The organism is Parolsenella sp., from assembly GCF_982402205.1.
Genome location: NZ_CEVYAT010000001.1, coordinates 1 through 47,591, shown reverse-complemented (window position 1 = coordinate 47,591; position 47,591 = coordinate 1). Strand labels below are relative to the sequence as shown.

General features: G+C 65.8%; 49 protein-coding genes and 1 pseudogene. 27 read left to right on the top strand and 23 right to left on the bottom strand.

The annotated features are described in order from the left end of the window. Together AC1VTH_RS00250 and AC1VTH_RS00245 are read right to left on the bottom strand one after the other, a co-directional pair. Positions 1-369: a methylated-DNA--[protein]-cysteine S-methyltransferase gene (locus AC1VTH_RS00250; protein ID WP_481334031.1), complete on the bottom strand. Its 369-nt coding sequence runs from the start codon at positions 367-369 to the stop codon at positions 1-3. Beyond that, positions 324-539 (bottom strand): annotated as a pseudogene (locus tag AC1VTH_RS00245) (methylated-DNA--[protein]-cysteine S-methyltransferase); the annotation flags it as partial. The pseudogene AC1VTH_RS00245 and the gene AC1VTH_RS00250, both read right to left, overlap by 46 nt. A 442-nt stretch (positions 540-981) precedes the next feature. On the opposite strand from AC1VTH_RS00245, the gene AC1VTH_RS00240 reads away from it, so the two are divergent. Both AC1VTH_RS00240 and AC1VTH_RS00235 read left to right on the top strand, forming a co-directional pair. Next, positions 982-3,480, top strand: a complete 2,499-nt coding sequence (locus AC1VTH_RS00240; RefSeq protein WP_481334024.1) for an excinuclease ABC subunit UvrA — start codon at positions 982-984, stop codon at positions 3,478-3,480. 309 nt (positions 3,481-3,789) lie between these two features. Next, positions 3,790-4,125 carry an EamA family transporter gene (locus AC1VTH_RS00235; protein ID WP_481334022.1) on the top strand — a complete coding sequence of 112 codons (336 nt, stop codon included), beginning with the start codon at positions 3,790-3,792 and terminating at the stop codon, positions 4,123-4,125. Between the two features lie 146 nt (positions 4,126-4,271). On the opposite strand, the gene AC1VTH_RS00230 is transcribed toward AC1VTH_RS00235, so the two are convergent. After that, positions 4,272-4,802, bottom strand: coding sequence for a nitroreductase family protein (locus AC1VTH_RS00230; protein WP_481334029.1), 531 nt, complete (start codon positions 4,800-4,802; stop codon positions 4,272-4,274). A 122-nt stretch (positions 4,803-4,924) separates the two neighbouring features. On the opposite strand from AC1VTH_RS00230, the gene AC1VTH_RS00225 reads away from it, so the two are divergent. The 4 genes from AC1VTH_RS00225 (at position 4,925) to AC1VTH_RS00210 (ending at position 7,616) form a co-directional block, all read left to right on the top strand. After that, entirely contained in the window at positions 4,925-5,257 is a 333-nt protein-coding gene (locus AC1VTH_RS00225; protein ID WP_481334021.1) for a winged helix-turn-helix transcriptional regulator, read from the top strand. Then, entirely contained in the window at positions 5,250-5,414 is a 165-nt protein-coding gene (locus AC1VTH_RS00220) for an arsenate reductase/protein-tyrosine-phosphatase family protein (RefSeq protein WP_481334019.1), read from the top strand. The genes AC1VTH_RS00225 and AC1VTH_RS00220 overlap by 8 nt, the downstream gene beginning before the upstream one ends. A gap of 52 nt (positions 5,415-5,466) precedes the next feature. Beyond that, complete coding sequence (locus AC1VTH_RS00215; RefSeq protein WP_481334028.1) at positions 5,467-6,207, top strand: tRNA (N6-threonylcarbamoyladenosine(37)-N6)-methyltransferase TrmO; 741 nt, start codon at positions 5,467-5,469, stop codon at positions 6,205-6,207. Positions 6,208-6,680: 473 nt separating this feature from the next. Further along, positions 6,681-7,616: a type I phosphomannose isomerase catalytic subunit gene (locus AC1VTH_RS00210; RefSeq protein WP_481334018.1), complete on the top strand. Its 936-nt coding sequence runs from the start codon at positions 6,681-6,683 to the stop codon at positions 7,614-7,616. Between the two features lie 275 nt (positions 7,617-7,891). Here AC1VTH_RS00210 and AC1VTH_RS00205 read toward each other — a convergent pair whose 3' ends face one another. Further along, on the bottom strand, positions 7,892-8,374 hold the full coding sequence (locus AC1VTH_RS00205) for a pyridoxamine 5'-phosphate oxidase family protein (protein WP_481334016.1): 483 nt from the start codon (positions 8,372-8,374) through the stop codon (positions 7,892-7,894). 450 nt (positions 8,375-8,824) lie between these two features. Here AC1VTH_RS00205 and AC1VTH_RS00200 point away from each other — a divergent pair, with 450 nt between their 5' ends. The 4 genes from AC1VTH_RS00200 (at position 8,825) to AC1VTH_RS00185 (ending at position 12,739) form a co-directional block, all read left to right on the top strand. Further along, positions 8,825-9,418, top strand: coding sequence for a ClpP family protease (locus AC1VTH_RS00200; protein WP_481334014.1), 594 nt, complete (start codon positions 8,825-8,827; stop codon positions 9,416-9,418). An 83-nt stretch (positions 9,419-9,501) separates the two neighbouring features. Beyond that, the gene (locus tag AC1VTH_RS00195; protein WP_481334012.1) at positions 9,502-10,950 is read left to right on the top strand and encodes a VirD4-like conjugal transfer protein, CD1115 family; all 1,449 of its coding nucleotides are present in this window, start codon (positions 9,502-9,504) and stop codon (positions 10,948-10,950) included. A gap of 264 nt (positions 10,951-11,214) precedes the next feature. Next, the gene (locus AC1VTH_RS00190; RefSeq protein WP_481334011.1) at positions 11,215-11,787 is read left to right on the top strand and encodes a hypothetical protein; all 573 of its coding nucleotides are present in this window, start codon (positions 11,215-11,217) and stop codon (positions 11,785-11,787) included. A gap of 67 nt (positions 11,788-11,854) precedes the next feature. Then, on the top strand, positions 11,855-12,739 hold the full coding sequence (locus tag AC1VTH_RS00185) for a tRNA dihydrouridine synthase (RefSeq protein WP_481334009.1): 885 nt from the start codon (positions 11,855-11,857) through the stop codon (positions 12,737-12,739). 54 nt (positions 12,740-12,793) lie between these two features. On the opposite strand, the gene AC1VTH_RS00180 is transcribed toward AC1VTH_RS00185, so the two are convergent. From AC1VTH_RS00180 to AC1VTH_RS00165, 4 genes are all read right to left on the bottom strand, one after another. Further along, entirely contained in the window at positions 12,794-13,900 is a 1,107-nt protein-coding gene (locus AC1VTH_RS00180) for a DUF389 domain-containing protein (protein ID WP_481334008.1), read from the bottom strand. A 132-nt stretch (positions 13,901-14,032) separates the two neighbouring features. After that, entirely contained in the window at positions 14,033-14,533 is a 501-nt protein-coding gene (locus AC1VTH_RS00175; RefSeq protein WP_481334006.1) for a flavodoxin, read from the bottom strand. Between the two features lie 61 nt (positions 14,534-14,594). Further along, positions 14,595-15,338, bottom strand: a complete 744-nt coding sequence (locus AC1VTH_RS00170) for a carboxymuconolactone decarboxylase family protein (RefSeq protein WP_481334004.1) — start codon at positions 15,336-15,338, stop codon at positions 14,595-14,597. A 140-nt stretch (positions 15,339-15,478) separates the two neighbouring features. Then, positions 15,479-15,667 (bottom strand): hypothetical protein, encoded by a 189-nt coding sequence (locus AC1VTH_RS00165; protein WP_481334003.1) that lies wholly within the window; start codon positions 15,665-15,667, stop codon positions 15,479-15,481. Positions 15,668-15,779: 112 nt separating this feature from the next. Between AC1VTH_RS00165 and AC1VTH_RS00160 the strand changes: the two genes are divergently transcribed. After that, positions 15,780-16,574 carry a LysR family transcriptional regulator gene (locus AC1VTH_RS00160; RefSeq protein WP_481334001.1) on the top strand — a complete coding sequence of 265 codons (795 nt, stop codon included), beginning with the start codon at positions 15,780-15,782 and terminating at the stop codon, positions 16,572-16,574. 264 nt (positions 16,575-16,838) lie between these two features. On the opposite strand, the gene AC1VTH_RS00155 is transcribed toward AC1VTH_RS00160, so the two are convergent. Together AC1VTH_RS00155 and AC1VTH_RS00150 are read right to left on the bottom strand one after the other, a co-directional pair. Next, positions 16,839-17,252, bottom strand: coding sequence for a hypothetical protein (locus AC1VTH_RS00155; protein ID WP_481333999.1), 414 nt, complete (start codon positions 17,250-17,252; stop codon positions 16,839-16,841). Continuing rightward, positions 17,222-17,503 (bottom strand): hypothetical protein, encoded by a 282-nt coding sequence (locus AC1VTH_RS00150; RefSeq protein WP_481333997.1) that lies wholly within the window; start codon positions 17,501-17,503, stop codon positions 17,222-17,224. The genes AC1VTH_RS00155 and AC1VTH_RS00150 overlap by 31 nt, the downstream gene beginning before the upstream one ends. Positions 17,504-17,828: 325 nt before the next feature. Between AC1VTH_RS00150 and AC1VTH_RS00145 the strand changes: the two genes are divergently transcribed. From AC1VTH_RS00145 to AC1VTH_RS00130, 4 genes are all read left to right on the top strand, one after another. Next, positions 17,829-18,359: an LOG family protein gene (locus tag AC1VTH_RS00145; protein ID WP_481333995.1), complete on the top strand. Its 531-nt coding sequence runs from the start codon at positions 17,829-17,831 to the stop codon at positions 18,357-18,359. A gap of 230 nt (positions 18,360-18,589) precedes the next feature. Next, a complete protein-coding gene (locus AC1VTH_RS00140; RefSeq protein WP_481333993.1) occupies positions 18,590-20,203 on the top strand; it encodes a peptide chain release factor 3 in 1,614 nt (537 codons plus the stop codon). A gap of 92 nt (positions 20,204-20,295) precedes the next feature. Continuing rightward, the gene (locus AC1VTH_RS00135) at positions 20,296-21,084 is read left to right on the top strand and encodes an HAD hydrolase family protein (RefSeq protein WP_481333992.1); all 789 of its coding nucleotides are present in this window, start codon (positions 20,296-20,298) and stop codon (positions 21,082-21,084) included. Positions 21,085-21,087: 3 nt separating this feature from the next. After that, complete coding sequence (locus tag AC1VTH_RS00130; RefSeq protein WP_481333990.1) at positions 21,088-21,414, top strand: DUF1848 family protein; 327 nt, start codon at positions 21,088-21,090, stop codon at positions 21,412-21,414. Here AC1VTH_RS00130 and AC1VTH_RS00125 read toward each other — a convergent pair. Then, positions 21,386-22,102 carry a uracil-DNA glycosylase gene (locus tag AC1VTH_RS00125; RefSeq protein ID WP_481333989.1) on the bottom strand — a complete coding sequence of 239 codons (717 nt, stop codon included), beginning with the start codon at positions 22,100-22,102 and terminating at the stop codon, positions 21,386-21,388. The two genes, AC1VTH_RS00130 and AC1VTH_RS00125, sit on opposite strands and share 29 nt — an antisense overlap. A 9-nt stretch (positions 22,103-22,111) precedes the next feature. Further along, positions 22,112-22,675, bottom strand: a complete 564-nt coding sequence (locus tag AC1VTH_RS00120; RefSeq protein ID WP_481333987.1) for a GntR family transcriptional regulator — start codon at positions 22,673-22,675, stop codon at positions 22,112-22,114. Positions 22,676-22,906: 231 nt separating this feature from the next. On the opposite strand from AC1VTH_RS00120, the gene bsh reads away from it, so the two are divergent. Together bsh and AC1VTH_RS00110 are read left to right on the top strand one after the other, a co-directional pair. Further along, on the top strand, positions 22,907-23,875 hold the full coding sequence (bsh, locus tag AC1VTH_RS00115; RefSeq protein WP_481333985.1) for a choloylglycine hydrolase: 969 nt from the start codon (positions 22,907-22,909) through the stop codon (positions 23,873-23,875). 264 nt (positions 23,876-24,139) lie between these two features. Continuing rightward, entirely contained in the window at positions 24,140-24,439 is a 300-nt protein-coding gene (locus AC1VTH_RS00110) for a YhbY family RNA-binding protein (RefSeq protein WP_293673156.1), read from the top strand. 63 nt (positions 24,440-24,502) lie between these two features. Here AC1VTH_RS00110 and AC1VTH_RS00105 read toward each other — a convergent pair whose 3' ends face one another. Continuing rightward, the gene (locus AC1VTH_RS00105; RefSeq protein WP_481333983.1) at positions 24,503-24,796 is read right to left on the bottom strand and encodes a hypothetical protein; all 294 of its coding nucleotides are present in this window, start codon (positions 24,794-24,796) and stop codon (positions 24,503-24,505) included. Positions 24,797-24,903: 107 nt separating this feature from the next. Here AC1VTH_RS00105 and rlmH point away from each other — a divergent pair, with 107 nt between their 5' ends. Continuing rightward, positions 24,904-25,374, top strand: a complete 471-nt coding sequence (gene rlmH / locus AC1VTH_RS00100; RefSeq protein WP_481333981.1) for a 23S rRNA (pseudouridine(1915)-N(3))-methyltransferase RlmH — start codon at positions 24,904-24,906, stop codon at positions 25,372-25,374. 186 nt (positions 25,375-25,560) lie between these two features. Then, positions 25,561-26,328: a transposase gene (locus AC1VTH_RS00095; RefSeq protein ID WP_481333979.1), complete on the top strand. Its 768-nt coding sequence runs from the start codon at positions 25,561-25,563 to the stop codon at positions 26,326-26,328. Between the two features lie 146 nt (positions 26,329-26,474). Here the strand turns inward: AC1VTH_RS00095 and pflB are convergent, their stop codons facing one another. The 3 genes from pflB to AC1VTH_RS00080 form a co-directional block, all read right to left on the bottom strand. Next, the gene (pflB, locus tag AC1VTH_RS00090) at positions 26,475-28,745 is read right to left on the bottom strand and encodes a formate C-acetyltransferase (protein ID WP_481333977.1); all 2,271 of its coding nucleotides are present in this window, start codon (positions 28,743-28,745) and stop codon (positions 26,475-26,477) included. Positions 28,746-28,856: 111 nt separating this feature from the next. Then, positions 28,857-29,594 (bottom strand): pyruvate formate-lyase-activating protein, encoded by a 738-nt coding sequence (gene pflA, locus AC1VTH_RS00085; protein ID WP_481333975.1) that lies wholly within the window; start codon positions 29,592-29,594, stop codon positions 28,857-28,859. A gap of 356 nt (positions 29,595-29,950) precedes the next feature. Continuing rightward, a complete protein-coding gene (locus tag AC1VTH_RS00080) occupies positions 29,951-30,700 on the bottom strand; it encodes a Crp/Fnr family transcriptional regulator (protein WP_293673150.1) in 750 nt (249 codons plus the stop codon). A gap of 91 nt (positions 30,701-30,791) precedes the next feature. Here AC1VTH_RS00080 and AC1VTH_RS00075 point away from each other — a divergent pair, with 91 nt between their 5' ends. The 4 genes from AC1VTH_RS00075 to AC1VTH_RS00060 all read left to right on the top strand — a co-directional run bounded on the left by AC1VTH_RS00075 (position 30,792) and on the right by AC1VTH_RS00060 (position 34,373). After that, a complete protein-coding gene (locus AC1VTH_RS00075; RefSeq protein WP_481333973.1) occupies positions 30,792-31,481 on the top strand; it encodes a class I SAM-dependent methyltransferase in 690 nt (229 codons plus the stop codon). 163 nt (positions 31,482-31,644) lie between these two features. Further along, a complete protein-coding gene (locus AC1VTH_RS00070) occupies positions 31,645-32,976 on the top strand; it encodes an amidohydrolase family protein (protein WP_481333971.1) in 1,332 nt (443 codons plus the stop codon). Positions 32,977-33,217: 241 nt separating this feature from the next. Continuing rightward, positions 33,218-33,865, top strand: a complete 648-nt coding sequence (locus tag AC1VTH_RS00065; protein ID WP_293826392.1) for a hypothetical protein — start codon at positions 33,218-33,220, stop codon at positions 33,863-33,865. A 91-nt stretch (positions 33,866-33,956) separates the two neighbouring features. Then, entirely contained in the window at positions 33,957-34,373 is a 417-nt protein-coding gene (locus AC1VTH_RS00060) for a peptide deformylase (RefSeq protein ID WP_481333968.1), read from the top strand. A gap of 91 nt (positions 34,374-34,464) precedes the next feature. Here the strand turns inward: AC1VTH_RS00060 and AC1VTH_RS00055 are convergent, their stop codons facing one another. Together AC1VTH_RS00055 and AC1VTH_RS00050 are read right to left on the bottom strand one after the other, a co-directional pair. Further along, positions 34,465-35,844 carry an aldehyde dehydrogenase gene (locus AC1VTH_RS00055; RefSeq protein WP_481333967.1) on the bottom strand — a complete coding sequence of 460 codons (1,380 nt, stop codon included), beginning with the start codon at positions 35,842-35,844 and terminating at the stop codon, positions 34,465-34,467. Then, a complete protein-coding gene (locus tag AC1VTH_RS00050) occupies positions 35,841-37,121 on the bottom strand; it encodes an iron-containing alcohol dehydrogenase (protein ID WP_481333966.1) in 1,281 nt (426 codons plus the stop codon). The genes AC1VTH_RS00055 and AC1VTH_RS00050 overlap by 4 nt, the downstream gene beginning before the upstream one ends. 304 nt (positions 37,122-37,425) lie before the next feature. Here AC1VTH_RS00050 and AC1VTH_RS00045 point away from each other — a divergent pair, with 304 nt between their 5' ends. The 3 genes from AC1VTH_RS00045 (at position 37,426) to AC1VTH_RS00035 (ending at position 41,251) form a co-directional block, all read left to right on the top strand. Next, complete coding sequence (locus AC1VTH_RS00045; RefSeq protein WP_481333964.1) at positions 37,426-38,982, top strand: aminotransferase class I/II-fold pyridoxal phosphate-dependent enzyme; 1,557 nt, start codon at positions 37,426-37,428, stop codon at positions 38,980-38,982. A gap of 176 nt (positions 38,983-39,158) precedes the next feature. Continuing rightward, positions 39,159-40,148 carry a hypothetical protein gene (locus AC1VTH_RS00040; protein WP_481333962.1) on the top strand — a complete coding sequence of 330 codons (990 nt, stop codon included), beginning with the start codon at positions 39,159-39,161 and terminating at the stop codon, positions 40,146-40,148. 134 nt (positions 40,149-40,282) lie between these two features. After that, positions 40,283-41,251 (top strand): cation diffusion facilitator family transporter, encoded by a 969-nt coding sequence (locus tag AC1VTH_RS00035; protein WP_481333960.1) that lies wholly within the window; start codon positions 40,283-40,285, stop codon positions 41,249-41,251. Positions 41,252-41,319: 68 nt separating this feature from the next. Here AC1VTH_RS00035 and yihA read toward each other — a convergent pair whose 3' ends face one another. The 5 genes from yihA to AC1VTH_RS00010 all read right to left on the bottom strand — a co-directional run bounded on the left by yihA (position 41,320) and on the right by AC1VTH_RS00010 (position 47,211). Next, a complete protein-coding gene (gene yihA, locus AC1VTH_RS00030) occupies positions 41,320-41,907 on the bottom strand; it encodes a ribosome biogenesis GTP-binding protein YihA/YsxC (protein ID WP_481333959.1) in 588 nt (195 codons plus the stop codon). 48 nt (positions 41,908-41,955) lie between these two features. Beyond that, positions 41,956-44,649, bottom strand: coding sequence for a DEAD/DEAH box helicase (locus AC1VTH_RS00025; RefSeq protein WP_481333957.1), 2,694 nt, complete (start codon positions 44,647-44,649; stop codon positions 41,956-41,958). A 136-nt stretch (positions 44,650-44,785) separates the two neighbouring features. Then, positions 44,786-45,463 carry a TIGR00266 family protein gene (locus AC1VTH_RS00020; RefSeq protein WP_481333955.1) on the bottom strand — a complete coding sequence of 226 codons (678 nt, stop codon included), beginning with the start codon at positions 45,461-45,463 and terminating at the stop codon, positions 44,786-44,788. Between the two features lie 137 nt (positions 45,464-45,600). Further along, positions 45,601-46,269, bottom strand: coding sequence for an amino acid ABC transporter permease (locus tag AC1VTH_RS00015; RefSeq protein ID WP_481333953.1), 669 nt, complete (start codon positions 46,267-46,269; stop codon positions 45,601-45,603). A 33-nt stretch (positions 46,270-46,302) separates the two neighbouring features. After that, on the bottom strand, positions 46,303-47,211 hold the full coding sequence (locus tag AC1VTH_RS00010; RefSeq protein WP_481333951.1) for a substrate-binding periplasmic protein: 909 nt from the start codon (positions 47,209-47,211) through the stop codon (positions 46,303-46,305). A 277-nt stretch (positions 47,212-47,488) separates the two neighbouring features. On the opposite strand from AC1VTH_RS00010, the gene AC1VTH_RS00005 reads away from it, so the two are divergent. Then, positions 47,489-47,591: flavodoxin (locus tag AC1VTH_RS00005; protein ID WP_481334026.1), on the top strand; the 103-nt coding region annotated here is incomplete at its 3' end.

Below are 47,591 nucleotides of genomic sequence, written 5' to 3'. Positions count from 1 at the left end.
CTACAGCGCCGTGCCGTGCGTCGGCCTGGTGAACGAGTCTCGCAGAGCGCCCTCATGTGCGAGCAGGGCCACCTTGGCATCGATGCCGCCGCCAAAGCCCGTGAGGTTGCCGTGGGCGCCCATGACGCGGTGGCAGGGGACGATGATACAGAGCGGGTTGTGGCCAACGGCTCCGCCGACGGCGCGGGCACTTTGGCGGGCGCCCGTCTTGTGCTCAATAGCTGCGGCGATATTGCCATAGGTTGCCGTGGAGCCATAGGGGATGGCGAGCATGGCCTCGCGCACGCGCGCCTGGAACGGCGTGGGCGCGGGGCGAGCGGCAGCTCGTGCGGGTTGGGGCGGTCGCCTGCAAAGTAGTGGTCTAGCCAGCTGGCGGTCTGGGCAAATATGTCGAGGTCGGGGGCATTGTGCATGGGTTCGCTGATGCCATGGCCAACGTAGCGACCGTGCTTGAACCAGCAGCCCAGCAGCGCGTCGCCATCGCTTGCGAGCAGAAGTGGCCCCACGAGCTTCGACGCGTATTCGGTGCGGTAGATCATCTGCGGCCCTTCTCGCACTGTTCTTGCCATTGGTTATACACGTTTATCGAATCGAGCCATCGATAGCGCACGTCTGCGGAAACGCGCCATTGGTCTAGCGCGTTTGTGGGCCCCGGGGCGTGTAAAACCGATGGCTCGAACTGGCGGTGGCGCGGAGCCATCGATCTTGCACGTTATGGAGCGCTGAAACGTGTAAAACCGATGGTTCGAACTGATGGCGCTTGGAGAGGCATCGGGCCTCATGTCGCAACGAAAAAAGGTAGCCGCTGCTCCAGCTGTGGTGACGCCCTGGGCGCTCCCGGGCGTCAGGGTGCGTGTCCGCATCGCGTGAGGTAGCGAGGCGGTTGGGTCGCAAGGCCCAGGGACCTCTCGTCCTTGTGCGCTGCGCCCGTGTGCGAGGGTGCATAATCGAACGGCTTGGAATGCGAGAGGGGAGAGCCGCGTGGGCAAGGCGATCGATCACATCGAGGTGCGCGGGGCACGCGTGCACAACCTCAAGAACGTCGACGTCGACGTTCCGCTGGGCGAGCTCGTGGGCATCGCCGGCGTCTCGGGCTCGGGCAAGAGTTCGCTGGCGCTGGGCGTGCTGTATGCGGAGGGCTCGCGCCGCTATCTTGAGGCGCTCTCGACCTACACGCGCCGTCGCATCTCGCAGGCAGGCAAGGCGTCTGTCGACGACGTGCGCTATGTCCCGGCGGCGCTTGCCCTGCACCAGCGCCCCGCCGTACCTGGGGTTCGTTCGACGTTTGGCACCTCAAGCGAGCTGCTCAACAGCCTGCGCCTGCTCTTCTCGCGCGTGGGCAGCCACGTGTGCCCACACTGCGGCGCCCACGTGCCTCCCACCCTCAATGTGGCGGCCGAGCTGCCCATCGTCTGCCCCGAGTGCGGCGGCACGTTCTATGGTCCCGGCGCCGAGGAGCTGGCCTTCAACAGCGGCGGCGCCTGTCCCACCTGCGGTGGAACCGGCATCGCACGCACCGTGAACCGCGCGGCCCTCGTGCCCGACGAGTCAAAGAGCATCGACGACGGTGCCGTGGTGGTGTGGGGCTCGCTCATGTGGGACCTCATGAAGCAGGTCTGTGGCGCCATGGGCGTGCGCACCAACGTTCCGTTTTGCGAGCTCACGGATGCCGAACGCGCCGTCGTCTTCGATGGCCCGGCCGAGAAGAAGCACATCCTGTACAAGGCCAAGAAGGGTGACAACTTCGCCGAGCTCGACTTTACCTACTTCAACGCGGTGCGAACCGTGGAGAACGCGCTTGCCAAGGCCAAGGACGAGAAGGGTCTCAAGCGCGTGGCCAAGTACCTCACCGAGGGCCCGTGCCCCGACTGTGGCGGCTCCCGCCTGTCGGCCGCGGCGCGCGGACCCCTCGTGCGCGGCATCAACTTGGCGCAGGCCACGGCTATGACGCTCGACGAGGCGGTGGCCTGGGTGGCCGGCGTGCCCGCCTCGCTTCCCGAGGAGATGCGTCCCATGGCGGCCTCCATCTGCGATTCGTTTGAGAGCACGGCCCACCGGCTGCTACAACTGGGCCTGGGCTACCTCTCGCTCGACCGCGCGGGGTCCACGCTTTCGACCGGCGAGCGCCAACGCGTGCAGCTCGCGCGCTCGGTGCGCAACCGTACCACGGGCGTGCTCTATGTGATGGACGAGCCCTCGATTGGCTTGCATCCGGTAAATATCGACGGCCTGCTTGGCGTCATGCGCGACCTCATCGCCGACGGCAACTCGGTGGTGATGGTCGACCATGACACGCGCATCCTGGCCCAGGCAGACCACCTCATCGAGATGGGGCCTGCCGCGGGCGCAGGTGGCGGCGCCGTGGTGAGCCAGGGAAGCGTGGAGCAGGCTGCGGGCAATCCGGCCTCGCTCATCGGCCCGTACCTCTGCGGCGGCTCCCGCGTGGTGGCGCGGTCCCAGGCAAGTGCCGACGCCATGTTTGACCTGGGACGCATTCATCTCGAGTCGAGCGGGCTGCATACCGTGAGGCAGTTCGTCGTTGACATTCCCAAGGGCAGGCTCGTGGCCGTGACGGGCGTGTCGGGCTCGGGCAAGACCACGCTCGTGCTCGAGACGCTCATCCCGGCGCTTACGGCAATTGCGGCGGGCGAGCCGCTGCCGTCGCACGTTACCGCGCTCGAGGCGGCGGGCATCAGTCGCGCGAACCTCATCGACGCCACGCCCATTGGCATTAACGTACGCTCGACCGTCGCCACCTACAGCGGCGTGCTCGACGACTTGCGCCGCGCCTATGCGCGCACCGATGTGGCGCGCGAAGCTGGGCTCAAGCCGGGCGCCTTCTCGTACAACACGGGCAGCCTCAGGTGCCCTACCTGCGACGGAACGGGCCAGATCTCGCTCGACGTGCAGTTTCTGCCCGACGTCGACATAGCCTGTCCCGATTGCCGGGGCACGCGCTATGGCACGCTCGCCGGCACAATCAAGCGCATTGAGAAGAAGCGGGCCAAGGGCGAGGCGCTATCGTTGCCGCAACTCATGAGCCTGTCGGTCGACGAGGCCCTGCCGCACGTGGCCGACCTCAAACGCGCTCGCGAAAAGCTGCAGACCCTGCACGACCTGGGGCTTGGCTACCTTACGCTCGGCGAGGCAACGCCTGCGCTTTCGGGCGGCGAGGCGCAGCGTCTCAAGCTCGCAAGCGAGATGGGCCGCGGCCAGGACGATGCCGTGTTCGTGTTCGACGAGCCTACGATTGGCCTTCATCCGCGCGACGTCGAGACGCTGCTGCGGGTGTTCCAGCGCCTGGTTGAGCAGGGGGCCACGGTTGTGGTGGTCGAGCACGACCTCGACTTCATCAACAATGCCGACTACGTGATCGACATGGGTCCGGGTGGCGGCGAGGCCGGTGGCCGCATCGTTGCGTGCGGCACGCCCGCGCAGGTCGCCGCGTGCCCCGAGAGCGTTACCGGCCGCTACCTCTAGCTGGGGCGATGGGCGGCACATGTGCCTTTCGGCGTTGACCCTCTGCGGGTGTCTGCTTGCCGATTGGCGCGTGCGGATGGCCGCGACCCCAAAAACATCGTCAAATTGGTAACCTACTTGGGCCTTGCCGAGTAGACGCCGTTGTCTGGCGGCAAAAGCCCAGGTGACGAATGGCGAAACGGGGGAGCTGCTCGCCGTTCTCGCCAGAGGTTACCGACTTGACGCGACTTTTATTTGCGGAGGGCCTTCTACTTATTTTACGGAGGGCTGCCGGCCCCTCCTTGGGCGCCGGGCTGCCGCCTTGCGTGCATGTCGCGGTTGCGTCACGGCCCGAGCGCGATAGTTTGCCCATCTCGACGCTACGTAGATGGATGGTGGGCTCATGAAGAACAAGTTGGTGGCGCTCTTTGCCGTGAGCTGGCGTTTATTTGCCTTTCTGGCCTGGCGACGGGTGCCTCGTGGCTGTGCTACTACCGTGCGCTGCAAGATGACCTCGCCAGCGTGGTGGTGCCCATCGACAAGCTGAGCATCCTCGCGACCATCGCGTTCTCGTGGCTCGTTTTTGGCGAGAAGCTCAGCCGCCGCTCGGCGGGCGGCCTGCTCCTCATCGTGGCGGGCACCCTGCGCATGGTCTTCATGCACTAAGTAGCAAGGCTGGAACAATGAGCCCGCGGGCTATTGCCCCAACCTTTGATAAAACCGCAGATAAAGTGGGGCAGAATAGCTCCGGGTTCTATTGTCCCAAGATGGCGGAGGCGGTGGCCATGTGGCTGTCGCCTCCGCTTGCGTCGCTAGGCCCAGGTGAAGTTCTCCGCGCCGGCGGCAACCTCGCAGTGGTACTTGACGATGCCCAGGTCGACCTTGGAGAAGAATGCCGTTGCGGCCTTAGCCTGCACTTTGTTGCCCGCAAGCGTGAGGGTGAACTTCTGCTGGTTCATGGCCGTGGGGGCGAGCAGGGCGGCCTCGACGCCGCGGCGGAACCACGCGGGGGAGCTCTCGGTCACGTTCGAGACCTCGCTGGCGGCCTTGACCTTGTGCGCAACGCCCTGCGTGGTGCCGTACCCCAGCGAGATCACGATGCAGAGCTCCTCGTCTGGTGCCACCTCAAAGGCACCCTTGACCCTCTTGAACGTCATGCCCACCCAGCAGGTGTTGAGGCCCAGCTGTTGAGCAAGAAGCACGAGCTTCTCGCCCAAGTAGCCACAATCCTCGTCGAGGCTGGGGCCCTTCTTGCCCACGAGGGCAATGTAGTTGCGCACGCCACTGAACTCGCGGTATTTGGGCCAACGACGGCATCTCCTTTGGCACTTCTCGCACGATATAAGGATGGACGAGGCGTGCGGCTCGCAAAAGAGCGCACAAATCTATTCCCTAGTTACCTAAAGGTGACTAGGTTTCAGCTTGGGCGCGCCGTGGGATATTACAGCGTGAGGAAGAGAGTCCCATGCTTACCAAGGACGAGCTGCCGCCGTGCCCGGTGGCAACGTGCTTTCAGCTGTTTGGCAACAAGTGGAAGATCTACGTGATTCAGCAGCTCGAGGTGAGGCCGTTTGGCTTCAACGAGCTGCGCCGCGCCATTCCGGGCATCAGCCAGAAGGTGCTGTCGTCGAACCTCAAGGAGATGGAGGCCGCGGGGCTCATCAACCGCGAGGTCGTCCCCGAGACACCGGTCCGCACGGAGTACTCGCTGACCGAGCTAGGCGCCTCGCTCATGCCGCTCATCGAGTCGATGGTGACGTGGGGCACCAACTATCAGGAGCTGGTGCGCGGTGAGTAGGCCGCGCGTGGTGTTTGTCTGCGTGCACAACTCGTGCCGCAGCCAGATTGCCGAGGCGCTGGGGCGTGCGCTTGGCGTTGGCCTCCCTGCTGGTCCAGTGGCTTGTCGCTTTGTCGAACTGTTCTGGTGCCATGACGCGATGCTGCCTCGGACGTAGGTTCTCCGGTGCCATATTCTCGCTCTGGGCCGGGGACGCTACAATCGTGGCCATGGAACCCATCGCCCACATACGCACGGACCTGCCGCAGAAGTTTGGCATCCCGCGCAACAGCTTTCTGGCCCCTCACCTGCAGGGACGCATCGTCTTCGAGCCGGCGTACGCCAGTGCGGCGGCCGTCTCGGGGCTCGAGCGCTTCTCGCACCTGTGGCTTATCTGGCAGTTTGAGAATGGCGTGCCGGGCGGTGCCGCCGCCGACGTTGCGGCCGATGCCTCCGCCGCCGAGCGCGTTGCGGCGCCCGCCAAGTGGTCCAAGACCGTGCGGCCCCCGCGCCTGGGCGGCAGCGAACACGTGGGCGTCTTTGCCACGAGGAGCCCCTTCAGGCCCAACGGCCTGGGTCTCACCTGCGTGAGGCTCGACCATGTCGAACTCACGGACGCGGGTCCCGTCATTCACGTCTTGGGCGCCGACCTGCGCGACCGCACGCCCATCTACGACATCAAGCCCTACATTCCCTTTGCGGACTGCCACCCAGACGCCACGGGCGGATGGATTGACGACAACCCCTGGCACGAGCTGGCCGTTGACTTCCCAGAGGGCCCGCGCTCCCGCGTTCCTGCCGAGAAGGTCGAGGGACTCATCGAGGTGCTGCGCCAAGACCCGCGGCGTGCGGGCAGCAAGCACGAGCCCGAGCGCATCTACCACCTGGCCTACGCGGGGCTTGACGTGTCGTTTACCGTCGATGGCGACGACCTGCACGTTATTGGCGTTGACGACGGGTTGGGGCACTAGGCTCGCAATCGGGGCGGCATCGTGTCACCGGCGCTCGCTGCTGCCGGGTCGCGGGTTCTGGTGCGCGAGCAGCAGAGCCAACAGCAGGCAGAGCTGCCCCGCGGCGTTGGTGAGCTGCTCGATCCAGTTGGAGCGGGCGTCGAACTGGTTGCGGTGGCCGGCAAATTTACGAGAGGCAATTGCAGCGCTCGTGGTTCTCGCGCAGAAGTTCTTGGGCTATGGCGGGCGGGTTTGGAAATATGTCCGGCCCGCCTGCCAAGCGAATGAGCTTTTGCTTTGCAAGCTGGCGCCGTCAGGCGAGGCGTTGGGACTACGGCTTCCCGAACTTGTCTTCTGGTGCTGCGTACCTCCGCCTGCCGCTCTATTCGTGCGCTCATATGTTAGATAAGCCATTAGTAAGCGTGCTGCTATGTAATGACTTATACTGATGCCAAGGCCGACAAGGCCGCCAAATCCAACTCGGGAGGCATCGCATGGGCCCGCTTCTGTTCAACACCAACTACATCGCACCCATCTGGTCGGGCGACCGCATCAACAAGGCTCGTGGCCTTGAGGGCGACACCCTCTACGGCGAGGGCTTTGACCTCACCGCTCACCGCGGCATGGTTACCTCGGTCAAGGGCGGCGAGTACGACGGCACCCCGCTCGACGAGCTCATCCGCACGCACCATGCCGAGGTCATCGGCGACTCCGACGATGATGGCGTGACCCAGACGCTGCTGCTCGACTCCAAGGAGACCGTCTCGGTGCAGGTGCACCCCAACGAGGCCTATGCCCAGGAGCACGAGGACGATCACGAGAAGGCCGAGGCCTGGTACGTGTTCGAGGCCGATCCGGGTGCCACGCTCATCGCGGGCTCGATCACCGACGACGTCGAGGCCCTGCGTGCCGCTGCCGCCGACGACACCATTGGCGACAAGTACGGCCGCCGCGTCGCCGTTACCGAGGGCGACTTCATCGTCGTGCCCTCTGGCACGCTGCACGCCTATGGTGCGGGCATCTTCGCCGTCGAGATTGGCACGCTGGGCTTTACGACCTATCGCCTGTGCGACTGGGGCCGCGGCCGCGAGCTCCATGTCGAGAAGGGTTTTGACGTGCTCGACGTGCGTCCCCAGCCCGAGCCCCTTCACCTGGGCACCTTCGATGCCGCCGCTCCCGCCAAGACCGTGCGCGGCACCGCCGACGACGACCTGTTCGTCATCGACATCCACGACATCCCGGAGAGCTTCACTGAGGAGATGAACGGCTGCTATCGCGTGCTGACCTGTGTTGCGGGCGAGTGCGAGGTGTCCTCCGCCGAGGGTAGCGTGCACCTGGGCTTTACCGAGTCGTGCCTCGTTCCCGCGAGCGCCGGCGGCTACACCGTAACGGGCGCTTGCCGCATCGTCTCGAGCCGCATGAGGCACTAGACCGCTGAAATCGCTTGACGAGGAGGGCCCGGAGCCGCGCCGCTTGCGACTCCGGGGCCTTATTCGTGCCTTGTGATGGACCTTGGGGCGTGTCCGCGGTTGTCCCTTATAAAAAAGTGCATCAAATAGGTAACCTAACCATCGTTTGGCCGAATAGGCAAGAATGCGCTCGCTCTCTACCTGCGGTTTTGCGGGAACAAAAGCGGTGCTATTCGGCGGGTGCCAAAGAGGTTACCGACTTGACGCAAAAATTCGCTGTCGGGCCCCGCGCCCTCCTACTTCTCCTTGATCTGCTTGCCCGTGAGGTGCTCGATCTCGATGACGTAGAGCTGCATGCCGGCGATACCGCTTGCGATCTCTGCCTCGACCTCCTCGGCGGTGGGGTAGTAGCGAAGCGCGAGCTCGCGGACTTTCTGGACGGCGAGCTCGGGGTCGTTCTCGAGGCGGCAGCGGCCAAAGACAACCGTGCTGCGCACGTAGGGCGTCCACTCGCCCTCCTTGTGGAAGTCGCCGCCAAAGACGGTGAAGCAGACCTTGTCGCTCTTGGCGAGCGCGTCGACCTTGTGACCCTGCTTGGCGCCGTGGAAGTAGATGCGGTTCTCGCCCGGCTCGTAGAGGTAGTCGAGCGGCAGCGCAAAGGGGTAGCCTTCGTCGCCATTCACGGCAAGCACCCCGCGCTTTTCGTTAAGCAGCAGTTCGCGGGCCTCGTCGTCGGTGATGGCGCGGCTCTTCCTGCGCATCGGTCGAAATTCCGTCATGGTCTCCTCCAGGTCGTCGGGGTGGGCTACGGGGCATTATGCCATCGCGCGGCGGAGCGGGGTGCCCTGCCGCTCGTCTTGGCGCGTGCCGCATGCCGCGTTAGGCACCCCCGCTTATACCCCGTCATACTTCCCACAGGCCGCTTGTCGCTATCTACGATTAATGTCCGATAGCGTGCAAAAATCTCTTGCTCCATCCAGGGCGGCATGCTAGAGTGCGGCCATACATTCTCCCTCCCGAAGGCGCACATCGGCGCATGGAGTTGAGGGAGCGAGCGCGCCCCGACGGTGCAAGTCGGCATCTGGAGTTGGCGCGCCCACAATTCAAGGAAACCCAACCGCATAGATGGCGAGAGCCGATGACGCATACCGCTGTGCCGCAAGACGGCCATGGCGGTGTCGCTAGCCCCTGCCGCGTACCCATGCACGCCAACTGCGAAAGGAACCGCCATGTGCAACTCCATCACCTACGTCCCGCAGGTCCTGCGCGAGACCGCCGAGGGCATCACCAGCTTTGACATCCGCGACGAGATGCTCGCCTCCCGCGAGCTCGAGCTCACCTGCGCCGTCGACGCCGAGTCCTGTGCCGCCGCCATTCGCGGCCTCATCTACCTGCAGCGACAGGACGCCAAGGCGCTCATCACGCTCTACATCAACAGCCCGGGCGGTGAGGTCCAGAGCGGCCTTGCCCTCTATGACGCCATGCAGGCCGTGAGCTGCCCCATCCGTACCGTCTGCCTGGGAATGGCGGCGAGTATGGGCGCGCTGCTGTTCATCGCCGGCGATGAGCGCGAGATGCTGCCCCACAGCCGCGTCATGATTCACGACCCGCTCATCGGTGGGGGCATCGGCGGCAGCGCGCTTTCGGTCAAGGCCCGCGCCGACGACCTCATGCGCATCCGTGACATCACGGCCGAGGTCATCTCGCGCCACAGCGGCATGTCGCTGGAGCAGGTCTTCGAGCTCACCTCGCGCGACACCTACTTCGAGGCCACGGCCGCCGTCGAGGCGGGCCTCGCCGACCGCGTCGTCACGACCCTCTAGGCGCTACGCCGGCCACCGCAGTGCACCACATCTACCAGCACAAACACCAACGCGTGCACGTCACGCAGATTGCGAGAACCACCATGGCCAACACCGTCGCCACCACCTCCGAGGATCGCTCCGCCTACGCGGGTGACCTCATCCTCACCGCCAATCGCACCTCCCCGCTTGACTCGTGGGAGACGGGCCTCAACAACAACGTGCTCGTCCTGGGCTGCTCGGGCGGCGGCAAGACCCGCAACCACCTCAAGCCCAACCTGCTCGAGGCGCGCGGCTCCTACGTTGTTCTCGACTCGAAGGGCCGCCTCGCCTCCGAGATGGGCCCCTACCTGCGTAGCCAGGGGTACCAGGTCGAGACCATCGACTTCACCACGATGGAGGGCACCATCGGCTACGACCCGCTCAACAACGTGCGCTGGAGCCACGGCAGGCCCCTCGCGCAGGACATCATCGCCATCGCGAGCGCCATCTGCTCCAAGGACGACATGGGCAACGATCCCTTCTGGGGCGTTGCCTCGGCCAACTACCTTGCAAGCTACATCGCCTACGTCTTCGAGGCGCTGCCCGACCACGAGTGGAACATGGCCTCGGTCGTCAAGGTCTTCGAGGCCGCCTGCGCGGGCGATGCCGACGAGCTCTTCCGCGACCTGCGCCGCCAGGACCCCGAGTCCTACGCCGTGTCGCTCTATCGCCGCGCCAAGGCCACGGCGCGCGCCGAGAGGATGCATGCGAGCATCATGGGCATCATCGCGGCAAACCTCCTGCCGCTGACGTTCGACAGCGCCCTCGCGTCGTTCCGCAACCCCCGTCAGCTCAACTTCCGCGAGCTGGGCGTGGGCAAGACCGCCGTCTTCGTGACGATGGACGACCTCGACGACAGTCTGGCGCCGCTCACGAGCCTCTTTGTGCGCCAGGCCTTCTCGACCCTGTGCGACTTCGCCGACACGGAGTGCGAGGGCGGCTGCCTCCCGGTGCCCGTGCGCTTCATGCTCGACGTCTTTGCGAACCTCACGCTGCCGGGGTTCGACCGCGTGCTGTCCGTGGTGCGCAGCCGCGAGATCAGCTGCACCGTCATCTGCCAGACGGTGAGCCAGCTCGAGGCTCGCTACGGCCAGGCCGAGGCCAACTCGATCATTGGCAACTGCGACCGCCAGCTTGTGCTGGGCTTCCAGGACGAGGCCACGGCTCGCTACTTCTCGCTGCGCGCCAATCGCACCCCCTCGAGCCTGCTCGAGACGCCGGCCGGCAGCTGGTGGTACTTCGAGCGCGGCCAGCGTGGCGTCTGCGAGCCTGCCTACGTGCTCGAGAGCCACCCGAGCTACGAGGCATGCCTCCTGAGTGAGGAGTTGGGGGCTGGCCCGTCCGATTACGCGCTCGACGGCTGGGAGGAGATCGATTCCGCGGACTACTGCGTTGACTCTCGCGGCAACGTGTGCTTCTGCCCCGACTGCGACCTTGAGGGCCGCTGCCTTGGTCCCGGTGCGACGTTCGAGCAGAACTGGGAGGCCGCCCATGCCGCCGACGTTGCGTAAGGGGGCGAGGAGGGCGTCCGCGCTCGACGACGCGAGCCGCGGGCGCCCTTGCCCGTACCGCCGCCGGCACCCTTGGTCCCTACTTTGCGGACTGGAAGCGATAGCGCCAGCATATGACAAGGGGGCCGTGCCCTCTGTCATATGACAAAAGGCACGTCCCCCTGTCATATGACAAAAGGCACGTCCCCCTGTCATGGGGCTCCGGCCCTCTGCCACTCGCCGTGCGCTGCTGTTAGACCATTGATGAATCGCCAGGAAGGACCCATGGCCCAGAACTTCTTTGACCTGCTCTACAACGGCTACACCGGCGAGCACCAGCTCATGAGCTCGCTGTATCGCAACGGCCTCGACGCCCTGCGCCCGCCCGCAGACATGGGCATCGACGTCGTGTCTCTCAACCTCAAGGCCCGCCTCGAGAACCCCTCGGTGGTACCCGAGACGTTCTTCTTCCAGGTGAAGACCGCCGTGACCGACGTGCGCGAGGAGGGCGACAAGCCCGACGCCATCACCACCGTCTACTTCAAGCTCAAGGCGAGCGAGGTCGACCTGCTGGCCCGCGGCCATGACCGGGCGCTCTTCTGCTACGTCTACAACAGCGAGGCGGACGCCCTCACCGACTCGTTCGAGGCACCGTTCATGTGCTTCTGGATCGACGGCGAGCGCTTGGCCGCCCTGCGCGACGGCGGCGCGTTCTTTCGCGTGGAGGGCGAGACCAAGCTCACCCTGGCCTGCCAGCTGCGCAAGCCCACTCACGAGTGGGGCCACTGGTACGCCGTGGTGGTGGGCGAGAAGGGCCAGCAGATTCCCGAGGGCTACCTCGACCACGCCCGGGCGTAGGGGGTTGGCATGATCTTGTCGCTGGCGCCCATGGAGGGCGTGACGGGGCACGTGTTCCGCGCAGTCCATGCCCGCTGCTGGGAGACTCGACCGCTACTACACGCTCTTCCTCATTCCGCCGCGCGTGGGACACCCCTTTGCGAGCCGCTATGCCAGGGAGCTCTGCCAGGAGGGCGACCGCGACCTCGACGTGGTCCCGCAGCTGCTCACCAAGGATGCCGACGAGTTCGTCTGGGCGGCCGGGCTGCTTGCCGAGATGGGCTATGCGGAGGTCAACCTCAACGTGGGGTGCCCGTCGGGCACGGTGACGGGCAAGGGCCGAGGGGCGGGGCTCCTGCGCGACCTGCCCGCCCTCGAGGCGCTTCTCCAAGACGTCTGCGAGAGGTCGCCGCTGCCCGTCTCGGTCAAGACGAGGATCGGCTTTGCCTCGGACGACGAGTTCGATGAGATCCTCGCGCTGTACTGCCGCCTTCCCCTGGCCGAGCTCATCGTGCACCCGCGCGTGAGGGAGGACTACTACCGGGGCGCCGTGCGGAGGGAGGCCTACGGCGAGGCGCTGGCGAGGGCGCCGTTTCCCGTGGCGTACAACGGCGACATCTTCTCGGCCGGCGACTTCGCGAGCCTGGTGGCGGCGTTCCCGCAGACGCGCCACGTGATGCTTGGCCGGGGCCTCGTGGGCAATCCCGCCCTTGCGCGCATGATCGGGGGAGGCCCCGCCGCCTCGATACCCGAGCTCGAGCGCTTCCACGACGAGCTCTATGGCGCCTATGAGGCCGAGTTGGGTGGCAACGCCGTCTTTCGGATGAAGGAGTGGTGGAGCTACGCGAAGGGCCTCTTTGCCAATCCGCGCGCGATAGAGCGCGCCATGAGGAAGGTGCGTAAGGCGGCCGAGTACGAGGCCGTGGCGAGCAAGGTCTTTCGGTGCGAGGGGCTCGCGTCCCCTCGCCGCTAGCCGGTGGCGCGCGGCCATGCTCGCGGCCCCTCGTCGCTAGGGTCTGCCGCAAGGCTACGGGGTGAACTCCACGCGATCGAGCTGGGGAACGTTGAGGCGGATGAGCTTCTCGGCGGTTTCTCGCTCGTGCGCGTCGAGCGGCTCGTCGGTGGCTACGCGGGCGACGGTCTGCCGCGTGACGGCCCCGTCATCCCCGCTGCCAGAGAAGACGTCCACGCCAACCGTATAGTTCTCGAAGCCGGGGAGAATCGCCTGGAGCTCGCGCGTCGTCTCCGTGACGCCGTAGCCGTCCTCGACGCCCTCGCTCGCAGAGCCAATCGAGCCTGCCGTGAGTGCCACGCAGGGGATGGCGAAGACGATGGTTCCCAGAACCACGCAGCGGCGCACCCTGCGCGAGAGCTTGTCGGTGAGCCAGGCCTCCTCGGGGTCGACGATGCCGTCGTCGTTGAGGTCGCGGTGGAGCGGCACGCGAAGCGCCAACAGCACCGCCTCGGCTGCGAGCGCGATGAAGACCACGTTGATGCCAAACTCGTAGAGGGCGGCGAGGAAGAACGACGCGTCCGAGATCGAGATACCGTAGCCCGCGGCGCACAGCGGCGGCATGAGGGCCGTGGCCACGGCGACGCCCGAGATGAGCGTTGCGGGCTCCTGGTTGCGCGAGTTGCCCAGGCCGCCCGCGAAGCCTCCGGCCAGGGCGATGGAAAGGTCCCAGACCGTGGGGGTCGAGTTGTCGACGAGGGCTGCCGTGGTCGATGCGATGGGCGAGAGCCTGAAGTAGATCGTCGAGGTCACGAGGCAGAGCGCCATCTGCACGACGAGTCCCGCGACGGCCTCTGCCGTGAGGCGGCGGTCGAGCGTGGCGACGCCGTAGGCCATGGCGAGCACCGACCCCATGAGCGGGCAGATGAGCATGGCGCCAACGATGGCGATGTCGGAGTTCGTGTCGAGGCCGATGCAGGCGATGAGCATCGCCACGATGAGGATGCACAGGTGTGTCCCGTTGAGGCGGGCGCCGTTCACGAAACGCTTGCGGATGACGGCGTAGGGTGCGCGACCCTCCCGAATGTTGAACGTGCGCCTAAAGAAGCTGCGCGCGTGGCCGAGAAGCTCGCGCGCGAGCCTCCGCGTCTCATTGTGTTGCGCCTGTTGCTCAGAATCCATGGGTCGCCTCGAGTGCCTTTGCGGTTTTGGGACAATCTACCCTTGCCAGGGAAACGATAACGCAGGACGGCAAGGGGACTGGACCCTTGCCGCCCTGCGCTTGCTTGGCGTTCCCGTTCTGTTGTTTGCGGCCTAGAGCGCCTTGACGCGCTCGATCCAGGCGTCGACGTCTGCCTGCGGTGTCACTTGCTCGTCTCCGCCGGTGGAGTCGAACTGGACCTCCATGCTCGGGCCAAACGCGGCGCCTGCGCAGGCGCCCTCGATGTCGTCGATGACCGAGCCGGACCAGCCGCCGTTGGTTTGGAAGGCCACGACCGTCTTGCCCGCAAGGTCGTTCTCGGCCAGGAAGGTCTTCACGGCCGGGGCCATCGTGTACCACCAGGTGGGCGTGCCCACGGCGATGACGTCGTAGTCCGCCGGATCGTGCTCGAGGCCCTCGATGGCTGGCATGACGCCCTCGTTGACCTCGCGGTGGCCCTGCTCGACCGTCTCGTCGTAGTCGTCGGGGTAGGGCTCGATGGTCTCGATGCGCTCGAGGTCGGCGTCGCAGACGTTGGCCAGCTGCTCGGCGATTCTCTCGGTGTTGCCATTCGACCAGCTGTAGTAGACAACCAGCATCTTCTTGCTGCTCATGCATGCTCCTTGTCCAAAGTGGGACAAGGAGCCTACGGGGCCATTGTCCCACTCGTGTTCGTTACAGGGCGTTGTACTGCTCGTCGTCGACGGGCTCGAGCCACTCGTTGGAGCAGTTCTCGCCCGGGAAGCCAAAGACGAGGTGGCTGAACCAGCAGTCCTTCTTGGCGCCGTGCCAGTGCTTGACGTTGGCCGGAATCTCCACGACGTCGCCGGGCTTGAGGCTCTGGGCGGGCTTGCCCTCCTCCTGGTACCAGCCCTCGCCCTCGACGCAAATGAGGACCTGTCCGCCGCCGGCCGTGGCGTGGTGGACGTGCCAGTTGTTGCGGCAGCCCGGCTCGAACGTCACGTTGTGGATGGGCAGGTAGGCGTCGGGGCCGGTGAGGGACTTGAGGTAGCTCTGGCCAATGAAGTACTGCGCAAAGGCGTCGTTGGGCTCGCCCAGGCCAAAGAAGCCGCCGTGGCCCTCGGCCTCGGCCGCGTCGTCGGCGTAGGCCTCCTTGGCCATGTTGAAGGCGGCCCAGGCGTTGGGCCAGCCGGCGTAGAAGGCGATGTGAGTGAGGATTTCGGTCATCTCGGACTTGGTGACGCCGTTCTTGCGGGCGCTCATCAGGTGGTACTTGAGCGAGCTGTCGACGATGCCCTTGCCGATGAGCGCGCTGATGGTCACGACGGAGCGCAGCTTGAGCGAGAGCTTGTCGTCGCGGTTCCAGACCTCGCCAAAGAGGATGTCGTCGTTGAGGTGGGCGAACTCGGGTGCCCAGTCTCCGTGGGCGTCGTGGCCGGCGGTCTGCTTGATTGCCATGGTTGCTTCCTTTCGGTGTCATGCATGATGACGTGTGCGTTTTCCTGCTATTACTTGCCCATCGTACGAGCCGTGCAAGAAATGCGATGCCTGCGGTTGCGGCCCAATCTGCGCCGCTGTCGGCGCGGCCTCGCAAGCGCCTACAGCTTGCCGCCAAAGACGGGGAAGAAGCTCGAGTCGCCGTAGTCGTGGACGTGTTTGGCGGTCTCGAGCGCGTCCATGTCCGTGGCTGAAATCTCGAAGCCCGCCTCGGCGTTGTTGGCGATGCGGGCGAGGTTGGCGGTCTTGGGCAGCGGCAGCAGGTCCAGCTGAAGCAGGAGCGCATGCACAGCTGCGCAGAGGTAACGCCGTAGCGGGCGGCCGTCTCGACCACGAGCGGGTTGTCGAGCACCATGCCGTGCGCGATGGGCGAGTAGGCCCGAGGATGCCCTGCTCCTGACAGTGCCCAATGAGCTCGAGCGCGAGCTGGGGTGCACGCTGCTCGACCGCACCAACCGGGCGACCATGCTCACCGAGGACGGCATGCGCCTGCGCCAGCGCGCCGAGGAGATCGTGTCGTTGGTAGACCAGACCGAGCGCGACATCACCGACCGCGGAGACGAGCTTGCCGGAAACATCCGCATTGGCGCGGGCGAGACGCAGGCCATGAGCGTACTCGCCGAGGTCTTTGCCGATCTGCGTCGCGAGCACCCCCGCGTGACCTGCGGGCTGTTCACGGGTAACGCTGACACGGTCGAGGAGCGCCTCGAGCGTGGCCCGCTCGACTTTGCCCTGCTCCTCGAGCCGGTAAAGCTCGAGAAGTACGAGTGGGTGCATCTGCCGGTGACAGACCGCAGCGGCGTCGTGGTCGCGGCCAACAGCGAGCGGGCAGGCCTCGACGCGGTGACGCCCGAGGTGCTCGCGCGCATGCCGCTCATCGTGAGCTCGAGGACCACCAACCGCGACATCGACTTCGAGGAGTGGTCGGGCGGCAGGGTTCGCCGCGAGGACCTCAACATCGTGGGCCCGCACGACCTCGCGGGCAACGCGACGTGGCTCGTCAAGAGGGGCGGGCTCTGCGCCACGAGCATCGACCACCTGTTCCACCTCAACGACGACAACCTGCGGTCCATTCCGCTCGACCCGCCCGTGTCGATTGGTTCGTATGTGGTCTGGAAGAAGTATCGGCTGCGCTCGCGCACCTGCGAGGAGTTCCTGCGCCGCTTGCGCATCGCCTGCGAGAGGCGGGGCGCCTGACCCGCAGGCATGTCGCCCTGGCGTGAACTTGCTGCTTGCGGACAGGTGCAAGCTCGCCGCCTGTAGCCCTAATCAACTTATTCGTGCTCGTTTTGCATTGGCTTGGATAGAGCCCAAAATGCAACCTTCGCCAACTGGGGTTTTAAGGCGAGTTTGCAAGCGATACGCGGCGTTTACGCAATTAAGCACGAAAAAGTTGATTAGGCATGCAGGTGGGGCGCCGCAACCCCCGAACTTGGTCGCGGTGCCCGTCACAACGAGCCCCTACAGCTTGCGCAGTACAATCGCGAGCGTGTCGAGTAATTCGAGCGCGCTCGCCTCGACGGCCGCGCGGTCGCCCACCGCGTACTCGTTGTCGCAGGCGAGCCAGTCTGCCCAGGCCTCGCGTGTACAGCCCATCTCGTGCATGTCGACGATCTCGGCACCGTTCGACCGGACAATCATCGCGCGCCACCAGGCGAGGTCATGCATGTACTCGAGCTGTTCGGGCGTCCACGATGCAAGCGGGCAATCCGGCAGGTTACCGTGGCAGTCGCGTACCATGCCGGGAATCGAGAGGTAGAGCATGCCGCCGCGCCGCACGTAGGGCAGCAGACGCTTGTCGAGGTAGCGCGGGTCGCGCTCGTAGTAGCTGTACGAGTCGATGCTCACCACGCACTCAAAGAACTCACGTGCCACGGGAAGCCCCTGCGAAGCGTCGGCCTTGATGGGTGAGTCGTTGCGTCATCGATGCCAGGCCCGCGAAAGAAAACGCGGTTCTCGGCGGGGTCGCTCCACAGGTCAACGGCGTAGACATCGAGGCCGCACTCGCGCACGAGCAGGGCGCTCGTGATGCTCGCGCCGCTGCCAAGGTCGCAGGTGAGCGTGACGGGCCTGGGGCTGGTGCCATCGAGCAGCTCCTCGCAAAGCTTGAGCGGGCTGGGGCCCATGATCTAGGCGTGCACGAGGGATTCGCTAAGCGTGCTCGACTTGGGAAGGTCGCTCTTCTTCATCATTGTTCGTCCTGTCATGGTTTGATGGGTAAGAATGACGGGAGGGAACGGCACAACAACATCGGGCCGCCTGCGGGCGTACCCCTGCGTGCTGCTATTCGCCGTTCCCTAACGAGCAATGGCCAAAAGACATCCCCTTGGATGAGTTGGCTTCGAGGCGTTTGCCTCATGACCAACGCCGTACGGCCACCACGGCGGCAACTTACGCTTCTGTAAGCGAGCGCGTGCGGCGGCCCTGGGGCAAGGGGAGAGCGGAGGCAACGTGAACATAACGGTCTACCTGGGCGCCAACAGCGGCAACGACCCCGCGCTCGCATGCGCGGTGCGCGAGCTGGGCACCTGGATTGGCGCCAGCGACAACGACCTGGTCTACGGCGGCTCGCGCGCGGGCCTCATGGGCGAGCTGGCCGACGCGGTGCTTGCCACGGGCGGCGAGGTCACGGGCGTGGAGCCGCAGGAGTTTATCGAAGCCGACCTCCAGCACGAGGGCGTCACGCGCCTCATCGTCACGCGCGACATTCCCGAGCGACGCGCCAAGATGATCGATCTGGGAGACGCCTTCATCGCCTTCCCGGGCGGTACCGGCACGCTCGAGGAAATCTCTGAGATTATCAGCAACGTATGCCTGGGCCACATCGATCGCCCGTGCGTGCTCTACAACCTCAACGGCTTCTATGATGAGCTCGAGGCACTGCTCGCCAAGATGGTGTGCATGGGCCTCTCCACCACCGAGCGCCAGAGGGGCATCTCCTTTGCCGCAACGCTCGGCGAGGTCAAGCAGCTGCTAGGCTAGGCGAGAAGGCCGCTCGCGACGCCGCGTTGCTTCCATATCGCGCAAGCGCCCGCCGATGTCGATGCCGCCCGCTGTCCAACCACGGCTCTCGCAAGCCCCTCGACCAGACCGTCACGTACCTGTAGGAAACGTGGGGCACGCGGCGCACGACCGCCCCTGGCACACGTGCCGTGCGCCCCACCCGCTACAATACGTGAGGCACATCAGCGCAAGCGCAACAAAGGAACCGCATGTCATCTCTTTCGGACCAGATCTCATCCCGCCGCACGTTCGCGATCATCTCGCACCCTGACGCCGGCAAGACCACCCTTACCGAGAAGCTCCTCCTCTACACCGGCAGCATCCAGACGGCCGGCTCGGTCAAGGGCAAGAGCAGCTCCAAGCACGCGGTCTCCGACTGGATGGACATCGAGAAGGAGCGCGGCATCTCCGTCACCTCCTCGGTGCTGCAATTCACCTACAACGGCGCCTGCGTCAACATCCTCGACACCCCTGGCCACCAGGACTTCTCCGAGGACACCTACCGCACGCTCATGGCGGCCGACGCCGCGGTCATGGTCATCGACGGCGCCAAGGGCGTCGAGGCCCAGACCAAGAAGCTCTTCAAGGTCTGCACCCTGCGCCACATCCCCATCTTCACGTTCGTCAACAAGCTCGACCACGACGCGCGCGACCCCTTCGAGCTCATGGAAGAGATCGAGAACGTCCTGGGCATCAACACCTATCCCATGAACTGGCCCATCGGAAGCGGCCGCAACTTCCGTGGCGTGTTCGACCGCCAGAGCCGCCGCGTCATCGCCTTCGAGGGCGACGGCCACGCCAACGCCTCCAAGAAGGTCGCCGAGATCGAGTGCGAGCTGGGCGACCCGGCCATGGACGAGCTCATTGGCGAGGAGAACCACCGCAACCTGATGGACGACATCGAGCTGCTCGATGGCGCCGGCGACGAGCTCGACCTCGACGCCGTGGCCTGCGGCAAGCTGTCGCCCGCCTTCTTTGGCTCGGCGCTCACCAACTTTGGCGTGGAGCCCTTCCTCAAGGAGTTCCTGCGCCTGGCGCCCGCGCCGCGCGCCTACACCGACGTCATCTCGGGCGAGCCGGTCGAGCCCACCCGTGACGACTTCTCGGGCTTCGTGTTCAAGATCCAGGCCAACATGGACAAGAACCACCGCGACCGCATCGCCTTCGTGCGCATCTGCTCGGGCAAGTTCGAGCGCGGCATGACGGCGCGCCACGTGCAGGGCGAGCGCAACCTCAAGCTCGCGACGGGCACCTCGATGATGGCCGACGACCGCGCCATCGTCGACGAGGCCTATGCCGGGGACATCGTGGGCCTGTTCGACCCGGGCATCTTCTCGATTGGCGACACGGTCTGCACGGGCAAGCAGCCGGTGCGCTTCGCGGGCATCCCCACGTTTGCCCCCGAGCACTTCGCTCGCATCTCGCAGGTCGACACCCTCAAGCGTAAGCAGTTCGTGAAGGGCATGGAGGAGCTTGCCCAGGAGGGTGCCATCCAGATCTTCCGCGAGCTGGGCGCCGGCATGGAGAGCGTCGTCGTGGGCGTCGTGGGCGTGCTGCAGTTCGAGGTGCTCGAGCAGCGTCTCAAGAGCGAGTACCACGTCGAGGTCTACCGTCAGCCGCTGCCCTTCTCCGAGATTCGCTGGATCGAGGGCGACATGGACGAGAAGGAGGTCCGCGCCCTGTCGCTTACGCGCGACACCATGCGCGTCGAGGACATGCGCGGCGGCAAGCTGCTGCTGTTCACGAGCGAGTGGAACCTCAACTTTGCCATCGAGCACAACGAGGGGCTCAGGCTTAGCGAGTTTGGCAACGTCACGTTCTAGCGTTGGCCGGTTTTCGATAGTTTGATGCGGGTTTGTGCGAGCGCCTCTCGTAGAATCAGTGATTCAGGGCTGATTCGCGGGAGGCGCTTTCCATGGATAAGAAGTACCTGTTCTTTGACATCGACGGAACGCTTGCCGTTGGCAGGCCCGGCGATCAGTACGTTCCCGACTCCACGCGCGAGGCGCTCGAGCGGCTGCGCGAGGTCGGTCACTTCCTGGCCATCGCCACGGGCCGTGCTCAGGCGCTGGCCGTCGACTACATGCATGAGCTGGGCTTTCACAGCATGGTGAGCGATGGCGGCTACGGCGTCACCATCGACGACGAGTTCCTGGGCGTGCGCCCGCTCGACCACAACGCCTGCGTGGCGCTGGTCGACGAGTGCCGCGAGAAGGGCTATCCCTGGAGCATCCAGGTCGAGAACTCCGACACGCGCTTCACGCCCGACGGGCGCTTCGAGGAGTTCACGCGCGACATCTACCAGAAGACGCGCGTGGTGCCGGGACTCGAGCCTCGCGACTACCCAGAGATCTACAAGGTGAACGTCGCCTGCTACGAGCCCGACGAGCGCAGGCTCAAGACGCTGCCCGCGCTTCCGTGGTGTCGCTACCAGAAGGAGTACATCTTCGTGGAGCCGGCCGACAAGGCCTATGGCATCAGGCAGATCCTGGCCCACGAGGGCGGCGCACCCGCGGACGTCGTGGTGTTTGGCGATGGTATCAACGACCTGTCGATGTTCACCGGCGAGTGGACCGGCGTGGCCATGGGCAACGCGGCGCCCGAGCTCAAAGCCGTGGCAGACCTCGTGACGGCCCCCGCCGGCGAGGACGGCATCTTCAGGGCCTGCGAGCAGCTGGGTCTGTTCGAGCCCGTGGAGCGCTAGGCCTTGATCATCCAGGCGGGCATGCGCGCGGACATCCCGGCGTTCTACCCGGAGTGGCTCGAGCGGCGGATCTGCGAGGGCTACGCGCTCGTGCGCAATCCCTACAACCCCGTGCAGGTCACCCGCTACGACCTCTCGCTCGACGTGGTTGACCTCATCGGTTTTTGCACCAAGAACCCGGCGCCCATGCCGGGGGCGCATGGACGCGCTCGAGCCGTATGGTCAGTACTGGTTCGTGACGATCACGGGCTGTGGCCGCGAGTTCGAGCCGGGCGTCCTGTGCCATGCTGCCTTTTGCGTGCTATTGGCCTGCGGTTGTCCAGTCGATAGGCTTGGCGCCTGCGTCTACCAGCAGCTTATTGGCGCGCGAGAAGGGCCTCGAGCCCATGAAGGCGGGCAGCTCTCCTGCTGCGCGCGTGGCCGAGAGGGGCGAGGGGTGGGTGCTTGCCAGGCAGTACTTGTGCGTGGTGGCGCCTGCGCCGGTGCGCGCGAGCGCCCCCTCGACGAGGTTCTGGGCAAAGCGACCCCAGGCGAGGAACACCACGGGCTGCGGCAGCTCGCAGCAGCGCTCGATGATGTGATTGGTGAGCGTCTGCCATCCCAGCTTGGCGTGCGCATTGGCCTTGTGCTCGACCACCGTGAGCGTGGTGTTGAGCAGAAGCACGCCCTGCCTCGCCCACGAGGAAAGATCTCCCGAGGCGGGAGCCGTGCAGCCCAGGTCGGCGGCCATCTCCTTGTAGACGTTGCGCAGGCTGGGCGGCAGCTTGGTTCCCGGCTGCACCGAGAACGAAAGGCCCATGGCCTGGCCCTGCTCGTGGTAGGGGTCCTGCCCCAAGATCACGACGCGCACGTTGGCGGGGGCGGTGAGCGAAAGCGCGCGCAGGATGGCGTCCTGCGGCGGGTAGATGACCTGTTCGGCGCGCAAGGCATCGACCTCGGCGAGCAGGCGCTCGGTGGTGATGCGCACGTCTTGCGGGGCTTCGGCGAGCCAGTCGTTGCTGGCGTCGGGCATGTTCATGGGCTTGTCCTACCTCGTTGCGATGCTGCGGAATTGGTAGCCGTTGGGGTGGCGCGAGACCGAGTACTCAAAGGGCCGTCCGCCGTCGAGGTACGCCACCTGCTCGACCTCGAGGAGGGGCGAGGTCGCCCTGACGCCAAGCCAGGCGCACTCGTCAATGGTGGGTAGCACGGCGCGCACGATGCGATAGGCAAAGCGGTCGGGCTCCATGCCCAGGCGCGCGGCAATGATCCTGGGCGGCACGATGACGTTGAAGCCGCGCGCCTCCGTGGTGACCGTCTGCCCCTGCGCCTCGTGCTCGGCCTTGAAGCCAAGCATGTGGCGGCCCATCTCAAACTGGCCCGAGTTCTCGAACGTGGACGTGCGCATCTTCACGAACGACCCCGAACCGCGGCGCTTTGAGATGTTGCCTCGCGTCTCGAGCTCGTCGAGCGCCTTCTTGACGGTGATCTTGCTCACGTTGTACGGCTCGCAGAGGGCCGTGGCAGAGGGGAGGTGGTCACCGGGCTGGCAGCGGTGGGCAGATATCTTGTCGATGAGGTCGTCGAGAACGAACTGGTGCTTCATGGCCATGTGCGCTCCGATGGTGCGTGATGTGCGGTGAGCGGCGTGGCCGTTCAGTTCCGTTTGAGTAGGTCAAAGTATGCCACGTGGCCCGTCGCGTCCGTGTGCGGACTCGGTGAAGCGTCGGTGCCCGGGCGCATGGGCGGGTAGAAACGTTGTGTACAACGAGCGCCTGCGCCTGCCGTCGACGTGATTTGCGGCATCGGTGGCAGGCGCGAACACGCAACGAAGGGAGTGCCCATGTGCACGGGTGTTAGGTTTACCGGCAAGGACGGCGAGATGTACTTTGGCCGCAACCTCGACTGGAGCTGCGGCTACGGCGAGTGCGTCCGCATCATGCCCAAGGGGTTCCCGGTCCGCTACCAGTTCCTTGATGATGCCCCGGCCGCCCATGCCGCCATTGGCATGTGCGTTGACTATCTCAACTACCCCATGTTCTTCGATTGCGGAAACGACGCGGGCCTGGCCGTGGCGGGCCTCAACTTCCCGGGCTACGCGGCCTATGCCGACGCTCCCGAGGAGGGCCGCACCAACGTGTGCGCCTACGAGTTCCCGCTGTGGGTTGCCGCGAACTTCTCGAGCGTGGACGAGGCGGAGGCCGCGTTGAGGGACGTGACCATCGTGGGTGCCTCGGCGGGCGAGGGTCTGGGCGTCTCGTACCTGCACTGGATCATCGGCGATGCCTCCCGCAGCATCGTGGTCGAGGCGCGCGAGGACGGCATGCATGTGCTCGATGACCCCGTTGACGTGCTCGCCAACCAGCCCTCGCTCGAGTGGCACCTCGAGAACCTGCGCAGCTACATCACGGCCACGAACGACTTCCCCGGAGAGGCCACGTGGCGCGGTGCCAAGCTCGCCCCTTACGGCGCCGGTGCCGGCATGCGTGGCATTCCGGGCGACTGCTACTCGCCCTCTCGATTCGTCAAGGCGGCCTTCCTCAACGCCAACTATCCCGAGAAGGACGGCGAGCGCGACAACGTGATTCGCATGCTGCGCACGCTCGAGGGCGTGGCGATGGTCGAGGGTGCCGCTCGCATGGGCAACGGCGACTTCGAGAAGACCCTCTACACCAGCTGCTTCTCGGCCAAGACGGGCACGTACTATTACACCACCTACGATGACCCCGCGATTCGTCACGTGAGCCTGTCCGACGCCGCGGGTGCTCCCGCCGACAAGCTCGTGTGCCCCGAGCCCAGCAGGGAGTGGTAGCGGGCTCCTAAGTCTCGATCTTGGGCCGAGGCGAGCGTGCGGTTGATGCGCTCGCCTCGGCCCTGTTCTTTGCACGGGTGGCTTTTCGGATCGAGCCGACGCGCGAGGTCTGCGCCGGACCCATGACGCGCGAGTCGGCCCGGGTTGTGGGCATTGGCGGGGGAGAGTGCGGGCGCGCTTCTCGCCCGGCGCGATGATGCACTATTGTTAGCTGGTTATTTGGATGCCCCGCGCATGCGGGGCGTGAAGGAAAGTAGGAACCACATGGCCCTTGCCGGTCGCCAGATCCGCCAGCTCCGTAGCATGGCCCACCACCTCGACCCCATCGTCACTGTGGGCAAGCAGGGCGTTGCCCCGGCCGTCGTTGATCAGACAAACGACGTTCTCGAGACCCGCGAGCTCATCAAGTGTTCCGTGCTTGACAGCTCCGGCCTGTCCGTTCGCGAGGCTGCCGATCAGCTCGCCTCGCGCACCCACTCCGAGGTCGTGCAGGTCATCGGCCGCCGCTTCTCGCTCTATCGCGAGAGCTCCCGCGACGACATCGAGAAGATCAAGCTGGTCTAGCGGGCCGCGGCCCGTGTCGTGCGGGAGTGGCAATGCCGGGGTTATCGGGGCTTGCTGCACCCGCTACCTCGCTGGTTTGTGCGTGAGGTGCCAGCCGTTGCAGTAGGGGCAGCGATAGCAGTGCAGGTCGCGCGAGCCGTGACGCTCGCAGTCGCGTATGGCGAACTTGGCGTCTCTCTGCGTGGGGTAGCGCTTCTTGCGCTCGCAGACCTTGTGGCGCAGCTGCTGCTCGCGCTGCTCGTCTGCCTGGCGGCGGCGCTCGTCCTCGCGGGCAAAGAGGCTGCCGAGCTCGTCGCCGAGCGACTGCTCGAAGGTCTCCCTCTGCGCCTTGCGCGCCTGTCTCTTCTTGCTGCCCACGGTGGTCCTTCTCGTACGTGTTTGCTGTCTCGAGTCTACTGTATGCTGGGCGGCCCTTGCCATCTTGAGCGATGATGGCGGGCCGCTTGCTTTGAAAGGTGGGGCGCATGAACTACACCGTCGTGTGCGTGGGCAAGCTCAAGGAGCGCTTCTGGACGGAAGCCTGCGCCGAGTACGTCAAGCGCCTGGGCGCCTACGCCAAGATCAAGGTCTGCGAGGTGGCAGACGTCGACCCGGCACGTGCCGGCGGCGTTGACGGGGCGCGTGCCAAGGAGGGTCAGGCAATACTGGCCGCGATTGCGCCGCGCTCGCACGTGATCCTGCTCGCGATCGACGGCAGGCAGCGCTCGAGCGAGGACTTCTCGGCCCATCTCGACGACCTCGCCCTGCGCGGCAAGAGCGACCTCACGTTTGTCATCGGCGGGTCCGACGGCGTGTCGCTCGAGGTGAGGGCCCGTGCCAACGAGACCTTCTCGTTTGGCCCCATCACCCTGCCCCACAATCTCGCCCGCGTGGTCCTGCTCGAGCAGGTCTACCGCGCCTGCAAGATCAGTCGCGGCGAGCCCTACCACAAGTAGCCTGGGACAAATTAGCCCGTAGCCTTTCTGTCCCATTTTTCCTGCGGTTTGGGACAGATGTGCCCGTAGCCTTTCTGTCCCATCTCGATATTGCATCTGCGGCTACCGAATAAAGCGCGAGTCTGGGTTTCTGTGCGCAAGGCCTGTGATAACTTCTCCTGCTAAAACTTAGGGGAGGGGTACGGCATGGGGAAGCGGAAGGGCGCGCGCTCGGGCGTCTATCACGTCATGAGCCGTGGGTCGGGAAAACAAATCATATTTGAAGACAACGCGGACAGGCGGCACTACATCGACGTGATGCGCGCATCATTCTCTGCGGACAGTGGCGTGATCCTAATCGCTTGGTGTCTGATGGACAACCACGTTCATCTGCTCATCTCAGGTGAGCTTGCCGACATCGCAATCTCAATGCGGCTCCTAAGCTCATCTTATGCGATGTACTTCAACAAGAGACACGCTCGCGTGGGACATCTCTTCCAGGGCAGATACAAGAGCGTTCCCATCGAGACGGATGCCCAGCTTGCCGCCGTTATCCGCTACATCCATCAGAACCCCTGGAAGGCGGGCTACTCGACATCCTGCGACTATCCCTGGTCTAGCTATGGCGAGTTTCTCCACTGTGCGGACGACGGAACTCCGGCTACGGAGCTCCTGGAGCTGTTTGGCGGAGCTGAGGGGTTCCGTGAATTCCACGCTCATCTTGGCGGGAGCCAGGCGTGCACGACGGAAGACGCTGAATTTGGGAGCGGGCATAGGGCCATGCCGGCGTCCGTTGCCTTAGACGTTGCGAGGGCCGCGCTGGGCGGTATTGAGCCCAGCGCCGTCTCAAGCTTCCCGCGGGCCAAGAGAGACGCATCAATTTCGCGTCTCGGTGCCGCCGGTCTCTCTGTTCGACAGATCGAGAGGTTGACCGGAGTGTCTAAAAGCACGGTTGCCCGCCTATTGGGACACTAAGGCTACGGGCTAAAGTGTCCCAAACCGCAGGAAAAGTGGGACAGAAAGGCTACGGGCTTAAGTGTCCCAAGACAAATAGACGCCCACAGGTCGTGTGACCCGTGGGCGTCCTACCAGCCGAGTGGCTGTCATGGCGTCGGTCCCGACTACATCCTGTCGTGGCAGGTGCGGGCGATGACGTCGAGCTGCTGCTCGCGCGTGAGGTCGATGAACTTCACGGCGTAGCCGGAGACGCGGATGGTGAAGTTGGCGTACTCGGGCTTCTCGGGGTGCTCCATGGCGTCCTTGAGCTTCTCGACACCAAAGACGTTGACGTTGAGGTGGTGCGCGCCGTTGGCGAAGTAGCCGTCCATGACGTTCACGAGGTTCGTGACGCGCTGCTCGAGGTCGTTGCCCAGGGCGCTCGGGTTGATCGTCTGGGTGTTGGAGATGCCGTCGAGGGCGTACTCATACGGAAGCTTGGCAACCGAGTTCAGCGAGGCCAGCAGGCCGTTCTGCTCGGCACCGTAGGCGGGGTTGGCGCCCGGCGCAAACGGGGTGAACGCCTTGCGGCCGTCGGGGGTGCCGCCGGTGGCCTTGCCGTACACGACGTTCGAGGTGATCGTGAGGATCGAGGTCGTGGGCTCGGAGTTGCGGTAGGTGTGGTGCTTGGCGATCTTGCCCATAAAGGTCTTGAGCAGCCACACGGCAACGTCGTCGGCGCGGTCGTCATCGTTGCCGTACTTGGGGAAGTCGCCCTCGACCTCGTAGTCGACGACGACGCCCTGCTCGTCGCGCACGGTCTTGACCTTGGCGTACTTGATGGCGCACAGCGAGTCGACGACGTGGGAGAAGCCGGCGATGCCCGTGGCGAACGTGCGGCGCACGTTGGTGTCGATGAGGGCCATCTCGGCGGCCTCGTAGTAGTACTTGTCGTGCATGTACTGGATGAGGTTGAGGATGTTGACGTAGAGGTCGGCCAGCCAGTCCATCATGAGGTCGAACTTGTGCATGACCTCGTCATAGTCGAGGTACTCGCTCGTGATGGGCGCGTACTCGGGGCCAACCTGCATGTGGTTGCCCTGCTTGTCGAGGAACTTCTCGTCCTTGCCGCCGTTGATGGCGTAGTTGAGTGCCTTGGCGAGGTTGGCGCGGGCGCCAAAGAACTGCATCTCCTTGCCCGTCTCGGTGGCCGACACGCAGCAGCAGATGCTGTAGTCGTCGCCCCAGACCGGACGCATGACGTCGTCGTTCTCGTACTGGATCGAGGACGTGTTGACAGAGATCTTGGCGGCGTACTTGCGGAAGTTGTCCGGAAGGCGCTTGCTGTAGAGCACCGTGAGGTTGGGCTCGGGGGCGGGGCCCATGTTCTCGAGGGTGTGCAGGAAGCGGTAGTCGTTCTTGGTGACCATGTGGCGGCCGTCCTGGCCAAGGCCGGCGACCTCGAGCGTGGCCCAGACCGGGTCGCCCGAGAAGAGCGCCTGGTAGGACGGGATGCGGGCGAACTTGACGATGCGGAGCTTCAGCACGAGGTGGTCGATGAGCTCCTGGGCTTGCTCCTCAGTAATCTTGCCGTCAGCGAGGTCGCGCTGGATGTAGATGTCGAGGAACGTGGAGACGCGGCCCACCGACATTGCGGCGCCGTTCTGCGTCTTGATGGCGGCAAGGTAGCCAAAGTAGAGCCACTGCACGGCCTCGTGGGCGTCGCGGGCGGGCTGCGAGATGTCGTAGCCGTAGGCGGCGGCCATCTCCTTCATGCCCTTGAGGGCGCGGATCTGTTCGGCGATCTCCTCGCGCTGGCGCACGATGTCGTCGGTCATGGTGCGGCCGCCGCAGTGGGCAAGGTCGTTCTGCTTACCGGCGATCAGGCGGTCGATGCCGTAGAGGGCAACGCGGCGGTAGTCGCCGACGATGCGGCCGCGGCCGTAGGTGTCGGGCAGGCCGGTGATGACGTGGGAGTGGCGGGCGGCGCGCATCTCGGGGGTGTACGCGTCGAAGACGCCCTGGTTGTGCGTCTTGCGGTACTCGTTGAAGATCTGGTTGTACTTGTCGTTGACGTGGAAGCCGTAGTTCTCGGCGGCCTGCTGGGCCATCTTGATGCCACCGTAGGGCATGAAGGCGCGCTTGAGCGGCTTGTCGGTCTGAAGGCCCACGACCTGCTCGAGATCCTTGAGGTCGTTGTCGATGTAGCCGGCGCCGTAGGCGGTAAGGCCCGAGACGATCTCGGTCTCGCACTCGAGGACGCCGTTGTTGGCGCGCTCGGCGGCCTGGAGCTCCTGGACCTTGCCCCAGAGCTTGTCGGTGGCCTCGGTGGGGCCGGCGAGGAACGACTCGTCGCCGTCGTAGGCGGTGTAGTTGCGCTGGATGAAGTCGCGGACGTTGATGTCGTCCACCCAGTGGCCGCTCTTAAAGCCGCTCCACTCGTCTCTTAGCTGCATGTTTCCTCCTTTTTGCGCCGCTGCTGGGGGAGCAGTCTCGGCGCTTTTGCTGTTGCTCGGCGCGAACGCACCGAGGGGTTACCGTGATTGCGAAAAAGCCGTCCGCGGGTGCTAGCTGGCCGCCTCGCCGCGAAGGATGCGCTCGGCGTGGGCCACGCGCTCGGGTGTGGGCGGGTCGACATCGCGCAGGGTGTAGGGAAGGCCCAGCTCGTCCCACTTGAAGATGCCAAGCGTGTGGTAGGGAAGCACCTCGATGCGCCGCACGTTGTCGAGCGTCTCGATGAAGCTGCGGGTGCGCTCGAGGTATTCGTCGACGTCGGTGATGCCGGGAACGAGGACGTGGCGAATCCAGACGGGCTCACCCATCTCGCTGAGGTAGCGCAGACAGTCGAGGATGTTGGCGTTGTCGCGGCCGGTGAGGTCGCGGTGACGCTCGGGGTCGATGTGCTTGATGTCCGCGAGCACGAGGTCGCAGGCGGCCATGAGGCGGTCGAACTTGGCGAGCCACGTGGGGTCGCGGGTGAAGGGCGCAAGCGACGAGTCGAGGCAGGTGTTGATGCCGCGCTCGTGGGCGCGCTCGAACAGCTCGGTCACAAAGTCGAGCTGGGCGAGGGCCTCGCCGCCCGAGACGGTGATGCCACCCTCGGGACCCCAGTAGCTGCGGTAGCGCTCGGCTCGGTCGAGGATCTCATCGGCATCCATGAGCTGGAAGTCCTTGCCCGCCCAGGTGTCGGGGTTGTGGCAGTAGCGGCAGCGCATGGGGCAGCCTTGGAGAAAGACGAGAAAACGAACGCCGGGCCCGTCGGCCGAGCCAAACGACTCCATCGAGTGAACGCGCCCTTGCGTCATGGCTTCTCCTGAGCTTGCGGTGACGGCCCGCAGGCCGTCCTTCTTTGCGTTGTCAGGGGAAAGATAACGAGTGCGCGCGATAAGTTCCTTGACCGAAATCAAATAACGAAAAAATATTGTTTAATCTGGCTAACTTTATGAAAACGCCACAAAGAGCGTTCGAATGGGCGAACAAGCTGGCTCTTTGGGAGGGGGAGACGGGCGCCGGCCCCCCCCCATTCGCGCCCTCGACGTCGTTGCCCATATCGTGCTTGGCTCATTGTGAGCGGCCGGTCTGTGCGCCGTCGGTGCGGCGAACATCCGTGCCTGGTCGTGCGGCCTGATGCGGGCCAGCATCTCCTTGCGCGGCCGCTTCCCTATGCCTCCGAGACACGCGCGAGCCCTTCGCGGTCGAGCACGAGCAGCCTGCCGCGGCCGGTGCGCCTCACGAGCCCCTCGCGGTCGAAGCGAGCGATGTTTCTCGAGACCGTCTCGGGGCGCAGACCCACCGAGCTCGCGATGTCCTCGAGCTTGAGGCGAATCTCGGGTCCTGTGCAGCTGCGGTCGCGAATGAGCAGGTACTCGGCAAGGCGGCGCCTTGGCGAGCGAATCGAGAGCATGAGGATGCGCTCCTCGGCGCGGTTGAGCTCGGTGCACACTATGCGGATGAGGTCCATGGCAACGTCGGGGTGGTTGGCGAGCATGCGCTCGACGTCGGCGCGGTGGATGAGGCACAGGCGCACCGGCGTGAGGCACGCCACCGAGTAGCCGTAGGTGTGCTTCTCGAGAAACATGCCGTTCCAGAGGGCCTGGCCCTCGTGCAGGACATCGAGGACGTACTGTTCGCCATCGGAGGTGCTGCGGAAGGTCTTGATGCGTCCCGACCTCACCACGACGATCGACTCGATCTGGTCGCCCTCGTGGACGATGATGTCGTCCTCGTCATAGCTCGCGTGGCGGGCGCGTGCGAGAAGCTCGCGCTTCGCCGACGCGGGAAGGCCCTCGAACAGCGAGATGTTGTCCATGCACGAGCTGCCCGCCCGGCTAAAGGCGCAGTCGTGGCCGGCTCCGGCGCAGACGCGCTCGGCCTGCGCGGCGATCCTCGCGTGCTCGTTGCTGTTGATCATAAGCCCTCCTCGTAACGGCGCCATTCTATCAGGCGCCCGCAGCAGGGCGGGGCGATAGAATCGAAGCCAACGGATGAGGAGGGAAGAGCCCGTGGAGAAAGATGAGATTGCGAGCAGGGCAAGCGAGCTTGAGCTGCCGCGCAGCGTTGAGCTGCGGTTTGTTGGAGATGCCCTGGGGCTGTGCGCCGACGGCATGGAGCTCGTCGAGGACTTCCGCGAGCTTCTTCCCCGCCTGCGGCAAGACCGTCTGGGCCGTGAGCTGCTTGTGAGGGCGGCGCGCGTCAAGGGCGCGGGCGAGCCCGTTGTCATTGACGCCACGGCGGGGCTCGGCGAGGACTCGCTGCTGCTCGCCGCTGCGGGCTTTGCGGTGACGCTATGTGAGAACGACCCCGTAATCGCCCTGCTGCTCGCTGACGCTCTGCGCCGTGCTGCCAACGAGCCGCAGCTAGAGGGTATCGTTGGTCGCATGCGCCTCGTCGAGGGCGATTCCGTCGACGTGCTGGGCTCGCTCGGCCGGGCGCCCGACGTGGTCTACCTCGACCCGATGTTTCCGGCGCGCACGAAGAGCGCGGCGGTCAAGAAGAAGTTCCAGCTGCTCCACCACCTCGAGGCTCCCTGCGCAGACCCCGAGCGCCTCATGGGCGCGGCCATCGCGGCGGACCCGCGCAAGGTCGTGGTGAAGCGGCCGGCCAAGGCGCCGCTGCTTGCGGGCGTCAAGCCCAGCCACAGCGTGGCCGGCAAGGCCGTGCGCTTCGACGTCATCGTGGCGCCGCGGCCCTAGGGCGTCGCCGGCCGGTGCTGGCCCTCGGGCCGCCGCGGCACCTCGCACGCACGCCCCGCCAAGGCCGCTCGTCCCGGTCTGCTCGCACGCCGCCGAACCATCTGCCTCGCGGCTTTACATAACGGGTACCCTAGCTCCACACAACCAACGACAAGGAGCCCCCATGGCCGCTGATACGCGTCCGACGCTGTTCGTCAACGCAACGATTCTCGATGGAACCAAGGACATGCAGCCACAGCGCAACATGGCCGTGGCCGTCGAGAATGGCAAGATCTCCCGCATCGAGCCTGCCGCAATCGCCCAGGTACCGCAGGGCGGGCGCACCATCGACCTGGGCGGTGCCTACCTCATGCCCGGACTCGTCAACATGCACGTGCACTTCTGCGGCTCGGGCAAGCCTGTGAGCTCGGGCGATGCCGGCGCGCTCATGAAGAAGCTCGACAACCCCATTGGCCGCGCCATCTTGCATCGCATCATCCGTGGCTCGGCCCAGAACCAGCTTGCGAGCGGCGTCACCACCGTGCGCGGCGCGGGCGACCCGCTCTACGGCGACATCGCGGTGCGCAACGCCATCGAGGCGGGAAAGGGCGTGGGTCCGCGCATCGTGGCCCCGGGCACGGGCGTCACCGTGCCGGGCGGTCACGGGGCCGGCCTCTTTGCCCAGGTGGCGCAGGCGCCCGAGCAGGCGGCCGACATGGTGCGCGACATCTACGCCCATGGCGCCGACGTCATCAAGCTGTTCGTGACGGGCGGCGTCTTTGATGCCGAGAAGCCCGGGGAGCCCGGCGTGCTGCGCATGTCCCCCGAGATCGCCTCTGCAGCCTGCGCCGTTGCCCACGAGCTGGGCATGCCTGTGATGGCGCACGTCGAGAGCACCGAGGGCGTGCAGGTGGCGCTCGCTGCCGGCGTCGACACGATCGAGCACGGCGCCCCCATGACGCCCGAGATTCTCGACCTGTACCAGAACGGCACCGCCCAGCTGAGTGGCAGGCCCGCGAGCGTTACCTGCACCATCTCGCCGGCGCTGCCCTTCGTGATGCTCGACCCCGAGAAGACCCACTCGACCGAGGTCCAGAAGACCAACGGCGACATCGTGTGCGAGGGCATCATCAAGAGCGCCCGCGAGGCGCTCGATGCGGGCATTCCCGTGGGCCTGGGCACCGACTCGAGCTGTCCCTACGTCACGCAGTACGACATGTGGCGCGAGGTTGCCTACTTTGCCAAGTACGTGGGTGTTTCCAACGCCTTTGCCCTGCACACGGCAACGCAGGTAAACGCCCAGCTCCTGGGCTTGGGGGATACCACGGGCGTCGTTGCTGTGGGCTATGACGCAGACCTGCTCGCCGTGGCGGGCAACCCGCTCGAGGACCTTGCGGCCCTGCGTCAGCCGCTGCACGTGATGGCTCGCGGCCGCCTTGCCGACCGCCTCAAGGTCAAGCGCTACCCCGAGCTCGATGCCGAGCTCGACGAGATCATGGCCCGTCCCGCGGAGTAAAAAACCTTGCCGCCAAGTCGCGGCGCCCTACACCCACCCATAACGCTCCGACCTCGAGCTTCTTCTCGAGGTCGGAGCTATTTTGTACCAAAATCGGCAAATCTGGACAGGTTGTGGACAGGTTCGTGTCAGTCCGCCCGGGGCTTTCTTTTGACTCGCGCGCCTGAGGGCCCGCGTGGCCCGTACCCTCCCAGCAAAGGGATGCCGCGCGGGGCGGCGCCAAGGCGAGGCGGAGGAAGCCATGACTATCACGGACCTGGTCGAGGACGACATCTATACGATGGCCCACTACTGGAACGGGCGAAAGCGCGAGTTCATCGAGGCGCCCACCGAGGCGTTCGCGCAGATCGTGCGCCCCTCGGTCTACTTCGAGGAAGACCCAGACCCGCTGCTTGAGGGGCAGGTGAGCGCCACCTTCTCCGAGTGGGTGCTCTTTGACTGCCGCCTCGACGAGCGCGGTACCCTGCTCGAGCGCTACATCTCCGAACAGGCCGCCGTGGTGCCCCGCGAGCGGCTCGGGCGGCTGGCGCAGGTCGCGGCAACTCACGTGTTCTCGGAGTTTGCGATCGCAAGCAAGAACCCGGCCGCAGGCACGCTCGAGGTGGTCGACATCTATGACGGCATGTCGCGCGAGGTGCTCGACGTGCGCTCGGCCCGGCGCGACGACTGGAACCACGGCACGATCTCGATGCGCATCGCGCGGGTCAACGGCGTCTGGCTGCCCGTGGGCAAGACCGTCATGTACGACCGCTGCCACTTCGACCCGGCGTGGATTCCCATCGAGGACGAGATGGGCACCTCGGGAGGGCGCCTGCTCATGCTCGCCCACGCGGTATTTGGGGTCGACGGCCGCTACCATGGCTCGCTCAGCCTGCGCGCCCTCGAATGAGCGCGGGCGCTCGCGTCCCCAATCACGTATCATCGAGGGGCACGCACGTGGCCGCGCACCTTACGCGCGGCCCAGAAGAAAGGTCGTCAACGTGATCAAGGACATCATCAAGGACGAGGAGTTCCTCGCGAAGCCTGCCGAGCCTGCCACGGTCGAGGACGCCGAGGTCGCCCAGGACCTGCTCGACACCATGGCTGCCAACGAGGACTGCGCCGGCCTTGCCGCGAACCAGATCGGCTCTTCCAAGGCCATCATTGCCTTCGAGGGCGCCAACGGCCCGCAGGTCATGTTCAACCCCAAGATCGTCGCCTCCATGGCTCCCTACAAGGCCACCGAGGGCTGCTTGTCGCTCGACCGCGACACCGAGGTGCGCCGCTTCCAGCTCGTTCGCGTCAAGTTCGACGCGCTGGTGAACGGCAAGTTCGAGTCGCGCACGCGCAAGTACTCCGGCTGGGTCGCCGAGGTCGTGCAGCACGGCATCGACCACTGCGCCGGCAAGCTGGTGTAGCGACGGGTTTTCTGCTCCATAGATATGCCGAGAGGGGCTGGCGCGCGAGTCGCGCCGGCCCCTCCCTCATAGACGGCCAAGAGGCGTGCGGCTAGTGCACGAACTTGCGCACGAAGAAGCGCTTCCAGCTGGTGTAGGGCTGGTAGCGGAAGGGCGCGTCGAAGAACGTCGCCTTGCTCACGACGCTCTTCTCGTGCGTGAAGGCCTCGAAGCTCTTGCGGCCGTGGTAGCTGCCCATGCCCGAGTTTCCCATGCCGCCAAACCCCATGTGTGAGGTGGCGAGGTGCATGATCGTGTCGTTAACGCAGCCGCCGCCAAAGGCGACGTCGCGCATGACGCGACGGGCGAGCGTGCGGTCCTGGGTGAAGAGATAGAGGGCAAGCGGCGTGGGGCGTCGCTCCACGAAGCGCAGGGCCTCGTCGAGGTCGTCGTAGGCGATGACGGGCAGTACGGGGCCAAAGATCTCCTCGCCCATCACGGCGTCGTCGGGTTCGACGCCGTCCATGATGGTGGGCTCGATGCGCAGCGTGGCGGCGTCAGAGCCGCCGCCCATGACCACCTTGGCGGGGTCGATGAGCCCCAGCACGCGGCGGAAGTGCTTCTCGTTGATCATCTTGCCAAAGGCGGGGTTGGCAAGCGCGTCGTCTCCGTACATCTTGGTGGCCTCGGCGCGGAGAAGCTCGATGAGCTCGCCCTTTATGTGGCGGTCTACCAGCAGGTAGTCGGGTGCCACGCAGGTCTGGCCAACGTTGAGCCACTTGCCAAAGGCGATGCGCCGCGCCGCCACGGCAAGGTTTGCACTTGCCTCGACGATGCAGGGGCTCTTGCCGCCCAGCTCGAGCGTCACGGGGGTGAGGTGGGCGGCCGCGCGCTGCATGACGAGCCTGCCCACGGCAACGCTGCCGGTAAAGAAGATATTGTCCCAGCGCTGGTCGAGCAGGGCCTCGTTCTCGGAGCGTCCTCCCTCGACCACGCTCACGAGCTCGGGCGAGAAGGCCTCGGCGCAGATGGTGGCGAGTACCGCGCTCGACGCCGGCGCGTAGGCGGAGGGCTTCACGACCACGGTGTTGCCCGCGGCGAGCGCCCCCGCGAGCGGCTCGAGCGTGAGCAGGAACGGGTAGTTCCATGGCGCCATGACGAGCGTCACGCCATAGGGCACGCGCTCCACGCGGCTCGTGGCGATAGCGTTGGCGAGGTCGGTGGGGCGCAGGCGCGGCCTTGCCCAGCGTGCGAGGTGGGCGCGCTGGTAGCGAATCTCCGAGAGCGACAGGCCAATCTCGCACATGTAGCTCTCGTCGAAGGACTTGCCCAGGTCCTCGTGAAGCGCGTGGGCGATGTCGTCCTCGTGGGCGCGCACGGCCGCGAGCAGGCGGTCGAGCGCGGCCTTGCGCGCGGCCACGTCCATGGTCGCGTGCGTCATGAAGTATGACCGCTGGCGCTCGACGATGGCCGCTATCTGCTGCTCGTTCACTGCTGGCTCCTTTGCGTCGTTACCCGCCCGGCGCTCGCCCCGTCCGCCCGGGTGGGCGAGGGCTCGTCGGCGAAGCGTCCTCCGGCAACTATACGGTACATGTCCTCGAGCTGGGCGCGGTCCCACAGACGGGGCACGGGGTAGAGCGGGTTTGCCTCGGCGTCTGCGTGGGCGGCCATCTCGGGCACGTCCGCTGCGCGGATGCCATCGAGGTGGCGCGGGATGCCCAGCTGCCCGTTCATCTCGTCGACCCAGATGACGAAGCGTCGGGCGGCCTTGGCATCGGGCGTCTCGCTGGGGCAGATGCCCATGTGTCGTGCGAGGACGGCGAGCCTTGGCGCCGCGCTCTCGCCGTAGGCGCGCAGGACGTGCGGCAAGATCACCGCGTTGGCGAGGCCGTGCGGGATGCCGTAGCGGCCGCCCAGGCTGTGGGCGATGGCGTGGACGTATCCCACGTATGACTGCGTGAAGGCGATGCCCGCCTCGTAGGCCGCGGTGAGCATGTTGGTGCGCGCCTGCCCGTCGCTGCCGTTGCGGTAGGCGTCGAGCAGGTTGTCATGGATGAGGCGCGTGGCGTCGAGCGCCATCTGACGCGTGTGGGCCGTGGTGCTCCGTCCGATGAACGCCTCGACGGCGTGGGTCAGCGCGTCCATGCCCGTCTGCCCCGTGATGGCGGCGGGAAGCCCCTGCGTGAGGCGCCAGTCGTGGACGGCGTAGGAGGGAATGAGGAAGAAGTCGTTGATGGGGTACTTGTAGCGCGTCTTCTCGTCGGTGATGACGGCGGCGAGCGTCACCTCGCTGCCGGTGCCTGCCGTGGTGGGTACGGCAACGAGCGTGGGCAGCCCGCGGTGCACGCGCAAAAGGCCGCGCATGCTCCCCACCGTCTTGGCGGGCTGGGCCACGCGCGCGCCCACGGCCTTGGCGCAGTCCATGGCCGAGCCGCCGCCAAAGCCGATGATGGCCTCGCAGCGGGCGTCGTGGTAGATGCCCAGTGCCTCCTCTACGTTTGCGACCGTGGGGTTGGCAACCGTTCCGTCAAAGACCGCGCAGTCAATGCCCGCGCGAGAAAGTGCCTGCTCAAGGCCCTTGGTTAGGCCAAGGCGCGCGATGCCCGGGTCGGTCACGAGCAAGACCGAGCGTGCCCCCTCCTTGGCAAGGGCGGCCGGCACCTCCTCCACGCCGTGGAGAATGGTGGGCTCGCGGTAGGGGAGGACGGGCAGGACGAGGCGAAAGGCCGCCTGGTAGGTGCGGCACCAGGCCGTGCGCAGTGGGTTCATGGGACTCCTTGCGAGGTAGTGGGCGGGCCGTACCTCGATATGTTGACTAGGTAACATCTAGCGGATTGTAGACATTGGATGTTGAGCGGTCAACAAATGATGGGGCGGGGCACCCCTTGCCGGGAAGCTGTCACCACATGTCCACAAAACGCGCCCGCTCGTGTCTTTTTCGCTCGGGATGGCCGTGAGTTCAATTTTGTGTGCTAGGGTGAGTTCAAAATTGAACTAGCGATGCACATAAGTTCAATTTTGGCCACGAAAGCGGGTCAGGATCCGCTCAAATTGAACTTTTGGAGGCGAGGACATGGAGCAGGAACCCTTTGCAACGCGACTCGTCCAAGCCATGGAGGAGGCGGGCCTCAAGCAGGCAGACCTCGTGCGCCTTGCCGGCGAGACAGGCGAGAAGCTTGGGAAGAGCCAGGTCAGCCAATACGTGAGTGGCAAGGTCGAGCCTCGTCCCGCCGCGCTCGCCCTGCTCGCGAGGCTGCTCGGCACCTCGGCCGAATGGCTTGCGGGCATCCAGCCCGGCCAGGAGGCGCGAGCTAGCGCGCGGCCCGCGGCCGCACCCACACCTGCGACGCGCCTGGCGCCGCCCACCACTGGCATCCAGGGCCACGCGGCCCCAACGACAGGGAGCATCCCCATGAGGCAGTTCAAGAAGTCCAACAAGCTCGATAACGTCCTGTATGACGTCCGTGGCCCCGTCGTCGACGAGGCGGCTCGCATGGAGGTCGAGGGCGAGCGCATCCTCAAGCTCAACATCGGCAACCCCGCCCCGTTTGGCTTCCGCACGCCCGACGAAGTCGTCAAGGACATGCGCCAGCAGCTCACCGAGTGCGAGGGCTACTCAGACTCGCGCGGCCTGTTCTCCGCGCGCAAGGCCATCATGCAGTACGCGCAGGTCAAGGGCCTGCCCAACGTCAACATGGAGGACATCTACACCGGTAATGGCGTATCCGAGCTCATCCAGCTCTCGATGCACGCCCTGCTCGACGACGGCGACGAGATCCTCATCCCCAGCCCCGACTACCCGCTGTGGACGGCCTGCGCCACGCTCGCCGGCGGCCATCCCGTCCACTACCTGTGCGACGAGCAGGCCGACTGGTACCCCGACCTCGCCGACATGGAGGCCAAGGTCACCGACCGCACCAAGGCCCTCGTCATCATCAACCCCAACAACCCCACGGGCGCCGTCTACCCGCGCGAGGTGCTCGAGCAGATCGTCGACCTCGCCCGTCGCCACCAGCTCATGATTTTCTCGGACGAGATCTACGACCGCCTGTGCATGGACGGCGTGGAGCACGTCTCGATCGCCTCGCTCGCCCCTGACGTGCCGTGCGTGACGTTCTCCGGCCTGTCGAAGAGCCACATGATCGCCGGCTACCGCATCGGCTGGATGATCCTGTCGGGCAACCTACGCTGCATGAAGGACTTCATCCTGGGCGTCAACATGCTGTCGAACATGCGCCTGTGCTCCAACGTGCCCGCGCAGTCGATCGTGCAGACGGCGCTGGGCGGCTACCAGAGCGTCGAGACGTACGTGCGCCCGGGCGGTCGCGTGTGCGAGCAGCGCGACTTTGTCTACCGCGCCCTCAACGAGATCGACGGCATTACGGCCGTGAAGCCCAAGGCGGCCTTCTACATCTTCCCCAAGATCGACGTCAAGAAGTTCAACATCCACGACGACGAGCAGTTCGCCCTCGACCTGCTGCACGAGAAGAAGATCCTCGTGACGCGCGGCGGCGGCTTCAACTGGGAGCAGCCCGACCACTTCCGCGTGGTCTACCTGCCGCGCATCGAGGTCCTCGCCGAGTGCATGGACGACCTCGCGGACTTCCTGTCGATCTACCGCCAGGAGTAGGTGGGCGGCCCGCCCAACCAAAATCCACACCAACGCGCGCGTCTTGGCGTTTCGGTGAATGTGGCCGCCGCGCGGCGTTTTCGCAGGTTGGGCCTTAAACTAGTCCGCTGGTGCCGGGCGCCCCGGAAGGGGCACAGTGACGAATGACATAGATGATCTGAGTTGAGGAATCCGGCATGAGGGCGCAAGTGACGCGCCAGATGAGCGCCAGCGAGGCGCAAGAAGGAGACATGATGTCCCAGTTCGAGAACGACGAGATGAACAACGAGACCGTGGCCGAGGTCGCCGAGGAGCAGGTTGAGGCCACCGAGGAGGCTGCCGAGGAGCAGGCCGAGGCCGTCGAGACCCCCGAGGTCGAGGAGCAGCCCAAGGCCGAGGAGGCCAGCGCCGACGACGTCCTGTTCGACAAGGCCAACAAGGCCGCCCGTCTGCTTCGCTGCCGCCGTGCCGTGCAGCGCCGCGAGCAGGAGGAGAAGGGCAACAAGTCCAGCGCCCTCGTCCGCGCCATCAAGCTCCTGCAGCTCAAGCCCAAGATGGAGCAGAAGGAGATGTCCGAGCTGCTGGGCATGCGCCTTCGCGAGCTCGACGCGATGATGGCCGAGGCCGAGAAGAACGACGTCGTGGCCCGCATCGAGCCCTCCGAGCCCGACATGCGCAAGGTCGTCATCATGGCCGACGAGGGCGCCGTCGAGCGCGCCGAGGCCCTCGAGCGCAAGGGCGAGGCCCTCGTCCCCGGCCTCTCCGCCGAGGACATGGAGCAGCTCTCCGCCCTTCTCGACAAGGTCATCGACCCGCTCGTTGCCCTCGGCCTCGACGAGGACCGCGAGGAGCGCGGCGGCTTCCGCGGCGGCGACCGTGGCGGCGACCGTGGCGGCAACCGCGGTGGCTTTGGCGGCCGTGACAGCCGCGGTGGCGACCGTGGCGGCCGTGGTGACCGTGGCGGCTTTGGCGGCCGTGACAGCCGCGGCGGCGACCGCGGTGGCTTCCGCGGCGGCAACGACCGTGGCGGCTTTGGCGGCCGTGACAACCGCGGCGGCGACCGCGGTGGCTTCCGCGGCAACAGCGACCGCGGCGGCTATCGCGGCGGCAACGACCGCGGTGGCTTCGGCGGCCGTGACAACCGTGGCGGTGACCGCGGCGGCTACCGTGGTGGCAACCGCTACTAGGCCTCGCGTTCCAGCCGTGCTGGAGACATCGTGAGCTGGGGCGCCCGGGATTGGCCGGGCGCCCTTTTTTCTTGCGTTGCAATGCGCTATAACGGCTAGATTGCGTCGCATCGTTATTTGGGGGAGACAAGATCATGACCGACTGGCTGTCGAGAATGTTCGTGCGCGACTACGGCCGCGTGAACGACCCCGAGGTCCGCACGTCCTATGGCCTCATGGCGGGCATCGTTGGCATCGTGTGCAACATCGTGCTGTTCGCCGCCAAGGGGGCGATCGGCCTCGTCTCGGGCTCGGTCTCCATCGTGGCAGACGCCATCAACAACCTGAGCGACGCGTCGAGCAACATCGTGACGCTCGCTGGGTTCAAGCTCGCGAGCAAGCCCGCCGACAAGGGCCATCCCTACGGTCACGGGCGCTTCGAGTACCTCGCCGGCCTCGTCGTCGCGGTGCTCGTGACCTCGGTGGGCGTCGAGCTCGTGCGCTCGGGCATCGAGCGCATCCTCGAGCCGCGCGACGTCTCGTTTGGCCTTCCGCTGGTTGCCGTCATGCTCGTCTCGATTGCGATAAAGGCCTGGCTGATGGCCTTCAACCGCACGCTGGGCCGGCGCATCGAGTCCGAGACCCTCGAGGCCACGGCTGTTGACTCGCGCAACGACGTCATCACGACGAGCGCGGTCCTCGCCTGCTCGATCGTCTCGTGGGCAACCGGCGTGCGGCTCGACGGCTGGGTTGGCCTGGCCGTTGGCGCGTTCGTGCTGGTGAGCGGCCTTCTGCTCGTGCGCGACACGGTGAACCCGCTGCTGGGCCAGGCGCCCAGCGACGAGGTGGTCGAGCGCGTGCACCAGATCATCCTCACCAAGCCGGGCGTCCTGGGCATGCACGACCTCATGATTCACGACTACGGTCCCGGCAGGAAGCTCGCGAGCGCCCATGTCGAGATGCCGGCCGAGGCAGACCCGCTCAAGACGCACGCGACGCTCGACGGCATCGAGAAGCAGGTCGAGGCCGAGATGGGCATCGTGCTCACGCTGCACTACGACCCCATCGTCACCGCCAAGGTCAAGCGGCGTCCCGAGGGCAAGGGCGTCCCTGCCGCAAGGTAGAGAAGAGGCCCGCACCTGCGCCGTGGTGGCGAGGGTGCGGGCCTCATGCGTTGGATTGGGCCGTTGAGCTAGAAGTTCAGACGGTCCTCGATGACCTGCTTGAGCTCGTCGATGCCGGTTCCCGTGGTGGACGAGACGAGCACGCTTTTGACGCTCTCGTCGACGCAGAGCTGCTCGCGCAGGTTCTTGGCCTGGACGAGGCCCTTGGAGCGGCTCAGCTTGTCGGCCTTGGTGAAGGCGATGGCGTAGGGGTGGCCCAGCGACTCGAGGTAGCCGATCATCTGGGCGTCGAGCGGGCTTGCGTCGTGGCGGATGTCGACGAGGGCAACGACGAGCTTGAGGTTGCGCTCGCCCTCGAAGTAGCCGTCCATGAGGTTGTCCCAGCGCTGCTTCTCGGTGGCGTTGACGCGCGCGTAGCCATAGCCCGGCAGGTCAACGAAGTCGACGTCATCGAGGGCAAAGAAGTTGATCGTGGTGGTCTTGCCCGGCTTGGACGAGACCTTCACGAGGCCCTTGCGGTTGAAGAGCTTGTTCATGAGCGAGGACTTGCCCACGTTCGAGCGACCCACGAAGGCGACCTCGGGACGAGTGCCGTGCGGCAGCTGGGCGGCCGTGCCCGCGCTCATCGTGAACTTGGCGTGGTTGTAGTTGACCATGGTGGTGCTCCGTTTCTCGGCGGCGGTGCCGCGGGGTTTCGTGCGTGCCTAGCCCTCGAGGTCCTCGGGGGTTCCGGCCTGGTAGCTCGCGAAGACAACCTCGCCTGCGTCCTGCGTCGCGTCCAGGTCGACCGTGGCGTCGATGCGGAAGTCGTTGTCGCCGTCCGCGTCGTGGAAGATCTGGGTGACGTGCCAGGTGTGGTCCGTGAGCTCGTTCGCCTCGTCAACGATAAAGTATGCGGTCGACCTCGCGTCACCGTCGAGCAGAATCTCCTCGTGTTCCTCGTGGAATCGGTCGAGGACGTCGCGCCAGCGGCGCTCCCCCATGCCAAACGTGCCGTCGAGCTCGCCCAGGGTGGGGACCTCCTCGGCGGCAAAGAGGCGCACGCGGCGCCATAGGGCGTTGCGCACGAGCACGGTGAGGCCGTGGCGGTCGCGCACGACGGCCTCGTCGGAGCCTGGAGGCATCTCGTCGGGGACCTCGCCCGCGTTGGCCCACTCGTCGACCAGGCTGGAGTCGGTCGTGCGTACGACGAAGCCCAGCCAGACCACGATGTCATCGAGGTGCTCGGAGCGCTTGTCGAGTGGCACCGTGCGGTCGAGCACGCGCCAGGCGTCGGAGAGGTAGCGCAGTAGCGTGCCCTCGGACCTCGAGAGCTTGTAGCGCTGGATGTAGCTCTTGAAGTCAGCCATCGACTCGAGCATGTCGCGCAGGACGGACTTGGGGCGCAGACAGTAGTCGCGCGCCCAGGGGACCTTCTCGCAGTAGGTGGCGAAGGCAGCCTCGAGCTCGTCCGCGAGCGGCTTGGGGTAGGTGATCTCCTCGAGTCGCTCCATGCGCTCGTCGTACTCGATGCCCTGCATCTTCATCTCGGCGATGGCGCGGCCCTTCGCCTCGCGCTCCTGGGCACGCAGCACCTGCCAGGGGTCCTCGAGCGTGGCCTCGACCATCGAGACGAGGTCCATGTCGTACGTCTCGCTCTCGGGGTCGAGCAACTCGAGGGCGGCGAGCAGGAAGGGCGAGAGAGGCTGGTCGAGGGCAAAGTCCTCCGGCAGGTCGACCGTCAGCGAGTAGCTGGCGGGCGAGGCAAGCGGGCTCGCGGCAGCGGCGGGCAGCAGCTCGGCGAGCTCCTCTGCGGTGGCGCGCGCCTCGTCGGTCTCGGGGGCGTCTTCGTGCGTGATGACGCCTGCATCGATGAGGGTGGCAAAGATCTCGTCGGCGCGGCCCACAAGCTGGGCCTTCTCGAGCGGGGTCTGCAGCGAGTCAGCGATGAGGCGCATGATGCGCGCGTGGGAGTCGCCGCCCTGCTCGGTCTCGGAGAGCACCATAGAGTGGGTCACGCGCAGGCGTGCCACGAGGGTCTCGGGCTCGGCCGCGCAGAGATGCTCGAAGGTGTCCTGGTTCCAGTTGACGAATCCCTCGGGTGCGCGCTTCTTCTTGATCTTGCGTTGCTTCTTGGGGTCGCCGCCGGCCTTGAGCATGAGCTTCGCGTTCTCGATCTCGTGCTCGGGCGCCTCGGCGATGACGCGCCCCTCGGTGTCGAAGCCGGCGCGGCCGGCGCGCCCCGCAATCTGGTGGAACTCGCGGGCGCGCAGGCGGCGCATGCGGTGGCCGTCGAACTTGGTGAGGGCCGTGAGCAGCACGGTGTGGATGGGCACGTTGATGCCCACGCCCAGCGTGTCGGTGCCGCAGGTGACGGGCAGCAGGCCCTGCTGGGCGAGCTTCTCCACGAGCAGGCGGTAGCGCGGCAGCATGCCGGCGTGGTGCACGCCCACGCCGCACCCCAGCAGGCGTTGGAGCGTCTTGCCAAACGCCGTGGTGAAGCGCGTGCCCTTGCAGGCCTGCTTGATGGCCTCGCGTTGCTCCTTGGTGGCAACGCCAAAGCTCGCGAGCGACTGGGCGGTGTTGAGGGCGGCGTCCTGGGCAAAGTGGACGATGTAGATGGGTGCGTCGTCGTTGCGCAGCGCCAGCTCGACGGTGGCCTCGAGCGGCGTGTCGACGTACTCGTACGTGAGGGGCACGGGGCGCTCGGCGTCCGTCACGAGGTCGACGGTGCGACCAGTCTGGCGCTCGAGCGTGCCCGCGATGGCCGTGACGTCTCCCAGCGTGGCGCTCATGAGCAGGAACTGCGCGTTGGGGAGCGTCAGCAGCGGCACCTGCCAGGCCCAGCCGCGGTCCGCCTCGCCAAAGAAGTGGAACTCGTCCATGGCGACGGCGGCCACGTCGCTGCCGGCACCCTCGCGCAGGGCCTGGTTGGCGAGAATCTCCTCGGTGCAGCAGATGACCGGCGCGTCGGTGTTGATCTGGGTGTCGCCCGTGATCATACCCACGTTGTCCTTGCCAAAAGCGTCGACCAGGTCAAAGAACTTCTCCGAGACGAGCGCCTTGATGGGTGCCGTGTAGTAGGCCCGCTTGTGCTGGCAGATGGCGAGGTAGCACAGGCCAAGCGCAACCATCGACTTGCCCGAGCCCGTGGGGGTGCCCAGCACCACGTGGTCGCCGGCGGCAAGGTCGAGCAGGGCCTCCTGCTGGTGGTCCCACAGCTCGAGCCCGCGGCCCTCGCACCACTCGAGGTAGCGCTCGAGGGCCTCGTCGGCGTCGAGCGGGGCCTCTGGCTCGTAGTCCGGCCACTGCTCGGGGTCAAACCATAGGTCGGGGACGAGCTCGCCCAAGGACCCGGGCGCAAACGGGTCGCGCTCGGGGGCGTCCTGCGTGTTGTTTTCTGGCGTGTCTGTTGCCACGGGCGTGCTCCTTGGCTGCGGTGTTTTTCTCGCACTCCATCTTAGCCGAGGAAGCAGACACCAATTGAGCCATAAGAAAACTCGCCGGGGCATGCGTCCCGGCGAGTTCCATTCGCGAGTCTGTGGCGGCTGTGCGCTAGTCGTTTCCCCGGGGCATGAGCGGGGCGAGGGCGGCGACAAGCCCGGTGATGGGCATGGTCTGTAGCCAGATGCGCCCTGGGCCGGTCAGAACAGTGTTGAAAAGACCCTCTCCGCCAAAGAGGACGTTCTTGGCGCCCTTGATCGTCTGCGTGTCGATGCCGACGCTCTCTTCGAAGCCGGCCACATTACCCGTGTCGACGATCATCTGCTGGCCCGCGGCGAGCTGGTACTCAACGAGGTCGCCGTCAATTTCGGCAAAGGTCATGCCAGACCCGGAGAGCTTCTGCATGATGAAGCCCTCTCCGCCAAAGAGGCCAGTCTTCGCCTTCTTGTTGAAGTGGACGCTCAGGCTCACGCCGGGCTCTGCCGCCAGGAAGGAGCGCTTCTGGAGAATCCAGGAGCGGCCCGGCTCGATTTTGAGGGGCATGATCTTTCCGGGGAACGACGAGCCAAAGGCAATCATGCCAGCGCCTCGCGCCCGATAGACGTTCTGGAACATCGACTCGCCCGAGAAGGCCTTCGAGAACATCTTGCCCAGTCCGCCGCCGGTGGTCGACATCTCCATGTTCGGGGTCATCCAGACCATGGACCCACTCTCGGTCACCATCGACTCTCCGTCCGAGAGGTTGCAGGTGACAACAGGGAACTCTCCGCCAATAATCTTGTATTCCATGGTTGCTCCGTTCCGCGGCTCGTGGGCGTGGGGCGCAGGCCCCATAGCCACCATAAGCCGTGCGAGCGCAAGCGGACGTGGCGGGGCGTGGGAGCGCGATGGAATGCCGTGCGCTTTCGGTGAGCGAGGCGCAACTCTTAGCGGCGGCTTGCTCCCTGGGGCTCGCGCAGGCGCCGCTCGAGCTGGTTGGCGACGAGCGTGAGCAGCATCACGATGACGTAGTAGACGATGGCCACGACGACGAACGGCTCGAACGCGCGGTAGGTGAGGGCCTGCACGCTCTGGGCGGCGCGCATCATGTCCATGAGGCCAATCGTGGCAACGAGCGACGAGCTCTTGAGCACCGTGATGACCTCGTTGACGAGCGCGGGCGCCACCGAGCGCAGTGCCTGGGGAATGATGACGTCGGCCATCATCGTGACGTAGGGCAGGCCCAGCGCGTGGCTCGCGTCGTACTGGCCCCGGTCGACCCCCTCGATGCCGCCGCGCAGGGTCTCTGACACCGTGGCCGAGCCGTTGAGTCCCAGCGTGAGCACGCTTGCGGCGAACATCGTGATCTTGTAGCCCGTGAGCTGGGGCGTCGCGAAGTAGACGATGAACAGCAAGACGATGAGCGGGATGCCGCGGAACAGCGACGTGTAGAAGTCGAGCAGCAGGCGCAGCGGCCGGCAGGGGAGTACCTTGAGCACCGCGATGACGGCGCCCAGGGCAAACGCGAGCACGAGGGCGGCCCCCGTCACCTCGAGGGTGACGGCCAGGCCGCCCCAGAACATGGGCGCATAGGGCTCAATGACCGAGAAGTTCATCCGTGCCGCTCTCAGGCGAATCGGTGCGGGGCGCTACTTGGCGCTGGTCACGACGCCGGTGGTGGGCTGGCCCGAGGCGCTCGTGTCGCCGTTCCAGGCAAAGTCCTCGCCCACGTATTGGCTGATGTAGCCGTCGATGGTGCCGTCCTCGAGCATCTCGGCGATGCAGGCGTCGAAGGCACCCACGAACGAGGCGCCCTTGGTGGCCATCACGCGGTAGACGCCCACGTAGTCCTTGGTCTCGGAGCGGTCGAGCAGGCCCAGGACGAGGCCCTCGTTGGCGTCGCGCATCGACTGTCCCTCGGCGCCATCGCACAGGTAGGCGTCGACGCGGCCGGCGAGGACCTCCTGCAGGCACTGGTCGCCGCCGTCGTAGGTGTGGATGTCGGCGTCGGGCATGACCGCGGCGATGAACTTGTTCTGGACGGTGCCCGTGGTGCAGGCGATGGACTTGCCCTTGAGGTCCTCGACCTTCTTGACCTCGTCGCTCATCGTGAGGACGCCCACGAGCGGCTGGTAGTAGCCACGCGTGAAGTCATAGGTCTGCTCGCGCTCCTCGTTGGCCGACATGGCCATCGTGAAGGAGGTGCCGGAGCTCTGGACCGAGGCGAGGGTCGCGGCGAACTCCTGCGGCTCGAAGTCGTAGGTAAAGCCCAGGCGGCTTGCCATCTCGTCGGCGATGGCGATGTCGAGGCCCACGACCTTCTGGCTGCCGTCGCCCTGAACCTCAAGGTAGCGGTAGGGGGCAAAGGCGTCGTCGCCCACAAAGGTGAGCTTGGCGCCCGCGACGTCGGCAGCGGCCTCGGTGGTCGCGGGGGCGTCCGCCGCCTGCTGGGAGGAGCCGCAGCCGGCAAGCGCCAGCGGCGTCGCGGCGGCTCCTGCGGCCATAAGCTTGAGGAACCCGCGGCGGTCGATGCTTGCGGGGCGGTTCTGGTTGGACATGCGTATCTCTCCCTTGTGTCACGGCGCCGCTGGGACGCCGATGCAACTCGTGTCGTTACAGTGTAAACCACTATTCACCTAGGCGTTTAGTAGGCTTATCCCCTTGGCGTAGAAGGTCTCGCATCGTGGCCGCCACCCATCGTCAACCCTGACGAGAAAGGTTTCTCGCTGCCATTCGCTGCATGCATAGCAACGCCGAGACATTGGGCATTGGTATGGGGATGCCAATGATGCTTGAATATAAGCGACGCAACGTCATCAACTGAAAGGAACGACCATGTCCAAGACCCTCGTTGCCTACTTCAGCGCCACCGGAACCACCAAGCGCGTCGCCCGGGCTGTTGCCGATGCCGCCGGAGCGGACCTCGTCGAGATTGCCC

Coding starts and splice junctions, on each gene's coding strand:
- AC1VTH_RS00195 (WP_481334012.1), top strand. CDS start 9,502: ATGGCCAACACCGTCGCCACCACCTCCGAGGATCGCTCCGCCTACGCG.
- AC1VTH_RS00200 (WP_481334014.1), top strand. CDS start 8,825: ATGTGCAACTCCATCACCTACGTCCCGCAGGTCCTGCGCGAGACCGCC.
- AC1VTH_RS00040 (WP_481333962.1), top strand. CDS start 39,159: ATGAGGGCGCAAGTGACGCGCCAGATGAGCGCCAGCGAGGCGCAAGAA.
- bsh (WP_481333985.1), top strand. CDS start 22,907: ATGTGCACGGGTGTTAGGTTTACCGGCAAGGACGGCGAGATGTACTTT.
- AC1VTH_RS00205 (WP_481334016.1), bottom strand. CDS start 8,374: ATGACGGAATTTCGACCGATGCGCAGGAAGAGCCGCGCCATCACCGAC.
- AC1VTH_RS00225 (WP_481334021.1), top strand. CDS start 4,925: ATGCTTACCAAGGACGAGCTGCCGCCGTGCCCGGTGGCAACGTGCTTT.
- AC1VTH_RS00190 (WP_481334011.1), top strand. CDS start 11,215: ATGGCCCAGAACTTCTTTGACCTGCTCTACAACGGCTACACCGGCGAG.
- AC1VTH_RS00185 (WP_481334009.1), top strand. CDS start 11,855: ATGCCCGCTGCTGGGAGACTCGACCGCTACTACACGCTCTTCCTCATT.
- AC1VTH_RS00015 (WP_481333953.1), bottom strand. CDS start 46,269: ATGAACTTCTCGGTCATTGAGCCCTATGCGCCCATGTTCTGGGGCGGC.
- AC1VTH_RS00175 (WP_481334006.1), bottom strand. CDS start 14,533: ATGAGCAGCAAGAAGATGCTGGTTGTCTACTACAGCTGGTCGAATGGC.
- AC1VTH_RS00210 (WP_481334018.1), top strand. CDS start 6,681: ATGGGCCCGCTTCTGTTCAACACCAACTACATCGCACCCATCTGGTCG.
- AC1VTH_RS00095 (WP_481333979.1), top strand. CDS start 25,561: ATGGGGAAGCGGAAGGGCGCGCGCTCGGGCGTCTATCACGTCATGAGC.
- AC1VTH_RS00170 (WP_481334004.1), bottom strand. CDS start 15,338: ATGGCAATCAAGCAGACCGCCGGCCACGACGCCCACGGAGACTGGGCA.
- rlmH (WP_481333981.1), top strand. CDS start 24,904: ATGAACTACACCGTCGTGTGCGTGGGCAAGCTCAAGGAGCGCTTCTGG.
- AC1VTH_RS00215 (WP_481334028.1), top strand. CDS start 5,467: ATGGAACCCATCGCCCACATACGCACGGACCTGCCGCAGAAGTTTGGC.
- AC1VTH_RS00045 (WP_481333964.1), top strand. CDS start 37,426: ATGGAGCAGGAACCCTTTGCAACGCGACTCGTCCAAGCCATGGAGGAG.
- AC1VTH_RS00150 (WP_481333997.1), bottom strand. CDS start 17,503: ATGGGCCCCAGCCCGCTCAAGCTTTGCGAGGAGCTGCTCGATGGCACC.
- AC1VTH_RS00110 (WP_293673156.1), top strand. CDS start 24,140: ATGGCCCTTGCCGGTCGCCAGATCCGCCAGCTCCGTAGCATGGCCCAC.
- AC1VTH_RS00125 (WP_481333989.1), bottom strand. CDS start 22,102: ATGAACATGCCCGACGCCAGCAACGACTGGCTCGCCGAAGCCCCGCAA.
- AC1VTH_RS00180 (WP_481334008.1), bottom strand. CDS start 13,900: ATGGATTCTGAGCAACAGGCGCAACACAATGAGACGCGGAGGCTCGCG.
- AC1VTH_RS00070 (WP_481333971.1), top strand. CDS start 31,645: ATGGCCGCTGATACGCGTCCGACGCTGTTCGTCAACGCAACGATTCTC.
- pflB (WP_481333977.1), bottom strand. CDS start 28,745: ATGCAGCTAAGAGACGAGTGGAGCGGCTTTAAGAGCGGCCACTGGGTG.
- pflA (WP_481333975.1), bottom strand. CDS start 29,594: ATGACGCAAGGGCGCGTTCACTCGATGGAGTCGTTTGGCTCGGCCGAC.
- yihA (WP_481333959.1), bottom strand. CDS start 41,907: ATGGTCAACTACAACCACGCCAAGTTCACGATGAGCGCGGGCACGGCC.
- AC1VTH_RS00235 (WP_481334022.1), top strand. CDS start 3,790: ATGTCGCGGTTGCGTCACGGCCCGAGCGCGATAGTTTGCCCATCTCGA.
- AC1VTH_RS00020 (WP_481333955.1), bottom strand. CDS start 45,463: ATGGAATACAAGATTATTGGCGGAGAGTTCCCTGTTGTCACCTGCAAC.
- AC1VTH_RS00065 (WP_293826392.1), top strand. CDS start 33,218: ATGACTATCACGGACCTGGTCGAGGACGACATCTATACGATGGCCCAC.
- AC1VTH_RS00035 (WP_481333960.1), top strand. CDS start 40,283: ATGACCGACTGGCTGTCGAGAATGTTCGTGCGCGACTACGGCCGCGTG.
- AC1VTH_RS00135 (WP_481333992.1), top strand. CDS start 20,296: ATGGATAAGAAGTACCTGTTCTTTGACATCGACGGAACGCTTGCCGTT.
- AC1VTH_RS00010 (WP_481333951.1), bottom strand. CDS start 47,211: ATGTCCAACCAGAACCGCCCCGCAAGCATCGACCGCCGCGGGTTCCTC.
- AC1VTH_RS00140 (WP_481333993.1), top strand. CDS start 18,590: ATGTCATCTCTTTCGGACCAGATCTCATCCCGCCGCACGTTCGCGATC.
- AC1VTH_RS00080 (WP_293673150.1), bottom strand. CDS start 30,700: ATGATCAACAGCAACGAGCACGCGAGGATCGCCGCGCAGGCCGAGCGC.
- AC1VTH_RS00050 (WP_481333966.1), bottom strand. CDS start 37,121: ATGAACCCACTGCGCACGGCCTGGTGCCGCACCTACCAGGCGGCCTTT.
- AC1VTH_RS00120 (WP_481333987.1), bottom strand. CDS start 22,675: ATGGCCATGAAGCACCAGTTCGTTCTCGACGACCTCATCGACAAGATA.